This is a genomic window from Variovorax sp. UMC13, assembly GCF_014170375.1.
Taxonomy (GTDB): domain Bacteria; phylum Pseudomonadota; class Gammaproteobacteria; order Burkholderiales; family Burkholderiaceae_C; genus Variovorax.
On record NZ_LZZW01000011.1, the window covers coordinates 111558 to 168418 of the forward strand.

The following is a 56861-nucleotide window of genomic DNA, read 5'->3' on the forward strand; positions in this document are numbered from 1 at the left end:
GGGGTAGCTGCCGGGCAGCAGAATCTTCTTGTCCACGTTCTGGATGTTGGTGTGGCCGCAGAAGGCCATGGTCACGTCCAGTTCCTTGTGGATCAGCTGCAGCGCCTTGCTCACGCCGGCTTCGCCCATCGCGCCCAGGCCGTAGGCCATGGCGCGGCCGATCATGGTGCCGCGCGCGCCCAGCGCCCAGGCCTTGAGCACGTCCTGGCCGCTGCGGATGCCGCCGTCCATCCAAACCTCGGTCTTCGCGCCCACCGCGTCGATGATCGGCGGCAGCGCCTCGATGCTCGAGGGCGCGCCGTCGAGCTGGCGGCCGCCGTGGTTGCTCACCACGATCGCGTCGGCGCCGGCGTCGACCGCCAGCTGCGCGTCCTCGGCCACCATGATGCCCTTGAGGATCAGCTTGCCGCCCCATTGCTTCTTGACCCATTCGACGTCGGCCCACGACAGCGTGGGGTCGAACTGCTCGTTGGTCCAGGCCGACAGCGAACGCATGTCGCTCACGCCCTTGACGTGGCCGACCAGGTTGCGGAAGGTGCGGCGCTTGGTGCCCAGCATGCCCAGGCACCAGGCCGGCTTGGTCGCCAGGTTGACGATGTTCTTCAGCGTGGGCCGCGGCGGCGCGGTCAGGCCGTTCTTCAGGTCCTTGTGGCGCTGGCCGATCACCTGCAAGTCCAGCGTGAGCACCAGCGCGCTGCACTTGGCGTTGCGGGCACGCTCGATCATGCGGGCCATCGACTCGCGGTCGCGCATCATGTAGAGCTGGAACCAGAAGGGCGCCTTCGTGTGCTCGGCGATGTCCTCGATCGAGCAGATGCTCATGGTCGAGAGCGTGAACGGGATGCCGAACTTCTCGGCCGCGCGCGCCGCATGGATCTCGCCGTCGGCATGCTGCATGCCCGTCAGGCCCACCGGCGCGATCGCGACCGGCATCTTCGCGGCCTGGCCGACCATGGTGGTGGCGGTGGTGCGGCCTTCCATGTTGACCGCCACGCGCTGGCGCAGCTTGATCTTGTGGAAGTCCTCGCTGTTGGCGCGGTAGGTGCCTTCGGTCCACGAACCGGAGTCGGCGTAGTCGTAGAACATGCGCGGCACGCGCTTCTCGGCCAGGACGCGCAGGTCTTCGATGGTGGTGATGGTGGTCATGTCGGAACGATCTCGGAGGAAAGGGGAGCGTGCCGCACTGTAGGGGCAGCGCGCGGGCGGCGGCGTGAATTCTGGACCGGGTGCGCGTGAAGCTTTTTCACTCGCGCAGCGCCTGGCGCAGCCAGTCGACGAAGGCGGCACATTCCCAGCGCTCCAGCGTGCCCGGTTTCCAGCACAGGAAATAGTCGTTGGGTGAGCGCACGCTCTCGCGCGACAGCCGGACCAGCCGTCCGCTGTCGAGCCAGGCCTGGCCCAGTTTGAGGCGCATCAGCGCCACGCCGAAGCCGGCCACCGCGGCGTCGAGCACCAGCCCCAGGTCGTTGAACTGGGTGCCGGTGCGCGGCTCGGGCAGGCCGATGCCGCAGGCCCGGAACCAGGTGTGCCAGGGCTCGAGCGGCGAAGGGATCAGGTGCGCGCGCGCCACGATCTCGTCGCTGTCGAAGCCCTCGAGCGGACCGGTCTCGTGCAGGTACTCGGGGCTGCAGACCGGGCAGATGTCCTCCGACAGCAGGTGCGTCGACTCGCGCTCGGCAAAGACGCCCTGGCCCAGGCGCAGTTCGATGTCGGCCTCCTCGGCCGTCAGGTGGTGGCCCGGGATCGTGACCTGCAGCATCAGCTCGATCTCGGGATAGGCGTGGCGAAAGCGCGCCAGCCGCGGCAGCAGGATCTGGCGCGAGAAGGTGGGCGTGACGGCCACCCGCAGCCGCGTCGGTGCTTCGGGACCGTGCTGGCGCCCGGGCACCTGCTGCAGCGCGGCCAGGGCCTCGCGCACGCGCGGCAGGTAGGCCGTGCCCTCGGGGCTCAGGCTGAAGTCGCCGCGGGCGAAGACCTTGCAGTCGAGCTGGGTCTCGAGCTGGCGGATGCGGTGGCTCACCGCGCTGGGCGTGACGCTCAGTTCCTCGGCCGCCTGCGTGACGCTGCGCAGGCGCGCCAGCGCCTCGAAGGCGAGCAGGCTCTGGATGGGCGGGATGCGGGACATGGCGGGGATTGTGGCGCGCCCGCAGCGGCCGGGGCCGCTCGGTGATTTCCCGCATGCGGGCACCGGTCGGCCGGGGCTGGGACAATGGCGCCCTATGACAAAGCAGCGCATCGTGGTCGGCCTGAGTGGCGGCGTCGACTCCGCCGTCACCGCGCACCTGCTCAAGCAGCAGGGCCACGAGGTGGTCGGCATCTTCATGAAGAACTGGGAGGACGACGACGACAGCGAGTACTGCTCGTCGAACGTCGACTTCATCGACGCGGCCAGCGTGGCCGACGTGCTGGGCATCGAGATCGAGCACGTCAATTTCGCGGCCGACTACAAGGACCGCGTCTTTGCCGAATTCCTGCGCGAGTACCAGGTCGGCCGCACGCCCAACCCCGACGTGCTGTGCAATGCCGAGATCAAGTTCAAGGCCTTCCTCGACCACGCGATGCGGCTGGGCGCCGAGAAGATCGCCACCGGGCATTACGCGCGGGTGCGCCTGAACGAAGGCACGGGCCGGCACGAGCTGCTCAAGGGCCTGGACCCGGCCAAGGACCAGAGCTATTTCCTGCACCGCCTGAACCAGGCGCAGCTGTCGAAGACGCTGTTCCCGGTGGGCGAGCTGCACAAGACCGAGGTGCGCCGCATCGCCGACGCCATCGGCCTGCCCAACGCGAAGAAGAAGGACTCGACCGGCATCTGCTTCATCGGCGAGCGGCCTTTTCGCGAGTTCCTCAACCGCTACATCTCCAAGGAACCGGGCCCGATCAAGGACGAGCGCGGCCGCACGCTGGGCGAGCACCAGGGCCTGAGCTTCTACACGCTGGGCCAGCGCCAGGGCCTGGGCATCGGCGGCGTGAAGGAACGCGGCGCGCAGCGCGGCGCGGGCGACCATTCGCCCTGGTTCGTGGCGCGCAAGGACATGGCGGCCAACACGCTGTGGGTCGTGCAGGGCCACGACCACCCCTGGCTGCTGTCGCAGACGCTGAGTGCCGACGACGCGAGCTGGGTCGCGGGCAGCGCGCCGGTGGCGGGCGGCTACGGCGCCAAGTCGCGCTACCGGCAGGCCGATGCGGCCTGCGCGCTGGGCGAGGGGGCCAACGGCGCCTTCCGCCTCGACTTTGCGCAGCCGCAATGGGCGGTGACGCCGGGGCAGTCGGCGGTGCTGTATGACGGTGACGTGTGCCTGGGTGGCGGAGTCATTGCCTCTCCCCCCGAAGCGCCTTCGGCGCCTCCCCCCTCCGGGGGGCGACACCGGCGGCCCGGCTGAGCCGGTTCCGCGGTGTCCCTGGAATAGGGACAGGGCGGGGCAGGGTGGGGAGGGGCGGCCGGTCGTTCAGCGCAAGGGCGTGGCGTGCACCGACGCGTCGGTGTGGATCAGCGACAGCGGATGGCGCTGGCCCGCCAGGTAATCCTCGATGCATTCCAGCAGCAGCGGGCTGCGGTGCCGGTCGGCGCTGGCGCGGAGTTCGTCGGGCGTCATCCAGAGCGTGCGCACGATGCCTTCGTCGAGCGCGCGCCCGGGCTCGAAGGCGCCCAGCGTGCCGGCGAAGGCGAAGCGCAGGTAGGTGACGTCCTCCTCGCTGTCGCGCTGTGCCGTGGCGGTGCTCGGCGCGCGCTGGAAGCGGGCCATGTAGATGCCCACCAGCGCGGTGGGCGTGAAGTGGTGGGCGGTTTCCTCCAGGGCCTCGCGGGCGCAGCCCTCGGCGGGCGATTCGCCGGGATCGAGGTGGCCGGCCGGCGTGTTGAGCTTGAGGCCGTGGGCCGTGTGCTCTTCCACCAGCAGGAAGCGGCCGTCGCGTTCGATCACGGCGGCCACCGTGACGTTGGGTTTCCAGCGCGTCGTCATGCCGGACTCAGCGCAGCACGTAGCCGCTGAAGCGCCAGATGCGGTCGCTGTCGAGATGGAAGCTCAGCAGCTCGCGCACCGGCGTTGGCCGGTCGGCGAAGCGGCTCTCGTATTCCACGCTCACGTACTGGCCGCCGAGCTCGGGATCGGGGTCGTTCACCACCTGCCGGTTCACCGCCACCCAGGTGCGCTGCTGCGGGGCACCGAGCGGCGCGCGCGCCTTGGCGACCATGGCGATGAAGTCGGCGCGCGGCACCCGCTTGCGCGCCACCGGCGCGGCCCCGTCCCAGAGCTCGCCCACCTGGTCCTGGTCGATCATCTGGACCGCCTGCAGTCCGCCGCGCACCATGTCGCTGGGCTCCACCTCCTGGGCGGCGGCAAGACCGAGGCCGCCGGCGAGGCAGAGGGCGGCAACGGCGAGTTGGGCGAAGCGGATCATCTTTTCATTCCTTGTGGTGAGGAGGATGGCCCAGTGCCTCCATGTCGGCGGCGCTGGGGCGCGGAAGAACCAGGGTGACGGTGCAGCCGGCATCGGCCGCACTGTCGATCTCGATCGTGCCGCCGTGACGCTGCACGGCCGTGCGCACCAGCAACAGGCCCAGGCCCACGCCGTGCACCTCCGGATGGGTTTCGCGGTGCAGGCGATGGAAAGGCTGGAACAGTTGCGACTGTAGCGCCGGGGGGATGCCCGGGCCGTGGTCGCGCACGGCGATGGCCCAGAAGTTCTCGCGCGCACGCACCGAGCAGTCGAGCTCGGCCCCGGTCGGCGAGTACTTGAGCGCATTGCTCAGCACGTTGGTGAACGCGCGGGTCAGCAGGGAGCGGTCGGCGATGCAGTACGCCTCCTCGTGCGTGCTCGAGAAGCGCACCTGCACCTGCTTCTTGTGCGCATGGGCCCAGGCGTTGTCGATGGCCTGCTGCAGCAGGCTCGCCACGTCGAGCACCTCGGCATGGAAGGGCTGGGCCTCGGCGCGCGCCAGGTTGACGAAGCCGTCGGCCAGTTCGAGCCCGGTCTGCGCGTGGCGCTCGATGCGCTGCAGCAGCGCCGCGCCGCCCAGCACTTCGGGGCGGGTGCGTGCGAGCTCGACGGCGGTGAGGATCGACGCGCTGGGTTCGCGGATGTCGTGCGAGATGAAGCGCAGCGCCTCGTCGCGCTGGCTCTGCGCCTGCCGCATGGCCGTGATGTCGACCAGCGCGCTCATCCAGCCCGCATGGCGGTTGCGTGCATCGAAGAAGGGCACGCAGCGCAGCAGCAGGATGCGGCCCAGCGCGTCCTCGCCCTCGCCGAGGATGGGCTGCCGTTCGCTCGAGCGCAGCGCGCCGCGCGTCAGCATCGGCGCACCCGTGGTGCGCCAGCGCAGGTCGGCCAGCAGCTCGTGCGCATCCCGGCCCACCAGGCGCTGCGGCGTCGTGTTCCAGTGGCGGGCCGCGGCGAGGTTGGCGATGAAGACGTGACCGCCGAGGTCCAGCACCAGCGTGGCGTCGGCCATCTGGTCGATGCCGTCGCGCACGAAGCGGTGCAGGTCGCGCATGCGCAGGCCGGCGGCCGAGGTGGCGGTCATCTGGCGGTCCAGGAAGTCGCCCTCGAGCTTCGGCGGGCCGGCCACCGGCAGGCCGTCGAGGGCCTCGTTGAGCTGCTCGGTGCCCCAGCGCAGGTAGCGCAGCGCGGCCGTCAGCCGCATCAGGCTCCACAGCGGATAGACCAGCAGCAGGCCCAGGAAGCCCGAGGCCGGCGTGAACTGGATGCCGATCCAGGGCCGGGCGTTGTGCAGGCCCAGGCGCACCGCGAGCAGCGCGCAGATCAGCGCCACCACCGCCAGCGGACGCAGCCACAGCAGGCCCAGCAGCGCGACGGCCATCGGCACCAGGTTGTAGGCCAGGTCCTGGGTCGGGCTGGCCACCACCACTTGGCGTCCGTGGAGCAGCGCCTGCAGCACGCTGGCGAAGATCTCGACGCCGGGCATCAGGCCGGTCGGGTGCGGGGTCGCGGTGGCGTAGAGGTCGCCCAGCCCGGCCGCGGTGGCGCCGACCAGCACATAGCGGCCGCGGAAGGTGCCGGGCGGCACCTGGCCGCGCAGCACGTCGATGTACGACACGGTCTTAAAGGGTGGTGTGCCGGCGGAACCGGCGGTGAAGACGATCGCTTCGTGCCCGCTGCGCTCCCAGGGGCCCGACGGCTTCCCCGTCATCGCGCGCGGCGCGGGCCCGGTCGGTGGCGGGCCGCCGGCGTAGGCCTGCGCGGCCTGCTGCAGCGCGAGCGCGAAGTGCGGCCAGCCGCGGCCGGCGAAGCCTTCGCGCAGGTAGACGCTGCGCACGACGCCGTCCTCGTCCAGCGACAGGTGCGCATGGCCGATGGCCGCGGCGGCCTGGGCCAGCGCCGGCAGGGGCAGCAGTTCCGACGGCTGCTGCGTGCCGCGCGACTGCAGCGCCATCGGCAGCACGACGCAGCCGCTGTCGGCGATGCCCGTGGCCAGCACCTCGTCGTCGCCGGGATGGTCGAGATCGGCTTCGGTGAGCAGCAGGTCGAGCCCGATGCAGCGCGGGTTGTCCGCCGCGATGCGGCGCAGCAGCTCGGCATGCAGCGCGCGGCGCCAGGGCCAGCGGCCGATGGCGGCGATGCTCTGCTCGTCGATGGCGACGATCACGATCTCCTGCGAGGGCGGCTGGCGCATCTCGGCGCTGGCGTTGTCCTGCAGCATGCGGTCGAAGCGCGGCATGGGCTGCGTCAGCGTGAGCAGCGTGACCAGCGCGGTCAGCCCGCCCGCGAGCAGCAGCCAGGCCAGCCGGCGCGCCAGCATCCGGCGCAAGCGGCCTTTACGGCGCGGGCGGCGATCGTGCGAAGGAGGCGCCGCAGGAGCAGGCATGGTGAAGACGCGCGCTCAGGGCCGCTCGACCGGGCTGCCGTCACCCGTGCGCAGGACCTCGCCGCCGGCGGTGTCCACCACCGGGCCGATGTGCACCGTACGGGCCGCCGTGAAGGGGCCGGCCAGGCCCGAGGCGTCGCGCGCCTGCAGCCGCACGTGGTAGTTGCCGCGCGCCGGGCCGCTGATCGTCCAGTGGGACGTGGCCAGTTCGAGGTCGAGCAGCGGCGCGCCGAAGCCGGGGTCGCGCGCGAGCTGTGCGCGGAAGGTCTGGCCGGGCTCGGCGCGCCAGTGCAGCGTCGGCTGTTCGCGCCGGTCGTCGAGCCGCAGGTCGGCGATGGTGGGCGTCGGCACGACGGTGAAGGGTTGCGGCGCGGCGAAGGGGCCCTGGTGCTCGGCGCCGGCCCCATCGCGGGCGAGCGTGGCCACGCGCCACCAGTAGGCGCCGGGGGCCAGTGCGGCCAGGTCCGCATCGCAGCTGCCGGTGAGCCGCTCGTCGCGCAGCGGCCGCGCGAAGTCGGCCGTGGCCGCCAGCTGCAGGCGCACCGCCTGCGCCTCGGCCGTCGCGGCGCAGACCAGCCGACCGGCCTCGGCGGTCAGGCGCGCGCCCGGCGCGGGCGCGCGGTAGCCCGGCGGCACCGGGCGGGCCTGGATGCGGAAGGGGTGGCCGATCTTGGGTCCGGTCAGACCCTCGCGGTCGATGGCGCGCACGCTCATCCGGTAGTCGCCGTCCTCCAGCGCCGGGAACTGCACGCGCCCGCCCTCGAAGACGCCGTTGCGCAGCACCTCGCTCAGCCGCTCCGGCCGCGCGATGCGCACTTCGTAGCCGGCCACCGTGCCCGTGGGCGTCGGCAGCTGGAACACCAGGCGCTCCGCGTCCTGAAGCAGGTCGGGCAGGGTGGAGGGGTCGGGCGGCGGCGGCAGGGCCGGGCGCTTGTGGAAGGCGCCGCTGGCCTCGAGCACGGCGCCTTCGCCGGCCAGCAGGTCGGCCATGGGTGCGCCGTGCGTGCGTGGCCGCATCTTGACCACGCCCGTGGTCACCGCGGTCGAGACCCGGCCCTCGGGCGAAACCGCGACGGCGAAGCGCGTGCCGCGCACGCTGGCCACGGCGCCCGGCGCATGGATCTCGAACAGGCGGCCCTTGGGCTGCGGCGCCACCTCCGACTCGACCTTGCCGCGGTGCACTTCGATCACCGATTCGTAGGACCCGGTGTGGCGCTTGCTGCGCAGTCGCTTGAGCTCGACATCGGAGTCGGCCAGCACCCGCACCACCGAGCCGTCGGCCAGCCGCAGCCGCAGGAAGCCGTCCGTCGGCACCTGGATCTGTGTGCCTTCCGTCACCGCGTCGCCGGTGGCCAGCGGGCTCGCGGGCTCCGCGGCCGGCCTGGCCTTCGCCGCGGGTGCCTCGGGCGGCGCGATGCCGAGCGCGTCCCCCTGCACGAACTCGACCCGGGCCGTCGCCAGGGAGGCCGGGCGCAGCCAGGCGCGCGGGATGCGCAGCACGCTGCCTGCTTCGAGCGCGTCATGCGCGCCCAGGTGGTTGATCGCCTGCAGTTCCCGCCAGCGCGAGGGCGAGCGCAGATGGCGTTCGCCCAGGGACTGCAGCGTGTCGCCGGGCCGCACCAGGAGCCGAAGATCGCCGTGCGGCGCCGCGACCGCCTGCAGGCTGCCCGCCATCGCGAGCGCACCCGCCCACAGCACGGCCAGCGCCCGCCGGCGCGGGCGTCGGGCGGGCGTCATTCCGGGGTGCCGTTGGCCGACTCCCGCGTTGTCGTCGTGAAATCGCTGCCGTCGATCGACTCCAGCCGATAGCCCAGGCCATAGATCGCCGACAGCAGGAAGCCGTTGGCGGGGCGCAGATCGAGCTTGGTGCGCAGGCGGGAGATGTGGGTGTCGAGCGAGCGCGAGGGCGTCTCGGCGCCCAGGCCCCAGACCGCTTCGCGCAGGTGTTCGCGCGACAGCAGGCGGCCCAGGTTCTGGAACAGGAACAGCGCGAGCTCGTACTCGCGGTGCTTGAGCTCGGTCGGTTCGCCCTTGAAGCGCAGCGTGCGCGAGTGGGGGTGGAAGTGGTAGGGGCCGAAGATCAGTTCCGGCTCGAATTGCGCGGGATAGGAGCGCCGCAGCAAGGCCCGCACCCGCGCCTCGAGTTCGGCGATGCGGATCGGCTTGACCATGAAGTCGTCGGCGCCGGCCGTGAGCCCTTCCACCATGTCGGCCTCTTCGCGGCGGTTGGTCACGAAGAGGATGGGCAGCCGGCTGTTGAGGTCTTCCCGGATCCAGCGCACCACGGTCGGTCCCTGCACATCGGGCAGCGTCCAATCCAGGATCAGCAAATCGTAGGTCTGCAGGCGCAATTCGCGCAGCAGCGTGGTTCCATCGGAAAAGCCATGGCATTCATGGCCGATTCCTTCCATCGTCAGGCGAATCAGATCCAGTTGGCCCGATTCGTCGTCAAGTGCGGCAATGCGCATTGCAACTCCCTTTTGTTTTGAGGCCCGGAGTCTAGGTGCGGGGCGTCTGTCGACCAAGTGTATCGAGTCTTTCAACTGTCAACTAGTGCACGGATGTGGTCTTAATAGTCAACAATTGTCATTAATTGCCAAAAATCGGACCTATTGCCTTGGCTCACGCCGTGCGCGCTCATTACATTGCGCGAAGCAAAAAATTTCCCATTCCGTTTATTTGACATTCATTTGCAATTGAACGCGTCGGTGGTGGGTGGAGCGCAATGTTTCTGAAGAATTCTTTCAAAAAATCCATGGGGTTGATGGCCGCTGGCACGGGCTTGCTGATGGGCTGTGGCGCATCGCCCGGACCCGATCTGGCCGCTTGGACCTTGGCTGGCACGGCGCCGGTCGTGCGCGCCGTCGGCAGCTTTCCGGACCGCGCGCTGGTCGCGCAACTCGAACCCGGCGTGCGGGAGGCCGACCTGCGGCGCTGGTTCGGCGCGCCGGACCTCGGCCGCGAGCGCGGCGAGGCCGACGCCGCGACCTGGGAGTACCTCTTCCATTTCCGCAGCGGCGGCGGCGTCACAAGCTGTCGCGTCAAGCTGGGCTTCGACGGCGCACGCACCGTGCGCAGCGTCCATTGGCAGCCCTCGGCCTGCGGCGACTGGTTGAGCGTCAAGACGCCGGCGCAGGCGCAAGGAAAAGCCGCCCCCTGAAAACAAACGGCTGCACCCCTATAGGCGCATTGCGGGAAGTCGGCGGGTGCATCGGGTAAGCTCCGGCGCGAATAACAACGCAGCCCCGCTGCCCCGAGGAGATTCCTTATGCTGATAGGAGTACCAGCGGAGACGCTGGCCGGAGAGACACGCGTGGCGGTGACGCCGGAGACCGCGAAGAAGCTGGTGGCGCAGGGCCACGTGGTGATCGTTCAATCGGGCGCGGGCGTGGCAGCCAGCGTGACCGATGCGGCCTATGAAGCCGTCGGTGCGCGCATCGTCGAGGCGGCCGAGGCCTTTGGGGCCGAGATCGTGCTCAAGGTGCGTGCGCCGTCCGATGCCGAAGCCGCACGGCTCAAGCCCGGTGCGGTGGTCATCGGCATGCTCAACCCCTTCGATGCCACGGGCCTGCAGCGCCTGGCGGCTGCCGGTGCGGTGGGCTTCGCTCTGGAAGCGGCCCCGCGCACCACGCGCGCCCAGAGCATGGACGTGCTGTCCTCCCAGGCCAACATCGCCGGCTACAAGGCCGTGATGATCGCGGCCGACCAGTACCAGCGCTTCTTCCCCATGCTCATGACGGCGGCGGGCACGGTCAAGGCCGCGCGTGTGGTGATCCTGGGGGTGGGCGTGGCGGGCCTGCAGGCGATCGCCACGGCCAAGCGCCTGGGGGCGGTGATCGAAGCGTCCGACGTGCGCCCCAGCGTGAAGGAACAGATCGAATCGCTGGGCGGCAAGTTCATCGAGGTGTCCTACGACACGCCCGAAGAGAAGGAAGCCGCTGTCGGCGTGGGCGGTTATGCCAAGCCCATGCCCGCGAGCTGGCTGGCGCGCCAGCAGGTCGAGGTGGCCAAGCGCGTGGCGCTGGCGGACATCGTGATCAGCACGGCGCTGATCCCGGGCCGCGCGGCCCCGACGCTGATCACCGAAGAGATGGTCAAGTCCATGAAGCCGGGCTCGGTGATCGTGGACATCGCCGCGGGCAAGGGCGCCGATGGCGTGGGCGGCAACTGCCCGCTCTCGGAAGCCGACAAGACCGTGGTCAAGCACGGCGTGACGATCGTGGGCGAGACGAACCTGCCCGCGCGCGTGGCGGCCGATGCATCGGCGCTGTATGCGCGCAATGTGCTGGACTTCCTCAAGCTGATTTGCCCCAAGGAGGGCGGCCTGAAGATCGACCTCGAGGACGACATCGTGGCGGCCTGCCTGGTCACGCGCGACGGCCAAGTGACGCGCAAGTAAAAGAACAAGGAGCCGACATGGATTCCGTCAACCCGACCGTCATCAACCTGATCATCTTCGTGCTGGCCATCTACGTGGGCTACCACGTGGTGTGGACCGTCACGCCCGCGCTGCACACGCCGCTGATGGCGGTGACCAACGCGATCTCGGCGATCGTGATCGTGGGCGCGATGCTCGCGGCCGCGCTCACCACCACGCCGCTGGGCAAGACCATGGGCGTGCTGGCCGTGGCGCTGGCCGCGGTCAACGTCTTCGGTGGCTTCCTGGTCACCCGGCGCATGCTGGAGATGTTCCGCAAGAAGGAAAAGAAGACGGCCGCACCCGCTGCCGGCAAGGGAGACGCAGCATGAGCATGAGCCTCGTCACGCTGCTGTACCTGGTGGCCAGCGTCTGCTTCATCCAGGCCCTGAAGGGCCTGAGCCATCCCACCACCTCCATCCGCGGCAACGTCTTCGGCATGACCGGCATGGCGATCGCGGTGCTGACCACCATCGCGCTGATCCATGGCCAGGCGAAAGCCTTGAACATCGACTTCGGCACCGGCATCGCCTACGTGCTGGTGGCACTGGTCGTGGGTGGCGGCCTGGGGGCCTACATGGCCAACAAGGTCGAGATGACCAAGATGCCCGAGCTGGTGGCCTTCATGCACAGCATGATCGGTCTGGCGGCGGTGTTCATCGCCGTGGCCGCAGTGGCCGAGCCCTGGGCCTTCGGCATCACGGCCGCACCGGTGGCCGCGGCCATCGGCAGCGTCACGGTCGATGGCGGCGCAGTGCTGATCGACGGCTTCCTGCGCTACGCCATCCCCACAGGCAACCGCCTGGAGCTGTTCCTGGGCGCGGCCATCGGCGCCATCACCTTCAGCGGCTCGGTGATCGCCTTCGGCAAGCTCTCGGGCAAGTACAAGTTCCGCCTGTTCCAGGGCGCGCCGGTGCAGTTCTCGGGCCAGCACATGCTCAACCTGGTGCTGGGCCTCTTGACCATCGCGCTGGGCCTGGTGTTCGTCTTCACCGAGAGCTGGACCGCCTTCTTCGCGATGCTGGCGCTGGCCTTCGTGATGGGTGTGCTGATCATCATCCCGATCGGCGGCGCGGACATGCCGGTGGTGGTGTCGATGCTCAACAGCTACTCGGGCTGGGCGGCGGCGGGCATCGGCTTCAGCCTGAACAACGCCATGCTGATCATCGCGGGCTCGCTGGTGGGCAGCTCGGGCGCGATCCTGAGCTACATCATGTGCAAGGCCATGAACCGCAGCTTCTTCAACGTGATCCTGGGCGGCTTCGGCGGCGAGGCGGTCACGGCCGGCGGCGGGGCCAAGGAGCAGCGCCCGGTCAAGAGCGGCAGCGCGGACGATGCGGCCTTCGTGCTCAGCAACGCCGAGACGGTGGTGATCGTGCCGGGCTACGGCCTGGCGGTGGCGCGAGCGCAGCATGCGGTGAAGGAACTCGCGCAGAAGCTCACCGACAAGGGCATCACGGTGAAGTACGCGATCCACCCGGTGGCCGGGCGCATGCCGGGGCACATGAACGTGCTCTTGGCCGAGGCCGAGGTGCCCTACGACCAGGTGTTCGAGATGGAGGACATCAACGGCGAGTTCGGCCAGGCCGACGTGGCGATCATCCTGGGTGCGAACGACGTGGTGAACCCTGCGGCGCACACCAAGGGCAGCGCGATCTACGGCATGCCGATCCTGGAGGCCTACAAGGCCAAGACGGTGATCGTGAACAAGCGCTCCATGGCCGCGGGCTACGCGGGCCTGGACAACGAACTCTTCTACATGGACAAGACCATGATGGTCTTCGGCGACGCCAAGAAGGTCGTGGAAGACATGGGCAAGGCGATCGAGTAGGCCCGGGCCGGCCGCATGGGCCGGCCAGGCCTTCGCCTGAAGAGCGCAGGCGCCGCGTCGCGGCGCTTTCTTTTTTTCTCAAGTGGAGACAAGAACATGACGGACCGTCCCTGGCTCGCGAGCTATCCCCCCGGCGTCCCCGCCGACATCGACCCCTCGAGCTATGCCTCGCTGGTCGGCTTGATGGAGGAGAGCTTCTCGAAGTACGCCGACCGCGTGGCCTACAGCTTCATGGGCAAGGACATGCGCTATGCCGAGGTCGACCGGCAGAGCCGCGACTTCGCGGCCTACCTGCAAGGCCTGGGCCTGGTCAAGGGCGACCGCGTGGCGGTGATGATGCCCAACTGCCTGCAGTACCCGATCGCGGTGGCCGGCATCCTGCGCGCCGGCCTGATCCTGGTCAACGTCAACCCGCTCTACACCGCGCGCGAACTCGAGCACCAGCTGCAGGACAGCGGCGCGACGACCATCGTGATCATGGAGAACTTCGCGGCGACGCTGCAGCATTGCCTCGCATCCACGCCGGTCCGCCACATCGTGCTGGGCGCCATGGGCGACCGGCTGGGCCTGCTCAAGGGCGCGCTCGTCAACTACGTGGTGCGCAAGGTCAAGAAGCTGGTCCCGGCCTACGAACTGCCGGGCGCGGTGCGCTTCAACAAGGCGCTGGGCGACGGCGGGCGGCATCCGCTCAAGGCCCCGGTGGTCGGTCCCGACGACATCGCGGTGCTGCAGTACACCGGCGGCACCACCGGTGTGGCCAAGGGCGCGGTGCTGCTGCATCGCAACGTGATCGCCAACGTGCTGCAGTCCGAAGCCTGGAATTCGCCCGCGATGCAGAAGGTGCCGGCCGGCGAGCAGCCGACCAGCGTCTGCGCGCTGCCGCTCTATCACATCTTCGCCTTCACGGTGAACATGATGCTGGGCCTGCGCACCGGCGGCAAGGTGCTGCTGATCCCGAACCCGCGCGACCTCGCGGCCACGCTCAAGGAGCTGTCGAAGCACAACTTCCACAGCTTTCCCGCGGTCAACACGCTGTTCAACGGCCTTGCCAACCACCCCGACTTCGGCACCGTGAACTGGAAGCACCTGCAGGTCTCGGTCGGCGGCGGCATGGCGGTGCAGGGCGCCGTGGCCAAGCTCTGGCTCGAGAAGACCGGCTGCCCGATCTGCGAGGGCTACGGCCTGTCCGAGACCTCGCCCACGGTCAGCTGCAACCCGATCACCAGCACTGCCTACACCGGCACCATCGGCGTGCCGCTGCCGAGCACGCGCATGACCTTGCTCGACGACGCCGGCCACGAGGTGGCGCCCGGCGAGCGCGGCGAGATCGCGATCAAGGGCCCGCAGGTGATGGCCGGCTACTGGCAGCGCCCCGACGAGACCGCCAAGGTCATGACGGACGACGGCTGGTTCAAGTCGGGCGACATCGGCGTGGTCGACGAGCGCGGCTTCTTCAAGATCGTCGATCGCAAGAAGGACATGATCCTGGTGTCGGGCTTCAACGTGTACCCGAACGAGATCGAGGACGTGGCGGCGCTGATCCCGGGCGTGCTCGAATGCGCGGCCGTCGGCGTGCCCGACGAGAAGACCGGCGAGGCGGTCAAGCTGGTGATCGTGCGCAAGGACCCGTCGCTGACCGAAGAGCAGGTGCGTGCCTTCTGCCGCGAGAACCTCACGGGCTACAAGCGCCCCAAGGTCATCGAGTTCCGCACCGACATGCCCAAGACGCCGGTGGGCAAGATCCTGCGCCGCGAACTGCGCGACGCAAAGCAGTAGGAAGGGCCGCAGGATGCACGCTGCGGCGCCGATCGCCATCGTCGCGGCGATGCACGAAGAGCTGGCCGCGCTGCTCGAGTGCATGCCTGACGAGCGCCGGGTCACGGTCGCGGGCCGCGACTTCTGGCAGGGCCATCTGCAGGGCCACGAGGTGATCGCGGTGCTCGCGCGCATCGGCAAGGTGGCGGCCGCCACCACGGCCACGGTGCTGGCCGAGCGCTTCCGCGTCGGCCGCGTGGTCTTCACCGGCGTCGCGGGTGGCCTCGGGCCCGGCGTGCGGGTGGGCGACGTGGTGGTCGCCGAGGCCTTCCTGCAGCACGACATGGACGCCTCGCCGATCTTCCCGCGCCACGAGGTGCCGCTCTACGCGAGGAGCCGTTTCCCGGCCGATGCCGAACTCGCCGCCGCGCTGCGCGAAGCCGCCCGCACGGCCCTGCCGCAGGCCCGCGTGCACCACGGGCTGGTGATCAGCGGTGACCGCTTCGTGTCCACCACGGCCGAAGCGCGCGCGCTGCAGGCCGAATTGCCCGATGCCCTCGCCGTGGAAATGGAAGGCGCCGCCTTCGCCCAGGTCTGCCACGACTTCGACCTGCCCTTCGCGGCAGTGCGCACCATCTCCGACCGCGCCGACGACGCAGCGCACGGCGATTTCCTCGAATTCATCCGCACCGTCGCCAGCCCGTATTCGGCTGCAATCGTGGATGCGCTGCTGAGCGCGTTGCCCAAACCCCAACGCTAGCAGCGGCCTTCGCCAGCGACACCCTGGAACCGGCTTTGCCGGGCCAGCGGGCGTGGTCCGCGTCTTCACCAGAGACACCCTGGAACCGGCTCCGCCGGGCCAGCGGTGTCGCCCCCTTGAGGGGGAGGGCGTCAACCCTCGGGGGTGATCCCGTCTTCACGTGTCTTCACCAGAGACACCCTGGAACCGGCTTAGCCGGGCCAGCGGTGTCGCCCCCTTGAGGGGGAGGGCGAAGCCCTCGGGGGTGGTCTATTTCAACCAGCCCCGGCGCCGGAAGTACCACATCGGCACCAGCGCACTCGCCACCATCAGCGCGATCGCATAGGCATAGCCGTAGGCCCAGTCGATCTCGGGCATGACGCGGAAGTTCATGCCGTAGACGCTGGCGATCAGCGTGGGCGGCAGCAGCGCGACGCTGGCCACCGAGAAGATCTTGATGGTCTTGTTCTGGTTGATGTTGATGAAACCGACGGTCGCATCCATCAAAAAGTTGATCTTGTCGAACAGGAAGGCCGTGTGGTTGTCCAGCGATTCGATGTCGCGCAGGATCTGCCGCGCCTCCTCGAACTGCTCGGCGTTGAGCATCTTGCTGCGCATCATGAAGCTCACCGCGCGGCGCGTGTCCATCACGTTGCGGCGGATGCGCCCGTTCAAGTCTTCCTGGCGCGCGATGGCGCCCAGCACCTCGCCGGCCAGTTCGTCGCTGACGTTGCCCTCGAGCACCTTCTTGCCCGCCACCTCGAGCTCGTCGTAGATGTTTTCCAGCGTGTCGGCCGAGTATTCGGCGTCGGCGTCGAACAGCTTCAGCAGCACTTCCTTGGCGTCTTCGATCAGGCCCGGCGCACGGCGCGCGCGCATGCGCAAGAGGCGGAACACCGGAATGTCCTGATCGTGGATCGAGAACAGCACGCCGCGGCTGCGCAGTTCGGCGTTGTGCTGGTTGAGGATGAAGGCCACGCGCACCGAACGCGCGTTCTCTTCCTCGTCGATCAGGAAGTCGCTGCGGATGTGCAGTTCGCCGTTGTCTTCCTCGTAGAAGCGCGCCGATTCCTCGATGTCCTCGTCCATCGCGTCTTCGGGGATGGACAGGCCGTAGTACTGCTTGATCCAGCGCTTCTCCTCGACCGTGGGCGATTCGAGGTCGACCCAGATGGGCTGGAACTGTGACAGCTCTTCGAGGGCCTCGATTTCTTCCTGAACGAGGCGCCCGTTGGCAAGCGTGAAGATGTTGAGCATGGCTCACTCCCGTGAAAAGGTCTTGCGGTTGGCGGCGGGAAGGGCGCTTTCAAGACCCTCGCCAACGACGCTCAGGAGGGAGTTGAAAGCTGCCGAGACGGATAGCTTTCCATGCGGGTCTCCGGGGTTGCAGCGAGGCGCGATTATGGCACTGCAGCATGAGGCGCCGAAGTCGATGGCTGGATGAACATCCAGTACAGTAGCGCCTCGATGCAGCCTGCCGCCCATCCTGTTTCCGCCGTCCCCGCCACCCAGGCCGAGCGCCTGGCGGCCGCGCTCGCGACGCTCAACGAGGCGCAGCGCGCGGCGGTCGAGCACGGCGTGGGCGCGGCCCTCGCCGATGCGCGGCCCCTGCTGGTGATCGCCGGCGCGGGCTCGGGCAAGACCAGCACGCTGGCGCACCGCGTGGCGCACCTGGTGGCGCAGGGCGTCGATCCGCAGCGCATCTTGCTGCTGACCTTCTCGCGTCGGGCCGCGCAGGAGATGTCGCGCCGCGCCGGCCAGGTCGCGGCGCAAGTGCTGGGGCTGCGTTCCGATGCGGCGCCTTCGCTGCCCTGGGCCGGCACCTTCCACGGCATCGGCGCGCGCCTGCTGCGCGAGTACGCGACCCATATCGGGCTGGCCGAGAATTTCAGCATCCACGACCGCGGCGACGCCGAGGACCTGATGGGCCTGGTGCGCCACGAACTGGGCTTCTCGACCACCGCGAAGCGCTTTCCGCAGAAGAGCACCTGCCTGTCGATCTATTCGCGCACGGTCAACACCTGCGGGTCGCTGGCCGAGGTGCTCGCGCATGCCTTCCCCTGGTGCGCCGAATGGGAGAGCGAACTCAAGCGCCTGTTCGCGGCCTATGTCGAGGCCAAGCAGCAGCAGCACGCGCTCGACTACGACGACCTGCTGCTCTACTGGGCCGGCATGGTGGCCGAGCCCGCGCTGGCGGCGCTGATCGGTGAGCGCTTCGACCATGTGCTGGTCGACGAGTACCAGGACACCAACCGGCTGCAGGCCGCGATCCTGTGCGGCCTCAAGCCCGACGGACGCGGCGTCACGGTGGTCGGCGACGACGCGCAGTCGATCTATTCCTTCCGCGGCGCCACGGTGCGCAACATCCTCGACTTCCCGGGCCAGTTCTCGCAGGCCGCGCGCATCGTCACGCTGGAGCGCAACTACCGCTCCACGCAGCCCATCCTCGACGTCTCGAACGCGGTGATCGCCGCGGCCGCCGAGCGCCACGCCAAGACGCTCTGGACCGACAAGCCCTCGGCCGGCCGGCCGCAGCTGGTGCTGGTGCCCGACGAGGCGCAGCAGGCCCAGTGGGTGGCCGACCGCGTGCTCGCGCACCGCGAGGGCGGGCTGGCGCTCAAGTCGCAGGCGGTGCTGTTCCGCACCTCGTACCACAGCGCCGCGCTCGAGCTCGAGCTGGCGCGGCGCAACATCCCCTTCGTCAAGTACGGCGGGCTCAAGTTCCTCGAGGCCGCGCACGTCAAGGACCTGCTCTCGGTGCTGCGTTTCGCGCAGAACCCGCGCAGCCGGATCGCGGGCTTCCGCGTCACCCAGCTGATCCCGGGCATCGGCCCGGTCACGGCCGCGCGGCTGCTCGACGCGATGGACGTGGCGGCCGATCCGGCGGCGGCAGTGCAGGCCTTCGTGCCGCCCGCCTCGGCGCTGGTCGAATGGGCGCGCTTCGCCGAGATCTATGCCGCGCTGCGCGCGCCCACGCTGGCCTGGCCGGCCGACATGGAGCTCGCGCTGCGCTGGTACCTGCCGCACCTCGAACGCCTGCACGATGACGCCGGGCTGCGCCGCGGCGACGTCGAGCAGCTGGCCCGCCTCGCGGCCGGCTACGGCTCGCGCGAGCGCTTCCTGACCGAGCTCACGCTTGACCCGCCCGAGGCCACCAGCGACCGCCCCGGGCCGCCGCTGCTCGACGAGGACTACCTGATCCTCTCGACCATCCATTCGGCCAAGGGCCAGGAGTGGACTTCGGTGCATGTGCTCAACGTGGTCGACGGCTGCCTGCCGGCCGACGTGGCCCAGGGCGCGCAGGAACTCGAGGAGGAGCGGCGCCTGCTCTACGTCGCGATGACGCGCGCCAAGGACCACCTGCACCTGCTGGTGCCGCAGCGCTTCTACGTGACGCAGCAGTCGGCCCGCGGCGACCGCCATCTCTATGCCGGGCGCAGCCGCTTCGTCACCGAGGCCGATGCGGCCCGTTTCGAGCAACTCACCTGGCCGCCCCCGCCGCCGCGCGCGCCCCACACGCCGCCACCGGCCGCGACCATCGACCTGCTGGCCCGCATGCGTGCCAGCTGGCGCTGAAACGCCGCGCCCACCCTGCCCGCAGAAGGGTCGTAAGCCCCTGCATCGCAGCGTTACCTTTGGTCCTCCTCGCGCTGGCAAGCGTTGCCGGCACGGCGTCTGGTGCTATGAATTCGGAAGCGGTCCGGGTGCCGCTCGGCGGGCCGGCCCGCGGAGGGATTGCAATCGCTTCGCGCCTTGGGCATAGTGAATCGACCCCTTCCTCTCTTTGCTCATTTCTCTTCCCCTTCCCCCCGTTTTCCTTCCCCCCGGTCGATGCGCCAATCCCGGTGCAGAGGCTATTTTTCCCAACCGTCAATTCCAGGAGGTCATTCATGAATCTGACGATCAGCGGTCATCACCTCGACGTCACCCCTGCACTGCGCAGCTACGTCACCACCAAGTTGGACCGGATCACCCGGCACTTCGATCAGGTGGTCGATGTCAAGGTGCTCCTCACGGTGGAAAAGCAGAAGGAGAAGGACAGCCGCCAGAAGGCGGAATGCAACATCCACGTCAAGGGCAACGACATGTTCGCGGAGTCGAGCCACGCTGATCTCTATGCCGCCGTCGACGAGCTGGTCGACAAGCTCGACCGCCAAGTCGTGCGCCACAAGGACAAGCTCCAGGACCATCATCACGCAGCACCCAAGCGTCTGATGTAAGGTTCGGCTTCGACCTGTTCGGGCAAATACTCTTGCGGGCCACCTTCGGGTGGCTCTTTGCTTTTTACGGCAGGGGTGCATAATCGCCCCCGCTCCGACCCCACCCATGAATCGCCTAGCGTCCATCCTGCCGCCCGCTCAAGTCCTCGTGAGCGTTGACGCCACCAGCAAGAAACGTGCTTTCGAGGAAGCCGGCTTGCTGTTCGAAAACCTCCATGGCCTGGGGCGTGCCCTGATCACCGACAGCCTGTTCGCCCGCGAACGGCTCGGCTCGACCGGGCTCGGCCACGGCGTGGCGATCCCGCACGGGCGCATCAAGGGCCTCAAATCGCCCATGGCGGCCGTGTTCCAGCTGGCCGACCCCATCGGCTTCGATGCGCCCGACGAGCAGCCTGTGGTGCTGCTGATCTTCCTGCTGGTGCCCGAGGCGGCGACCCAGAAGCACCTGGAGATCCTGTCCGAGATCGCCGAGCTGCTGAGCGACGCCGGCCTGCGCGAGCAGATCAAGTCCAGCACCGACGCGGCCGCGCTGCATGCGCTGATCGCGGGCTGGCAGTCGGCGCAGGTCGCCTGACCCCGGGGCGCCAGCCCCGGCCTGCGGCGGCCGTTGCCGCCGCGCGGCGTGACACCCCGTTTCTGCGCTTATTCTCTAGGGCATGAAACCCACCGTCATCAGCGCCGACGCGATGTTCGAGGAATTCCGCGGGCCGCTGCGCTGGGAGTGGCTGGCCGGGCTGGGCGCGTCCGAGCGCCAGTTCGACGCGGAAGTCATCAGCCGGGCGCAATCGGCGGCCGACCTGGTCGGCTACCTCAACTACATCCACCCCTACCGGGTCCAGATCCTGGGCGCGCGCGAGATCGCCTACCTGACCCGCGGCACGCCCGAGGACTGCGAGCGCCGCATCGCGCGCATCGTCACCCTGGAGCCGCCGGTGCTGGTGCTGGCCGACGGCCAGGCCGCGCCCGACGAGCTGCTGGCCATCTGCGAGCGCGCGCAGCTGCCGCTGTTCGCCACGCGCGACGGCTCGGCCTACGTGATCGACCTGCTGCGCGCCTACCTGTCCAAGCACTTCGCCGAGCGCACCTCGATGCACGGCGTGTTCATGGACATCCTGGGGCTGGGCGTGATGATCACGGGCGAGTCGGGCCTGGGCAAGAGCGAGCTCGGCCTGGAGCTGATCTCGCGCGGCAACGGCCTGGTGGCCGACGACGCGGTCGACCTGTTCCGCATCAACCAGAACACCATCGAGGGCCGCTGCCCCGAGCTGCTGCAGAACCTGCTGGAGGTGCGCGGCATCGGCCTGCTCGACATTCGCGCGATCTTCGGCGAGACCGCGGTGCGCCGGAAGATGCGGCTCAAGCTGATCGTGCACCTGGTGCGGCGCGACAGCTTCGAGCGCGACTACGAGCGCATGCCCGCGGCGCCGCTGACCCAGGACGTGCTGGGCATCGCGGTGCGCAAGGTGATCATCCAGGTGGTGGCCGGGCGCAACATCGCGGTGCTGGTCGAGGCGGCGGTGCGTAATTCGATCCTGCAGCTGCGCGGCATCGACACCTATGCCGACTTCGTGGCGCGCCACCACAAGGCGATGGAATCGGCCCAGGACTGAGCGGCAGGGCCTTGGCACGCGCAAAGCGCGTGTAAAGACCGGAAGCTTCTGTTACCTGCGGCTGGCGCAGTCGCCGCACAGGCCGTACAGGGACATCGCGTGGTCCTGCAGGATCCAGCCCTTGTCCTTGGCGATGAGCTGTTGGCGGCGCTCGATCTCGGCGTCGTAGAACTCCTCGACCTTGCCGCAGGAGGTGCAGATCAGGTGGTCGTGGTGCGTGCCTTCGTTGAGCTCGTAGACCGCCTTGCCGCTCTCGAAGTGGCTGCGCTCCAGGATGCCGGCCTGCTCGAACTGCGTGAGCACGCGGTAGACGGTGGCCAGGCCGATGTCCGAGCGTTCGTTGAGCAGCACGCGGAACACGTCTTCGGCCGTCATGTGGCGCTGGCCACCGGTCTGGAAGATCTCGAGGATCTTCAGACGCGGCAGCGTGGCCTTGAGGCCGGTGTTCTTGAGTTCGTCGATATTGCCCATGGTCGTTCCTCAGCCAGCCGTGCATGCGGCCATCCGCAAAAAGGCCAGCCGCTACAATGGGTCGATCATATCGCTCCCCCTTTTTCCCATGCTTGCCAATTCCCAAAGCCGCCTGTGCCTACTGGCTGCCGCCGTCGTGGCGAGCGTGTCGCTCGGCGCCTGCAGCAGCGTGACCGACCGCACGCGCGGCATGCTCTACGCCGTGACGCCCTACAAGGTCGAGGTGGTGCAGGGCAACTTCGTGTCCAAGGAACAGGTCGAGGCGCTCAAGCCCGGCATGTCGCGCCAGCAGGTGCGCGAGATCCTCGGCACCTCGCTGCTCACCGACGTCTTCCATTCCGACCGCTGGGACTACGTGTTCACCATCCGTCGCCAGGGCGTGGAGCCGCAGCAGCGCCGCTTGACCCTGTTCTTCAAGGGTGAATTGCTCGAGCGATACCAGGGCGACCCGATGCCCAGCGAGGAAGAATTCGTGGCCGGCCTCGACGTGCGCAAGTTCAGCGGCAAGATCCCGCCGCTCGAAGCGACCGAGGAACAGCTCAACAAGGCGGCCCCGGCCAAGACCGACGCCGCGCCGGCGGCGCCCGCGCCCCTGGCCCCGCTGCCGCCGAGCTACCCGCCGCTCGAATCCACGCGCTGACGAGGCGCCAGGCCGGCCTGGGTGCCGGCCGTGCGCTGGCCTGCGCCCCCGGGGACGCACCGCCGCGTTTGACCCGAACCCTCCCGAATCTGCTGAAGGCTGAATCCGCGTGACCGAACTCTCCGCCCCGTCCTCCTCCACGCGCCGCATCGCGATCGCCGGCGCCTCCGGCCGCATGGGCCACATGCTGATCGAGGCCGTGCGCAACGCCGACGACCTGGCCCTGGCCGGCGCGCTCGACCGTGCCGACAGCGAAGCGCTGGGCACCGATGCCGCGGCCTTCCTGGGCTTCACCAGCGGCGTGCCGATCGTGTCCGACCTGCGGGCCGGCCTCCAGGGCGCGCAGGTGCTGATCGACTTCACCCGTCCCGAAGGCACGCTGGCGCACCTGGCCGTCTGTCGCGAACTGGGCGTGCAGGCCGTGATCGGCACCACCGGCTTCAGCGAGGCCCAGAAGGCCGAGATCGCCGAGATCGCCAAGGACATCGCCATCATGATGGCGCCCAACATGAGCGTGGGCGTCAACGTGACCTTCAAGCTGCTGGAGATGGCGGCCAAGGCGCTGTCGACCGGCTACGACATCGAGATCATCGAGGCCCACCATCGCCACAAGGTCGACGCGCCCTCGGGCACCGCGCTCAAGATGGGCGAGGTCATCGCCGACGCGCTGGGCCGCGACCTCAAGGAATGCGCGGTGTACGCCCGCGAAGGCATCACGGGCGAACGCGACCCCTCGACCATCGGCTTCTCGGCCATCCGCGGCGGCGACATCGTGGGCGACCACACCGTGCTGTTTGCCGGCACCGGCGAGCGCATCGAGATCACGCACAAGTCGTCCAGCCGCACCACCTACGCGCAGGGCAGCCTGCGCGCCGCGCGCTTCCTGGCCACCCAGAAGGCCGGGTTGTTCGACATGTTCGACGTGCTGGGCTTGAAGTAGGCTCTGGCGCCATGAGCGTGCTGCAGTTGCTGACCCAGGGCGACGGCGTCAGCCGCGCGGTGGCGGCGCTGCTGGTGGCGATGTCGGTGGCCAGCTGGATCGCGATCCTGCTCAAGGCCTGGCTGCTGCGCGGCGGCACGCGCGCGGTGCTGCGCAGCATCGCGGCCTTCTGGCAGTCGCCCACCCTGGCCGAGGCCGAACGCAGCGTGGCGGGCTTCGACGGCCCGCGGCTGGTGCTGCCGGCGGTCTCTGCGCTCCAATCCCTGGCCGGCAAGGCCCAAGGCGCCACGCTGGGCCATGGCGGCGACCGCAACCAGCGCCTCACGCGCGCGCTGCGCGACGCGCTGCATGCGGCCTTGCGCCGCCTGCAATCGGGCCAGATCCTGCTCGCCACCGTGGGCGCCACCGCGCCCTTCGTCGGGCTGCTGGGCACGGTCTGGGGCATCCACGGCGCGCTCGCGGGCATCGCGGGGCAGACGGGGGGCTTCACCATCGACAAGGTGGCCGGCCCGGTGGGCGAGGCGCTGATCATGACGGCCTTCGGCCTGGCGGTCGCGATTCCCGCCGTGCTGGCCTACAACGTGTTCGGCCGCGTGATCGGCCGCATCGAGGCCGAGCTCGAAGGCTTCGCGCACGACCTGCTGGGCTTGTTCGGCGAGCCCGGGCATGGGCCCCGCCGCCGCCCGCGCGGCCCATGCCCGTCTAGCGCGTCGCACCATGGCCTTCGGTCGCAGCTCCCTGGGTTCCGCCGCCGGCGGCGGCGGGCGCGCGATGGGCGCGGGCGGCCAGCGCCCGATGTCGGACATCAACGTGACGCCGCTGGTCGACGTGATGCTGGTGCTGCTGGTGATCTTCATCATCACCGCGCCGCTGATGGCCAGTTCGATCCGCCTCGACCTGCCGCGCACCGGCGCCGGCACCGCCAACGAGACGCCCAGGTTCGTCGGTTTGTCGGTCGATGCCAGGGGCCAGACCTTCCTCAACGACCAGCCGGTGACCGACGAGGAACTCGCGACCCGCCTGGCCCAGGCCGCCGCCGCCGACCGCACTACCGAAGTCCAGTTGCGCGCCGACCAGACCGTGCCCTACGGCCGCGTGGTGGTGCTCATGGGCATCGCGAACAAGGCGGGGCTGAACCGCATCGGCTTCGTGACCGAGGCGCCACCGGCCGACAAGCCGCGCTGAGTCTCGGTATGGCTCCTTCCCCCTCCGGGGGAAGGCAGGGATGGGGGCTCCCCCTTCCCCCGGCGAGGAAGGAAGAAGAACCTCAACCCAGGATCACCGGCTTGGTCTTCCAGATCTGATGCGCGTACTCCGCGATGGTCCGGTCCGAGGAGAACGCACCCATGCCCGCCACGTTGAGGATCGCCATGCGGGTCCACGCCTCGGGGTCGCGGTAGAGCGCATCGACGCGGGCCTGGGTCTCGACGTAGCTCGCGTAGTCGGCCAGCAGCAGGTACTGGTCGCCCCAGTTCACCAGCGTGTCGTAGATGCCCTGGTAGCGCGCGGGTTCGCCGGGCGAGAACTTGCCGTCGCGGATCGCGTCGAGCACGCCCTGCAGCTCGGGGTTGGCTTCGTAGAAGCTGCGCGGCTGGTAGCCGTGCGCGCGGATGTCGGCCACCTCGGGCGTGGTGTTGCCGAAGATGAAGATGTTGTCGTCGCCGACGTTGTCCTTCATCTCGACGTTGGCGCCATCCAGCGTGCCGATGGTGAGCGCGCCGTTGAGCGCGAACTTCATGTTGCCGGTGCCCGAGGCCTCGGTGCCGGCGGTGGAGATCTGCTCCGACAAATCGGCCGCCGGCATGATGACCTCGGCCAGGCTCACGCTGTAGTTGGGCAGGAACACCACCTTGAGCAGCTTGCCCACGCGCGGGTCGTTGTTGACCACCGCCGCCACGTCGTTGATCAGCCGGATCACCAGCTTGGCCGCGTGGTAGGCCGAGGCCGCCTTGCCCGCGAACACCACCACGCGCGGCACCAGCTCGCTGGCCTGTCCGGCCTCGTGCGCGGCCACGATGCGCTGGTAGCGCGAGACCACGTGCAGCACGTTGAGCAGCTGGCGCTTGTACTCGTGGATGCGCTTGACCTGCACGTCGAACATCGCGTCGGTGTCGACCGTGATCGCCAGGTGCTGCTCGATCCAGTTGGCCAGCCGCAGCTTGTTCTCGCGCTTGGCATGGCGGAAGGCGCGCACGAAGGCCGGCTGCTGGGCCATCGGGCGCAGCGCCTCGAGCTGCGTCAGGTCGCGCCGCCAGCCGCGGCCGATGCGCTGGTCGAGCAGCGCCGCGAGCGAGGGGTTGGCCTGCGCCAGCCAGCGCCGCGGCGTGACGCCGTTGGTCTTGTTGTTGAAGCGCTCGGGGAAGATGCGGTTGAAGTCCGCGAAGATCGACTGCTTCATGAGCTCGGAGTGCAGTCCCGACACGCCATTGATCGAGTGGCTCGCGAGCACCGCCACGTAGGCCATGCGCACGCGCCGCTCGCCGGTCTCGTCGATCAGCGACAGCCGGCGCAGCAGTTCCACGTCGTGGCCCAGCTTCTGCGTCACGGTGGCCAGGAAGCGCGCGTTCAGGTCGTAGAGGATCTGCAGGTGGCGCGGCAGGATGCGGCCCATCATCTCGACCGGCCAGGTCTCGAGCGCCTCGTGCATCAGCGTGTGGTTGGTGTAGCTGAACACCTTCTGCGTGTGGCCCCAGGCCGTGTCCCAGTCCAGGCCGTGCTCGTCGAGCAGCAGGCGCATCAACTCGGGCACCGCGAGCACCGGGTGGGTGTCGTTCAGGTGGATGCTGACCTTGTCGGGCAGGTTGTCGAAGGTCTTGTGGGTGCGCAGGTAGCGGCGCAGCAGGTCCTGCACGCTGGCGCTCACGAAGAAATACTCCTGGTGCAGCCGCAGCTCGCGGCCCGAGGCGGTGGAGTCGTCGGGGTAGAGCACGCGCGAGACGTTCTCCGAGTGGTTCTTGCTCTCCACCGCCTGCATGTAGTTGCCGCGGTTGAAGGCCGACAGGTCGATCTCCTCGGTGGCGCGCGCCGACCACAGCCGCAGGGTGTTGGTGGCCTGCGTGCCGTAGCCCGGGATGATGGTGTCGTAGGCCACGGCCAGCACGTCGTGGGTGTCGACCCAGTCGGCCGCGCTGCCGCCGTCGCGCTTCTGCACATGGCCGCCGAAGCGCACCCGGTAGGTCACCTCGGGCCGCTGGAACTCCCAGGGGTTGCCGCGCGTGAGCCAGTAGTCGGGCGTCTCGACCTGCTGGCCGTCGACGATCTTCTGGCGGAACATGCCGTACTCGTAGCGGATGCCGTAGCCGAAGCCCGGCACGCCCAGCGTGGCCATCGAATCGAGAAAACAGGCCGCGAGCCGGCCCAGGCCGCCGTTGCCCAGCGCCGCATCGGGCTCGCGCTCGGCCAGCGCCGCGATGTCGACGCCGAAGTCGGCCAGTGCCTGCTTGACGATGTCCTGCAGCTCCAGCGCCAGCAGCGCGTTGGTGAAGGTGCGCCCGATCAGGAACTCCATCGACAGGTAGTAGACGCGCTTGACGTCCTGCGCATAGCTGGCGCGCGTGGTCGCCATCCAGCGCTCGACCAGCTGGTCGCGCACGGCCAGCGCGGTGGCGTTGAGCCAGTCGTCGGGGCTGGCGGCCACCGGGTCCTTGCCGACCGCGTAGATCAGCTTGTTGGCCACGGCGCGCTTGAAGGCGGCCACGTCGCGGTCGGGATGGTCGTAGGCAAATTCTTCGATCGTCATGGGTGGGTCGTCGTGTGTGTGGATCGGAAGGTCAGGCGAGCGCTTGCTCGCAGACGGCGATGTAGTGCGCGGCGGCGGTCTGCCAGTCGGCCGGCTGCCGCATCGCGTGCGCGCGGACACGGCGCCAGTCGGCCGGCCGGTGGTACAGCGCGAAGGCGCGGCGCAGCGCGCGGTCGAAGCCGGCGGCGTCGAAGTCGTCGAAGACGAAGCCGCTGGCGCTGCCGTCGGCCATGTTCTCGAGCGTGCAGTCGACCACCGTGTCGGCCAGGCCGCCCACGCGGTGCACCAGGGGCAGACTACCGTACTTGAGGCCGTACATCTGCGTGAGACCACAGGGCTCGAACATCGAAGGCACCAGCGTCACGTCGCCGGCGCCGAACAGCCGGTGCGCGAAGCCCTCGTCGTAGCCCAAGGTGGCATGCACCGATTGCGGCGCGGCGGCCGCGCGTGCGCGAAAGGCTTCCTCGAGCCAGCGCTCGCCGGTGCCCAGCAACGCGAGCTGGCCGCCGTGCGCCAGCAGCGTGTCGATCGCGCCCAGCACCAGGTGCTGGCCCTTCTGCTCGGTGAGCCGGCTGACCATCACGAACAGCGGCGCGTCGGGCGCGACGGCCAGGCCCAGCGCCTGCTGCAGCGCGGCCTTGCACACCGCCTTGCCGCCCGGATGGCGCGCGTCGAAGGGCGTGGGCAGCAGCGCGTCGTGGGCCGGGTTCCAGACCGCGTCGTCCACGGCGTTGAGGATGCCGCTCAGCACGCCGCTGCGCCCGCGCAGCAGGCCGTCGAGGCCGCAGCCCTGGGCAGGGGTCTGGATCTCGCGTGCATACGTCGGGCTGACGGTCGTGAGCCGGTCGGAGAAGTAGAGCCCGGCCTTCATGAACGACAGCTGGCCGTGGTATTCCAGCCCGTTCATGTGGAAGGCGGCCGGCGGCAGGCCCAGGCCGGCGAACTCCCAGGGCGGGAACAGGCCCTGGTAGGCCAGGTTGTGGACCGTGAAGACGCTGCCCACGCGCGGGCCCGGTGTCGGGTCGAACGCCAGGTAGGCGGGCGCGAGCGCCGCATGCCAGTCGTGCGCATGCACCACTTCGGGTCGCCAGCCCGGATCGAGGCCGCGCGCCAGCCGGGCCGCGGCCCAGCCCAGCAGAGCGAAGCGGCGCGCGTTGTCTTCGTAGGGTTGGCGCGATGCGTCCTCGTAGGGGTTGCCCGGGCGGTCGTAGCGCGCGGGCGCGTCGATCACATAGGCGTGCACGCTGCCGATGCGGCCGGCGCGCAGCACCGCGCGCTCGCCCCAGGGTGCGTCGAAGGCGGCCACCTCGGCCAGCCCGGTCACACCCGCCAGGATCGCCGGGAAGCCCGGCAGCAGCACGCGCACGTCCTGCCCGGCCTGGGCCAGCGCCGCCGGCAGCGCGCCGGCGACATCCGCCAGCCCGCCGGTCTTGAGAAGGGGAAAGAACTCGGCGCTGACCTGGAGGATGCGCATCAGTGCGGTGCCTCGGCCAGCCGCTGCAGCATCTCGCGCGTGATCAGCACCACGCCGGTCTCGGTGCGCTCGAAGCGGGCCGCGTCCGCGACCGGGTCCTCGCCCACCACCATGCCCTCGGGGATCACGCAGGCGCGGTCGATCACCACCTTCGACAGCCGCGCATGGCGACCGACCTCGACGTCGGGCAGCAGCACGGCCTCGCGCACCTCGCAGAAGGAGTGGATGCGCACGCCCGAGAACAGCACCGAGCTGCTCACCTTCGACCCCGACACGATGCAGCCGCCCGACACGATGGTGTTGACCGTGATGCCTGGCTGGCCGTTCTGGTCGAGCACGAACTTGGCCGGCGGCAGCTGCCGCTGGTAGGTCCAGATGGGCCAGTCGGTGTCATAGATGTCGAGCTCCGGGGTGATCGAGGCCAGATCGAGGTTCGCCGCCCAGAATGCATCAATCGTGCCGACGTCGCGCCAGTAGACCGGCGCGTGCGGCCCGCGGGCGCCGCGCGTCACGCACGACAGGCTGAACGGATGCGCCAGCGCGCGGCCCTGGGCCACCGCGCGCGGGATGATGTCCTTGCCGAAGTCGTGGCTCGAGTCGGGGTTGATGGCGTCTTCCTCGAGCAGCTGGTAGAGGTACTCGGAATCGAACACGTAGATGCCCATGCTCGCGAGCGCCAGGTCGGGATGGCCGGGCATGGCGGGCGGGTCGGCCGGCTTCTCGAGGAACTCGGTGACGTTGCGGTCGGCATCGATGGCCATCACGCCGAAGGCCGAGGCCTCGTGGCGCGGCACCTCGATGCAGCCGACGGTGCAGCCCAGGCCGCGCTCGGCATGGTCCTTGACCATGATCGAGTAGTCCATCTTGTAGATGTGGTCGCCCGCCAGCACCACCACGTAGTCGTGCCGGGTGGAGCGGGTCTGGATGATGTCGAGGTTCTGGAACACCGCATCGGCCGTGCCGCGGTACCAGTGCTCGTCGCCCACGCGCTGCTGGGCCGGCAGCACGTCGACCATCTCGTTGAGTTCGGCGCGCAGGAAGCTCCAGCCGCGCTGCAGGTGGCGCATCAGCGAATGCGACTTGTACTGCGTGACCACCGCCATCCGGCGGATGCCGGAGTTCAGGCAGTTCGACAGCGCGAAGTCGATGATGCGGAACTTGCCGCCGAAGTAGACGGCCGGCTTGGCGCGCCGGTCGGTCAGCTGCTTGAGTCGCGAGCCCCGGCCGCCGGCCAGCACCAGGGCGATGGTGCGGCGTACCAGTTGATGGGCCTGCAAGGGTTGGATCCTGGCGTTATCGGTGGTCATGCGGCTTGTCTCCCGGTGGTGTGGGTCAATTCAGCGTAGCACCGGGCGCCGCTTCGCGCACCCTTTGCGCCAGCCAGAAGGTGGCGGGCGCCAAGGTTTCTGCGCGCTGCAGCAGCCGGCGGGGCCGGTCGTCGTCCTCGCTGGCCAGCCGGCGCAACCAGGCGCCGGGTGGCATCACGAAGTCGACGGCCTCGGTCCCGGCCTGGATGAGCACGAGCCATGCCACCTCGTGCACGGGCGCATCGAACAGCACCATCAGCGCGGGCCGGTCGCCGCGTTCCCAGTCGGCCGGTGCCATGGGTTGCCCCTCGGGTGTAAGCCAATGTAGGCCCGTGGGCGCCTGCTCCGCCGGCCACCAGGACGCGCGGCGCAGGGGCGCCGCCTCGCGCCGCAGCGCCAGCACCTGGGCCACGAAGCGCTGCAACGCCGTGTCGGCATGGTCCCAGTCCAGCCATGTGGTCTCGTTGTCCTGGCAGTAGGCGTTGTTGTTGCCGCCCTGCGTGTGGCCGATCTCGTCGCCCGCCAGCAGCATCGGCGTGCCCTGTGACAGCAGCAAGGCGGCCAGCAGCACGCGCTGCAGGCGCGCGCGCCCGGCCCGCACGGCGGGGTCGTCGGTCTCGCCCTCGACGCCGCCGTTGCGGCTCAGGTTGTGGCCGCTGCCGTCGCGGTTGCCTTCGCCGTTGGCCAGGTTGTGGCGCTCGGTGTAGCTCACCAGGTCGCGCAGCGTAAAGCCGTCGTGCGCGGTCACGAAGTTCACGCTGGCCGTGGGTGCGCGGCCGTCATGGCGGAACTCGCCGCTCGACGCGGTGAAGCGGTGCGCGAAATCGCCCAGGCCCGCGCCATGGCCCAGCCAGAAGCTGCGCTGGGTGTCGCGGAAACGGTCGTTCCATTCGAGCCAGCCGGGCGGGAACTGGCCCAGCCGGTAGCCGCCCGGGCCGATGTCCCAGGGCTCGGCGATCAGCAGGGCGCGCGACAGCACCGGGTCCTGTGCCATGGCGGCCAGCAGCGGGGCGCGCGGATCAAAATCGCCGCCGCCGCGCCGCGCCAGCACCGGCGCCAGGTCGAAGCGGAAGCCGTCGACGCCCAGCGCCGTGACCCAGTGGCGCAGGCTGTCCATCGCGAGCTGCACCACGCGCGGCTCGGCGAAGTTCAGGCAGTTGCCGCAGCCGGTCCAGTTCTCGTAGAGCGCACGGTCGTCGGCGCGCAGGTGGTAGTAGAGCGCGTTGTCGATGCCGCGCAGCGACAGCGTGGGGCCGAGCTCGTCGGTCTCGGCGCTGTGGTTGTAGACCACGTCGATCACCAGCTCCATGCCGCGCGCATGCACCGCGTCGGCCAGCGCGCGGAACTCCGAGGCCGGCGTGCTGCCGGGCCGGCCGCTCCAGTAGCGCGCCTCGGGCGCGAACCAGCCGATGGTCGTGTAGCCCCAGTAGTTCGACAGGCCCGCCTTCAGCAGCCGTTCCTCGTCGGCCCGGTGCTGCACCGGCATCAGGCTCAGCGTGGTGATGCCCAGGCCCTGCAGGTGGTCGAGCACCGCCGGCTCGGCCAGGCCGGCATAGCTGCCGCGCAGTGCGGGCGGCACGGCCGGATGGCGCATCGTCTGGCCACGCACGTGCAGCTCGCAGAGCACGCGCTCGGCCGCGGGAATGCGGGGGCGCGGCACGGTCAAGGGGCCGGGGTCCGCCGTCACGCGGGCCTTGAGCGCGACGGCGCCGTTGTCGCGGCCGTCGCGCTGCGCGGGCTGGCCGGGCACATGGCCCAGGAACAGGTCGCTGCCGTCGTAGCGGCCGACGATCTCGCGTGCATAGGGGTCGAGCAGCAGCCTGGCGGGGTTGAAGCGCTGGCCTTCGTGCGGCGCCCAGGGGCCGTGCACCCGGTACCCGTAGACCAGCCCGGGCTGTGCGCCCGCGAAATGGCCGTGCCAGACGCCGTCGGTGCAGGCCGGCAGCGGCAGGCGCTGCTGCTCGCTGCGGCCGCCGGCGTCGAACAGGCACAGCTCGACCCGCGTGGCGCGCGGCGCCGCGAGCGCGAAGTTCAGGCCCTGCGGGCCGGCTGTCGCACCCAGGGGGAAGGGGAGGCCTGCGGTCAGCATGGAGGGATCGGTCGTTTTCATTGTGCATGCGAAAAGCGCGCCAGACCCGCCACAAGCCCCGCGTTACAGGACTGGCGCCTGACAGCCGCGATAATCCGCGTTCCCCCGGCCGACCGAGCGCCGGGCTGTTGCCAAAGCCTCATGAACCCCAGCTACCAACCCGCCGACGTCGAATCCGCTGCCCAGTCCCACTGGACCGCGGCCGACGCCTACCGTGTCGTCGAGAACCTGCGCGATGCGCGCGGTGAACTCAAGAAGAAGTACTACGCCTGCTCGATGCTGCCGTACCCGAGCGGCAAGCTGCACATGGGCCACGTGCGCAACTACACGATCAACGACATGCTGGTGCGCTACCTGCGCATGTCTGGCTACAACGTGCTGATGCCCATGGGCTGGGACGCCTTCGGCCTGCCGGCCGAGAACGCGGCGCTCAAGAACGGCGTGCCGCCGGCCCAATGGACCTACGAGAACATCGCCTACATGAAGGGCCAGCTGCAGGCCATGGGCCTGGCGATCGACTGGAGCCGCGAGATCGCCACCTGCGACCCGAGCTACTACAAGTGGAACCAGTGGCTGTTCCTGAAGATGCTCGAGAAGGGCATCGCCTACCGCAAGACCCAGGTGGTGAACTGGGACCCGGTCGACATGACCGTGCTGGCCAACGAGCAGGTGATCGACGGCAAGGGCTGGCGCACCGGCGCCACGGTCGAGCGGCGCGAGATCCCGGGCTACTACCTGAAGATCAGCGACTACGCGCCCGAACTGCTCGAGCACACCCAGCACAAGCTGCCGGGCTGGCCCGAGCGCGTCAAGCTGATGCAGGAGAACTGGATCGGCAAGAGCGAAGGCGTGCGCTTCGCCTTCACGCACGACATCCGGGGGGCCGACGGCAAGCCGATCCAGGACGGCCGCATGTACGTCTTCACGACGCGTGCCGACACCATCATGGGCGTGACCTTCTGCGCGGTCGCGCCCGAGCATCCGCTGGCCGCGCACGCCGCCAAGGCCGACCCCAAGGTCGCGGCCTTCATCGAAGAGTGCAAGAACGGCGGCACCACCGAGGCCGAGCTCGCCACGCAGGAAAAGAAGGGCGTGCCCACGGGCCTGAGCGTCACGCACCCGATCACCGACGAGCAGGTGCCGGTGTGGGTCGGCAACTACGTGCTGATGAGCTACGGCGACGGCGCCGTGATGGGCGTGCCCGCGCACGACGAGCGCGACTTCGCGTTCGCCAACAAGTACGACATCGAGATCATCCAGGTCGTGCTGGTGGATGACGAGCCGCACTTTGACTATCACAAGTGGCAGGACTGGTACGGCGACAAGCAGCGCGGCGTGACCATCAACTCCGACAACTTCAGTGGCATGGGCTTCAAGGAAGCCGTGGCCGCGGTGGCGCATGCGCTGGGCCAGAAGGGCCTGGGCGAGCTGCAGACCACCTGGCGTCTGCGCGACTGGGGCGTGAGCCGCCAGCGCTACTGGGGCACGCCGATCCCGATCATCCATTGCGAAGAGCACGGCGCGGTGCCGGTGCCCGAGAAGGACCTGCCGGTGGTGCTGCCCACCGACTGCGTGCCCGACGGCTCGGGCAACCCGCTGCACAAGCACGAAGGCTTCCATGCCGGCGTGGTGTGCCCGGTGTGCGGCAAGCCCGCGCGGCGCGAGACCGACACCATGGACACCTTCGTGGATTCGTCCTGGTACTTCATGCGCTACTGCGACCCGAAGAACGACCAGGCGATGGTCGGCGAGGGCGCGGCCTACTGGATGCCGATGGACCAGTACATCGGCGGCATCGAGCACGCGATCCTGCACCTGCTGTACGCGCGCTTCTGGACCAAGGTCATGCGCGACCTGGGCCTGGTGACGGTCGACGAGCCCTTCGCCAAGCTGCTCACGCAGGGCATGGTGCTCAACCACATCTACTTCCGCCGCGGCCCGTCGGGCGGCAAGGACTACTTCCCGCCGCTCGAGGTCACGCCGGTGCTCGACGCGCAGGGCCGCATCGTCGGCGGCACGCTGGCCGACGGTTCGTCGGTCGAGTACGGCGGCGTGGGCAAGATGGGCAAGAGCGAGCGCAACGGCGTCGACCCGCAGGACCTGATCGAGCGCTACGGCGCCGACACCGCGCGGCTCTACACCATGTTCACCGCGCCGCCCGAGGCCACGCTGGAATGGAACGACGCGGCGGTCGAGGGCAGCTCGCGCTTCCTGCGCCGGGTCTGGAACTTCGGTGCCGCCCAGCATGCCTTCGATGCCGGCGCGGGCCGGCCCGGCGCCACGGCCGACTTCGGCAAGGAAGCCAAGGCGCTGCGCCGCGAGGTCCACAGCGTGCTGCGCCAGGTCGACTACGACTACCAGCGCATGCAATACAACACGGTGGTGTCGGGCGCGATGAAGCTGCTCAACGCCCTCGAAGGCTTCAAGCCCGGCGGCGATGCGGGCGACCGCGTCGCGCTGCGCGAAGGCTTCGGCATCCTGCTGCGCGTGCTCTACCCGGCCACGCCGCACATCGCGCACCAGCTGTGGCAGCAACTCGGCTACGACCGGGACTTCGGCGAGCTGCTCGACGCGCCCTGGCCGGTGGTCGACGTCGCCGCGCTGGTGCAGGACGAGATCGAGCTCATGCTGCAGATCAACGGCAAGCTGCGCGGCAAGGTGGTGGTGCCCGCGGGCGCCTCCAAGGACGAGATCGAGGCGCTGGCGCTGGCCAGCGACGATTTCGTGCTGCACGCGGCGGGCGCGCCGGCCAAGCGCGTGATCGTGGTGCCGGGCCGGCTCGTCAACGTGGTGCTCTGATCGCATGAAACAACTCCAGCCCTCGCGTCGTCTCTTCCTGGCTTCCTCCGTCGCGGCCCTGCTCGCGGGCTGCGGCTTTGAACTGCGCAAGGCGCCGACCTTCGCGTTCAAGACCATTGCGGTGCCGGGAAACTCGGCCTTCGTGAACTACCTGCGCCGCAACCTCGCGGCCGCCGGCACGGTCACGCTGATCCCGGCGGCGCGTGCCTCCGAGGCCGAGGCGGTGCTCGACATCCTGGGCGAGAACCGCGACCGTGTGGTGCTCGCGACCAACTCGGCCGGCGAGGTGCGCGAACTCGAGCTGCGGCTCACCATTCGTTTCCGCCTGCGCACGCCGGCCGGCAAGGAACTGCTGCTGACCGAGATCTCGCAGAAGCGCGACCTGACCTACAACGAATCCAGCGCGCTGGCCAAGGACGCCGAGGCCGAACTGCTGTTCCGCGACATGCAGAACGACGTGGCGCAGCAGATGCTGCGCCGCATCGCCGCGGTCAAGGAAATCTAGCCCGCATGCAGCTGGCGGCCGCCCAACTCCAGGCGCACCTCGCGAAGGGGCTGCGCTCGCTCTACACGATCCACGGCGACGAGCCGCTGCTCGCGCAGGAGGCGGCCGACGCCATCCGCGCGGCGGCGCGCACCCAGGGCTACACCGAGCGCAGTTCGTACACCGTGGCCGGCGCGCATTTCGACTGGAGTGCGGTGCTGGCCGCGGGCGGTTCGCTCTCGCTGTTCGCCGACAAGCAGATCGTCGAGATCCGCATCCCCTCGGGCAAGCCGGGCAAGGACGGCAGCGTGGCGCTGCAGCAGATCGCCGAGGCCGCGACCGGCAACGACAGCACGCTCACGCTGGTGCTGCTGCCCAAGCTCGACCGCGCGACCCGCACCGGCGCCTGGTTCTCGGCGCTGGAGAACCACGGCGCCAGCCTGCAGGTCGACCCGGTCGAACGCGCGGCGCTGCCGCAATGGATCGCGCAGCGCCTGGCGCTGCAGGGCCAGCGCGTGAAGGCCGGCGAGGAAGGCCAGCGCACGCTGCAGTTCTTCGCCGACCGCGTCGAGGGCAACCTGCTGGCCGCGCACCAGGAAATCCAGAAGCTCGCGCTGCTGCATCCGGCCGGCGAGCTCGGCTGGGAACAGGTCGAGGGCGCGGTCAACAACGTGGCGCGCTACGACGTGTTCAAGCTGTCCGAGGCGGTGCTGGCCGGCAACCCGGTGCGCGTGGCGCGCATGCTCGACGGCCTGCGCGCCGAGGGCGAGGCCGAGGTGCTGGTGCACTACACGCTGGCCGAGGACATCCGCGCGCTCAAGCGCGTCAAGGACGCGATGGGCGCGGGCCGCCCGCTGCCCATGGCGCTGCGCGAGAACCGCATCTGGGGCGCGCGCGAACAGGCTTTCGAGCGCGCATTGCCGCGGCTCGACGACCGCGCGCTGGCGCGGCTGCTCAAGGCTGCGCACACGGTCGACGGCATCGTCAAGGGCCTGCGCCAGCCCGACTGGCCGGCCAGCGGCTGGCAGGCGCTGCAGCGGCTCGCGCTGATGCTGTGCCGGGCCTGCATGGCGCCGCCGGCCAAGGCCGCGCGCTAGGTCCTGCTGCGCGCGCCGCGGCGCGCTACAGCACCCGCTTGCGCACCTGGGTCACGACCACTTCGGCCAGCACCACGATCGCGAACACCGCGATCAGGATCACCGCCACCTGCGTCCACTGGAACAGGTTGAGCGCGGTGTCCAGCGCCACGCCGATGCCGCCCGCGCCCACCAGGCCCAGCACGCCCGACTCGCGCACGTTGATGTCCCAGCGCAGCAGCACCACCGACCAGAAGGCCGGCTTGATGTGCGGCCAGTAGCCGTACCAGACCTGCGCCGCGGTCGAGGCGCCCGCGGCCTGCAGCGCCTCGATCGGGCCGCGCGGCGTCTGCTCGATGGCCTCGCCCAGCAGCTTGCCGACGAAGCCCACCGAGCGGAAGGCGATCGCGAACATGCCGGCCAGCGGGCCGGGCCCGAAGATGGCGACGAACAGCAGCGCCCAGACCAGCGAATTGACCGAGCGGCTCGCGACCAGCACCACGCGCGCGGCGAGGTTCAGCGCGCGGTTGTGCGTGATGTTGCCGGCCACCAGCAGCGCCAGCGGCACCGCCAGCACCAGCGCGAGCACCGTGCCCAGCGTGGCCATGTGCAGCGTCTCCATCAGCGCCGCGTGCACCACCGCCGGGTAGTGCGACCAGTCGACCGGCCACATGCGCGTGAGCATGTCGCCCATCTGCTCGGGCGCGTCGTAGAGGAATTCGGGGATCACCTCGATCGTGCGCACCGACTGGACCACGGCCCAGACGATCAGCAGCCAGACGCCGTAGCGCAGCAGCCGCTGCGTGAGCGTGAAGCGCTGCCAGCGGCGCGGCGCGGCGGCGGAAGCGAGCGCGAGCGACTCAGACATCGAGCGCCTTCCGCGTGGCGTTCACCACCAGTTCGCCGACCACGATGATCGCGATCACGGTCGCGAGGATGGTGCAGACGAAGCTGTACTCGAAGCGCAGGAAGGCCGAGAACAGCGCGCCGCCGATGCCGCCCGCCCCCACGATGCCCACCATGGTGGAGTTGCGCAGGTTGGAGTCCAGCTGGTAGGTCGCGAAGCCGACGAAGCGGCTCATCACCTGCGGCAGCACGCCGAACAGCACCACGTTGGCGAAGGACGCGCCGGTGGCGCGCACGGCCTCGATCTGCTTGTGCGAGATCTCCTCGATCGCATCGGCGAACAGCTTGCCCACGAAGCCCACCGTGGCCACCGTGAGCGCCAGGATGCCGGCCAGCGGACCGAAGCCCACGGCCTTGACGAACATGATCGCGGTGATCACCGGATGCACCGCGCGGCACACCGCGATCAGGCCGCGTGCCCCCGCGCAGAGCCAGTGCGGCACCATGTTGCGGGCCGCCATCAGGCCCACCGGCAGGCTCAGCGCAACGCCGCCCACGGTGGCCAGCACCGCGATCTGCAGGGTCTCGCGGATGCCTTCCCACAGCACGTCCATCTTGCCCACGTCGGGCGGGAACATGCGCGAGAGAAAGCGCGCGCCCTGGTGCAGCCCGCTGAGCAGGCGCGCGGGCGAGAGGTCGATCTGCGCGATCACGTAGACCGTGTAGGCCAGCAGCGCGAGCAGCGCCAGCTTCTGCTTGCCGCTCCAGGCGAAGGCGGTGGACGCGGGGCGCGGGTCGGCGTTCACTGCATCCATGCCTGGCCGCCGTAGATGGTCTGCAGGTGGTCGTCGGTCAGGCCCGCGGGCGGGCCGTCGTAGACCACGTGGCCGCCGGTCATGCCGACGATGCGGTCGGAATGGCGCCGCGCGAGTTCGACGTCGTGGATGTTGACGATCACCGGGATGCCGCGCTCGCGCCCCTGGTCGCCCAGCAGCTGGATGATCTCGACCGAGGTCTTGGGGTCGAGCGAGGAGGTGGGCTCGTCGGCCAGCAGCAGCGCGGGCTGCTGCATCAGCGCGCGTGCGATGCCCACCCGCTGGCGCTGGCCGCCGCTGAGCGCATCGGCGCGCTGGTTGGCGAAGCTGCCCAGGCCGACCACGTCGAGCAGCCGGTAGGCGCGCTCGAAGTCCTCGGGCGCGAACTTCCTTCGCCAGGCCTTCCAGGCCGACAGGTAGCCGAGCCGGCCGGTCAGCAGGTTCTCCATCACCGTGAGCCGCTCGACCAGGTTGTATTCCTGGAACACCATGCCGATGTGGCGCCGGCTGTGGCGCAGCGCCGCGCCCTGCAGCCGGGCCATGTCGAGCCGCTGGCCGCCCACGTCGAGCCAGATCGCGCCGGCGGTCGGGTCGACCAGCCGGTTGATGCAGCGGATCAGCGTGGACTTGCCGGTGCCGGACGGCCCGATGATGCTGGTCAGGCCGGTGCCGTCGATCTTGAGGTCGATGGACTTGAGCACGGGCACGCCGGGGCGGTATTCCTTGACCAGCCCCTGGATGTGCAGCGAGCCTGCGGACGCGGTGGTGTTCATCGGGCGGGGCTTACTTCTTGGCCGCGGCTTTGTCGTAGGCGTCGCGGGTGAAGGTCTCACCGGCCGAGGCCGCCACCTTGCGCACCAGCTCCCAGTCCTTCTGGTAGCTGATCGGCAGGAAACGGTCGCCGCCCAGGCCCTTGGCCATCTCGGCCGGCACCTTGTAGTCGTAGAAGCACTGCTTGATCTTCTCCTGCAGCGCCGGCTCGAGGTTGTGCGCGTAGGCGTAGGCGTCGGTGGGGAACTTGTCGCTGGTGTAGAGCACCCGGAAGTCGTCGGCCTTGACCACGCCGCGATCCGTCATGTGCTGCAGCACGTCGCTGGCCACTGGGGCCGCGTCGTAGTCGCCGGACTTCACGCCCAGGATCGACTGGTCGTGCTTGCCCGAGTACACGACCTTGTAGTCGGTGTCGGGCGTGAGGCCGATGGCCGGGAACAGCGCGCGCGGCGCCAGGTTGCCCGAGTTGGAGGAAGGCGAGGTGTGGGCGATCTTCTTGCCCTTGAGGTCGGCGATCTTCTGGAACGGGCTGTCCTTGCGCACGATCATCTTGAGGTTCATGCCCACCGAGCCTTCGCTGTTGCCGCGGATCGCGAAGGGCACGGCGCCGGCCAGGTTGACCGCGAAGTTCACCGGTCCGGGCGAGAAGGCCGCCATGTGCAGGCGGCCCGAGCGCATGGCCTCGATCTGCGCCGCGTTGGACTGCACCGAGAAGAACACGACCTTCTTGTCCAGGCACTGCGAGAGGTGGCCCATGAAGGGGCGGAACAGCTTCTCGTAGATGGCCGGGTCTTCGACCGGCGTGAAGGCGAACACCAGCGTGCCGGGGTTGCGCAGCTTCTTCGGGTCGGTCGGGGTGTCGGCCACCAGGTCGCGGTTGGCGTCGCAGTAGCCCGCGTCGAGGTCGCCGCGGAAGGCGCAGGCCTCCTGCGCGGAAGCGCCGCATGCGGCGGCGAGCAGGGCCGCGGCGGCGGCGATCTGGAAAGCGGTGGTCTTCTTCATGGCCAATCCTTGGGTGGTGCTGGGGTGGTGGATCGGTGCGGACTATAGGCAGGCGCGATGCGCAGAAGCCGGCCGCCTTTCGCTTCCCCTTCAGCCGGCTTTCAAACGGCTTGCAGAATGCCTCGGGACTTGCCCGGGGGGCGGGCGGGCCCTCGCGCGCGCGAACCTACACTCGGGCGCCTTGAACCCTCCCCATTCCCCCTTTCTTTTCCGCGCCCGACGATGAAGCTGCTGCTCGTGGAAGACGACTTCGACCTCAGCGGCGCCCTGGTGCGCGTGCTGAGCCGGCGCGGCTTCGAGGTCGACCATTGCAGCGACGGCGGCGCGGCGCTGGAGCGCCTGCAGGCCGGGCATTTCGACGTCGTGATGCTGGACCTCGGCATCCCGGGCATCGACGGCCTGCAGGTGCTGCAGCGCCTGCGCGGCCGCGGCGCGACCGTGCCGGTGCTGATCCTCACCGCGCGCGGCGCGGTGGGCGACCGCATCGCCGGCCTCAACGCGGGCGCCGACGACTACCTGGCCAAGCCCTTCGACCTCGACGAGCTGGACGCGCGGCTGCGCGCGTTGGTGCGCCGCTCGGGCGGCATGGAGGCGCCGCGCTGCGGCGAGCTGCGCTACGAGCGCAGCAGCGGCGCCTTCTACTTCCGCGAGGAGCCGCTGGAACTCACGCCGCGCGAGAGCGCGCTGCTGGCCGCGCTGATGGAGCGGCCGGGCCAGGCCATGACCAAGGAGCGGCTGACCGTGCTGGCCTTCGGCCAGGCGCTGCCCACGCAGCCCGACGCGATCGAGGTGGTGGTGCACCGGCTGCGCAAGAAGCTGGCGGCCACCGGCGTGCAGATCACCACCCTGCGCGGCGTCGGCTACCTGGTGCAGGAGGCGCGCGGCCATGCCTGAGGCGGCGGCGCCGGCGGCGTCGCGCACCCGCTCGCTGCGCTCGCGCCTGCTGCTCTGGCTGATCGGCCCGCTGGTGGCCTTCCTGGCGGTCAACGCCTACTTCACCTACACCTCGGCGCTGCAGACCGCGCAGCTGGCCTTCGACCGCCTGCTCGTGACCTCGGCCCATGCGCTGGCCGACCTGATCCGGCTGGAGCGCGGCGAGCTGCAGATCACGCTGCCCCATGCGGCGCTTGAGATCTACGACGGGACCGGCACCGGCGCGGGCGACGACGGCCCGGGCCGCAGCCGCATGGTCTACCGCGTGAGCTTCCTCGACGGCGAGTACCTGGCGGGCGACGAGGAACTCGCGCCCTACCGCGAGCGGCCGCCGCAGCACCCGCTCTACCAGTCGATGATCGCGCTCTACGACACCACGGCGCGCGATGTCGGGCCGATGCGCATGGCGGCCCTGCTGCAGCCGGTCGAGTCTTTCGAGGGCATGCGGCTGGTGGTGGTGCAGGTGGGCGAATCCTCCGCCTACCGCACGCGGCTCGCGGCCCAGATCCTGCGCGGCACGCTGCTGCGCCAGGGCGCGCTGCTGGCGATCCTGCTGCTGCTGATCTGGGCCGTGGCCACCCTCGCGCTCAAGCCGGCGCGCGCGCTGGCGCGGCAGCTCGACCTGCGGCCCGCGCGCGACCTCACGCCGGTCGCGATCGAGCATCCGCCGCAGGAGCTGCAGCCGGTGGTGGCCGGCTTCAACGGCCTGCTGTCGCGGCTGGCGGCGGCGCAGGAGCAGCAGCGGCGCTTCGTGGCCGATGCCTCGCACCAGCTGCGCACGCCGCTCACCGTGCTGCAGCTGCAGGCCGACGCGGGCCTGCGCGGCGACCTGCCGCCCGAGGAGGCGCTGGCCAGCATCGCGGCCACCACGCGGCGCGCCAATCGGCTGGTCGAGCAGCTGCTGTCCTCGGCGCGCGCGCAGCAGGCCGCGGCGCAGGAGCCGGCCGAGCGCTTCGACCTGCGCGCGCTGGCCGAGGACGTGGCGGTGGAGCTGTCGCCCCTGCTCGCGCAGCGCCACCACGCCTTCCAGCTCGACGGCGCGGCCTGCGAACTGAGCGGCTACCGCTGGATGGTGCGCGAGATCCTGGGCAACCTGCTGAAGAACGCGATCGAGTTCACGCCCGAAGGCGGCGCGCTGGGCATCCGCATCGTGCCCGAGCACGGCACCGATGGCGTGGCGCTGACCGTCTGGGATTCGGGCCCGGGCCTGTCCGACGCGATGCGCGAACAGGTCTTCACGCCCTTCGTGACCGACCGCTCCTCGCGCGGCGCCGGGCTGGGGCTGGCCATCTGCCTGGACCTGGCGCGTACGCTGGGCGCCACGCTCACGCTGGTCAACGGGCCGACCGGCCCCGAGGGCGCCGGCGGCCTGCAGGCAACCCTTCGGCTGCCCGGCCGGGTGGGGCATGAGAAAATGCCCCGATGAACGCGTTCAACGTCAGAGAACACATGCAGGCCCTGGGCCTGCAAGCCAAAACCGCCTCCGCGCTGATGGCGCGCGCCGATGCGGCGGTCAAGAACAAGGCCCTCAAGGCGCTGGCCCGCCTGCTGCGCGAAGGCGCCGAAGACCTCGCGCCGGCCAATGCCCGCGATGTCGAGCGGGCCACCGCGGCCGGCCTGTCGGCCCCGATGGTCGACCGGCTCAAGCTCACGCCCAAGGTGATCGAGACCGTGGCCCTGGGCTGCGAGCAGCTGGCGGCCATGCCCGACGTGATCGGCGAGATCATCGGCATGAAGCAGCAGCCCAGCGGCATCCGCGTAGGCCAGATGCGGGTGCCGATCGGCGTCTTCGGCATGATCTACGAGAGCCGGCCCAACGTGACCATCGAGGCCGCGAGCCTGGCGATCAAGAGCGGCAACGCGGCCATCCTGCGCGGCGGCTCGGAAGCCATCGAGTCGAACAAGGCGCTGGCCGCGCTGGTGTCGGCCGCGCTGGCCGAGGCCGGCCTGCCGGTCGAGGCGGTGCAGCTGGTGCAGACCACCGACCGCGAGGCCGTGGGCCAGCTGATCGCCATGCCCGAGTTCGTCGACGTGATCATCCCGCGCGGCGGCAAGGGCCTGATCGAGCGCATCAGCCGCGACGCCAAGGTGCCGGTCATTAAGCACCTCGACGGCAACTGCCATGTGTATGTCGACGACAGCGCCTCGCTCGACATGGCGGTCAAGGTGGTGGACAACGCCAAGACCCAGAAATACAGCCCCTGCAACGCGGCCGAGGGCCTGCTGGTGGCGGCCTCGGTGGCCGACGTGTTCCTGCCCGAGATCGGCGCGGTGTTCGCGGCCAAGGGCGTGGAGATGCGCTGCGACCCGGTCGCGGCGCGCATCCTGCGGGCCGACGACGCGCTGCACGGCGGCCACGCGACCATCGTCGACGCGGTCGAGTCCGACTGGTCGGAGGAGTACCTCGCGGCCGTGATCAGCATCAAGGTGGTCGAGGGCGTGGACGAGGCCATCGCCCACATCAACCGCTACTCGAGCCACCACACCGACGCGATCCTCACGCGCGACCACATCAACGCCCAGCGCTTTCTGCGCGAGGTCGATTCGGCCAGCGTGATGGTGAATGCGAGCACCCGCTTCGCCGACGGCTTCGAGTTCGGGCTGGGCGCCGAAATCGGCATCAGCACCGACAAGTTCCATGCGCGCGGCCCCGTGGGCATCGAAGGGCTCACCTCGCTGAAATACGTGGTGCTGGGTCAGGGCGAAGTCAGGAGCTGAGCCGCACGCTCGGTTGGCCGCATCGCATCGCCCCCTTGCCCAGGGGGCTTTTCGTTTCTGGCAGCGCTTTTTTTGGCTTGTCATCTGGCCCGGTGGCCCCAAATCCTACAATTCCACTCCACCTTTACGCTGAACGCACACAAGGCCGCCGCATGGTCCCCCACCTCGTCACCGCCCTGACCGGCCCCATCAACGAACTCGAACAGCGCGTTCTCGACTCCACTCCCGCCATCGAGCGCTGGTTCCGGCTGGAATGGATGGAGCACACGCCGCCCTTCTACAGCTCGGTCGACATCCGCAACGCGGGCTTCAAGCTGGCCCCGGTCGACACCAACCTGTTCCCCGGCGGCTGGAACAACCTGACGCAGCAGATGCTGCCGCTGGCGGTGCAGGCGGCCCAGGCGGCGATCGAGAAGATCTGTCCGGAAGCGCGCAACCTGCTGGTGATCCCGGAAAACCACTCGCGCAACACCTTCTACCTGGCCAACATCGCCCAGCTGGTGCGCATCTTCCACATGGCCGGGCTCAACGTGCGCGTGGGCTCGATCGACCCGGCGATCAAGTCGCCCAAGACCATCGAGCTGCCCAACGGCGACACGGTCACGCTCGAGCCGGTGGTGCGCACCAAGCGGCGCCTGGGCATCAAGAACTTCGACCCCTGCACCATCCTGCTGAACAACGACCTGTCGGCCGGCACCCCGGGCATCCTGGAAGACCTGCACGAGCAGTACCTGCTGCCGCCGGTGCATGCGGGCTGGTCGGTGCGGCGCAAGAGCAACCACTTCCGCAGCTATGAAGAGGTGTCCAAGCGCTTCGGCAAGCTGTTGGGCATCGACCCCTGGCTGATCAACCCGATGTCCAGCCGCGCCGCGGGCGTGAACCTGGGCGAGGGCGTGGGAGTCGACGTGATCACCAGCCACGTCGACGCGATGCTGACCAAGGTGCGGCGCAAGTACAAGGAATACGGCATCAACGAGAAGCCCTTCGTGGTCGTCAAGGCCGACAGCGGCCCGGGCGGCACCAGCGTGATGACGGTGCGCGACGCCAAGGAAGTGCTGGGCCTGAGCCAGCAGGCCCACAGCCGGACCAGCCCGGGGCGCGCCGGCCAGGAGCTCGAGGACCTGATCATCCAGGAAGGCGTGCTGACCAACGAGCGCGTCCATGAGGGCGTGGCCGAACCGGTCGTCTACATGATGGACCGCTACGTGGTGGGCGGTTTCTACCGCGTGCACGCCGACCGCGGCAGCGACGAAAGCCTCAAGTCGCCGGGCGCCAGCTTCGTTCCGTTGGCTTTTTCCGACAGTGCGCACCTGCCGCAGCCGGGCGCCAAGCCCGGCGCCAGCGCCCCCAACCGCTTCTACATGTACGGCGTGATCGGCCGGCTGGCCATGGTGGCGGCCAGCTACGAGCTCGAGGCGACCGACCCGGATGCCGAGGTCTACGAGTAGCGACATTGCCGGCGTGTCTTTGCGGCGACCGGCGGCAACGGCAGAATAGCGGTCCCACAGCAACGGAATTACCAGGTCGGCGTTGAGCGGCGCGTGTCGAAGCGATGCGCGCCGTCGTCCCCAGGAGGGGTGTGATCCACACCGCTTCGCCTGTTCCATCGACCTCGTGTCCGCTCCCAAATCGTCTTCCGCCGCGCTCGTGCTCGGTGCCATCGGCATCGTCTACGGCGACATCGGCACCAGCGTCCTTTACGCGATCAAGGAAATCTTCGGGCACGGCCACGTGCCGTTCACGATCGAGAACGTGTACGGCATGCTCTCGATGATCTTCTGGACCATGACGGTCATCGTCTCCATCAAGTACGTGGTGCTGGTCCTGCGGGCCGACAACGAAGGCGAGGGCGGCCTGGTCGCGATGCTGGCGCTGGCTTCGCGCGCGGTGGTCGACCGGCCCAAGCTGCGCAACGGCCTGCTGGCCGTGGGCATCTTCGGCACCGCGCTGTTCTACGGCGACGGCGTGATCACGCCGGCGATCTCGGTGCTGTCGGCGGTCGAGGGCCTGGAGGTGATCTCGCCGCACTTCAAGGGCTATGTGATCCCGATCACGCTGGTCGTGCTGTTCTGCCTGTTCGCGGTGCAGAAGCGCGGCACCTCGGGCATCGGCAAGTTCTTCGGGCCGATCACGCTGGCCTGGTTCGGGGTGCTGGCGCTGCTGGGCATCTCGCAGATCCTCACCCACCCCGAGATCCTCGCGGCCGTGAGCCCGCACTACATGGTGCGCTTCGTCTGGGACAACCCCGGCATCAGCTTCATCGTGCTGGGCGCCGTGGTGCTGTGCGTGACCGGCGCCGAGGCGCTCTATGCGGACATGGGCCACTTCGGCAAGCGGCCGATCCGCATCGCCTGGTTCTCGGTGGTGATGCCCTGCCTGGTGCTCAACTACTTCGGCCAGGGCGCGCTGCTGCTGGGCGACCCGAGCGCGGTCACCAATCCCTTCTTCCGCATGGCGCCCGAATGGGCGCTGGTGCCGCTGGTGGTGATGGCCACCGCCGCCACCGTGATCGCGTCGCAGGCCATGCTGACCGGCGCCTTCAGCGTCACGCGCCAGGTGATCCAGCTGGGCTACCTGCCGCGCCTGCGCATCGAGCACACCAGCGCGCGCGCGGCCGGGCAGATCTACATCCCCTTCGTCAACTGGTCGCTGTTCGTCGCCATCGTGCTGGCCGTCGTGATGTTCCGCAATTCCAGCAACCTGGCTGCGGCCTACGGCATCGCGGTCACGACCGACATGCTGATCACCACGGTGCTGACCTTCTTCGTGATCCGCTTCGCCTGGAAGCTGCCGCTGCTGCTGTGCATCGGCGCCACCGCGATCTTCTTCGTGATCGACTTCGCCTTCTTCGCGTCGAACCTGCTCAAGCTGCCGCAGGGCGGCTGGTTCACCGTGATGATCGGCCTGGCCGTCTTCACGCTGATGATCACCTGGAAGGAAGGCCGCCGGCTGATGGGCGAGACCCAGCGCGCCGACGCGATCGACCTGCGCAGCTTCCTCGGCGCGGTCTTCGTGAGCCCGCCCGCGCGGGTCGAGGGCACGGCCGTGTTCCTCAACGCCGAGCCCGGCAGCGTGCCCAATGCGCTGCTGCACAACCTCAAGCACAACAAGGTGCTGCACGAGCAGAACCTGTTCGTCACCGTGCGCAACCACGAGGTGCCCTGGATCCCGATGGACAAGCGCATCGAGATGGAGCCGCTGGGCCACCACTGCTGGCAGGTGATCGTGCACTACGGCTTCAAGAACGACATCGACCTGCCGCGCGCGCTGGAGAACGCGCGCCTGCGCGGCTGCCAGCTCGAGCCCATGACCACCAGCTACTTCCTCTCGCGCGACGTCGTGATCCCCACGCTGGGCAGCGGCATGGCGCCCTGGCGCGAGAAGCTGTTCGCGCAGATGCACCACAGCGCGAGCGGGGCGGCGAATTTCCTCAACCTGCCGAACAATGCGGTGGTGGAGCTGGGGTCGAAGATAGAGATTTAGCGCGCCCTGTCTCGCGAACTTCATTTCGCTTCGCTGTGTTCTCTTGCAGGGAAACATTGGCAGTCTGAGCGACCGTCAAGATCGCGAAAGGGATACTTTTTCTTTTCTGGCCGCCTGAAGACTATTCTTGACGTTCATTGCCGGCAAAAGACATTGCGTTGTAAACAGTTCATCGATCGGATATTTTTGAGTTTTTGACCCCCCGACCGCGCGGGGGGCGGTTATCTTTCGCCCACTTGAAACGAAGAGTTCAAGGTGGGAGGGGAAGAATGAAGGTCGAGAAGACTGGCTTGCTGGAGGCAACGGCGTTTTTGGACGCCGGTGGCGGGGCGAGTGATCCGCGAGATCCGTGTGTGCCGCCTGGTTCAGCGGCATGGATGTCGCTGTGCACTATCGCCCGCTTCCACCAGATCGCCGCCGATCCCGCCACCCTGTCCCACCAACTGGGCCTGTCACCCTCCGACGCCGTCGACACGCCCGTCCTTTTGCGCGCCGCAAGGGAATTGGGCCTCAAGGCCAAGCATTCCCGCACCTCGGTCGAACGCCTGGCGCTGACACCGCTGCCCGCGCTTGCGTTGCTTCGCAATCCCGACGGCACCCTACATGTGGTCGTGCTGGCCCAGTGCGACGCCCAACGCGTCCTGCTTCAAGACCCGGCCTCCGACAATGGCCGCCCGGTGATCGAGCCGCTGGCGGCCTTCGCCGCGCGCTGGACCGGTGAACTCATCCTCATCACCAGCCGTGCCAGTTGGGCCGGTGAACTCGCCAAGTTCGACTTCTCCTGGTTCATCCCCAGCCTGGTCAAGTACCGCCGCCTGCTGGGCGAGGTGCTGCTCATCAGCTTCACGCTGCAGCTCTTCGCACTGGTCAGCCCGCTGTTCTTCCAGGTTGTGATGGACAAGGTGCTGGTGCACCGCGGCGTCACCACGCTGGACGTGCTGGTCATCGGTCTGGTCGTGGTGGTCGTTTTCGAGAGCGTGCTCAACGGCCTGCGCACCTATGTCTTCAGCCACACCCGTCGCGATCGGCAAGGGCTTGCCACTGCGCAACCCTGCGATCAGGCTCTGCACGCTGGTGAGCGCATCACCGAAGCGCTGCGCGTTGGCTGAGGTGTACCAATCTGCCCCGCCGACCTCGCTGCCAGGCACTGCGGCGAATCCGTCAGCGTCGCCGGCATCGGCGGCCACGATCAACTGGTTCACGGCGCCCGCGCCTTCGCCGCGCCAGTAGCCGGCGAGGTCGACATCGAGTTCGGCGAAGGCCGCGTTTACCGTCTCGGCGTCGAGCGGTGGCTGTCCATCGATCGACACAATGCCTTTGAGCGTGAATCCGCCATCGGGATCGAAGTCAGCGTCGAAGACGACCGTTCGGCCGTTGCGGGTTTCGGTGACGGTGCCGGTGGTGCCATCGCGCGCGAAGCTTCCATCGTGAATCGATGTGCCCGTCGCATCGGTGGCGTGCAGCGTGCCGCTGCCATCGGGCCGCGTCGTAGTCGTGAGCGTCGACCCATCGTCGTAACGCTGGACAACGGCCGTCAGTCAGCGCAATACCCGACCAAGTCGGCGCCCGTCATCGTTGATGACGGCGTGCTCGTCGCAGACGATCGCAGCCAGCTCTGGCGTCATGACTTGAAGACGGGGGAAATCGAGTGGATGACGCCGAGCCTGGAGCGTCCGACCAAGGGCATCGTGCAACTGCCGCAGGTTGTGGACCGCACCGTGGTCTTCGGCTGCTACGACGGGACCGTCACGCGGCTCGATGTCGCAACGGGTGAGGTGATCTGGCGCCGCAAGATCGATTCGAGCATCCATGCCACGCCGTCGATCGATGCCGTGCGTCGGGCGGTGACGGTCAACACCGAGCAGTGGAATCGAGGCCAACCCAAAGGCCATCTCCAATGCCTGGATCTGGACACGGGGCGACTCTTGTGGCGGCATGCCCATGCCTGGTGGCCTCCCGGCAGCACGCTGCTCTGCGCAGAAGAGAGGTTGATCGTTGCGCCGTGCAACGATCAGACGCTCGTGCGGGCGTGGGCTATGGCGACGACAGGATCATCGACCGGGCCACCGGCCAGGCGATCACGCTCGACCTGGGTCTGACGCCAGTGCCGTGGGGCAGTCCGGGCTACGGCGTGGAACAGGTGAAGTTCGCTGACGGCACGGTGTGGGGCACGGCGCAGCTTAAGGCGGCAGCCAATGCGGACGAGACGCTGGTTGGCACAGCCGGAGCCGACACGCTGGAAGGTTTCGGCGGCAACGATGTGCTGGACGGCGGTGCTGGCGATGACCTACTCCTTGGGGGTGAGGGCGACGACACGTACCGCTACCGCAGCGCCGATGGCAACGACAGAATCCTCGACGCCGAGGGCAACGACACGCTCGAACTCCTGGACCTCACCGCTGACGATGTCACGTTGAGCAAGACCCCGTTGGGAAATCTGGCGTTGCTGATCAAGGCGACGGGCCAGCGCATCATCGTCGACAAGGGTCTGGACATCCATGCGCCGGTGCAACAGCTCGAGCGTGTGGTCTTCGCCGATGGAACCTGCTGGACGCAGGCGGCAATGCAGGCGGCCACCGCGGATGTCACGCCCGACCAGACGCTCATCGGCACGGTGGGCCGCGACTTTCTGGAGGGCGACATCGGCAATGACATCCTCGATGGAGGCCAGGGCGATGACATTCTGTCCGGCGCTGACGGCAACGACACCTACCGCTACCGTTCCGGTGATGGCAGCGACCGCATCATGGAGATGGGCTCCGACGACTACGACATGCTAGAACTCCTGGACCTGAACGCGAGCGACATTCGCGTGGCGGCAGGCACGGGTCGTGGGGACGACAGGATCATCGATCGAAGCACCGGTCAGGCGATCACGCTCGACCTGGGTCTGACGCCGGTGCCATGGAAAAATCCTGGCGCCGGCGTTGAGCAGGTGAGGTTCGCCGACGGCACGGTGTGGGGCACGGCGCAGCTCAAGGCGGCGGCCAATGCGGACGAGACGCTGGTTGGCACGGCCGGTGCGGACACGGTGGAAGGTTTCGGAGGCAACGACGTGCTGGACGGTGGCGCTGGCGATGATTTGCTCGTTGGGGGCGTGGGCGGCGATACGTACATGCTTGCGCTGGGTGGGGGCGCGGATCGCTTGGTGGAAGACGATGCAACGCCGGATGTGGTCGATACCGTGCAGTTGGGGGCCGGCATTGCGATGGACCAACTGTGGATGCGACAAGTCGGCAACGACCTGCAACTCTCGGTCATCGGGACTCGTGACAGCATGACCGTCGCCGATTGGTATCTCGGAAACCAACACCACGTGGAGCGGATCGTGACTGCGGACGGTGCGTCCATTCTCGACAGCCGAATTCAAGCACTGGTCGACGCGATGGCAGGGTTTGCTCCGCCCGCGGCAGGGCAGACCACGCTGCCGCCAGACTATCGAGAAAGCCTGGGTCAGGTGATCGCTGCGAACTGGCAATAGAGGGGCGCAAGCGGGTGGCCTGCCTGACGGCACAATCCCCGCATGCGATTCTTCAAAGACCTGAGCCTGTCGGCCTTCACCGCGGGCTTCGTCGCGGTGCTCGTGGGCTTCACCAGCTCGGTGGCGATCGTGTTCCAGGCCGCGCAGGCCTTCGGCGCGACGCCGGAGATGATCGCCTCGTGGATGTGGGCGTTGGGCCTGGGCATGGGGCTGGCCAGCATGCTGCCCTCGCTGTGGCTGCGCAAGCCGGTGATGATCGCCTGGAGCACGCCGGGCGCGGCGGTGCTGGCCACGGCCGGCGCGGGCTATGGCATGGGGGAGGCGGTCGGTGCCTTCATCGTCTGTGCGCTGCTGATCACGCTGTCGGGGGCCACCGGGCTGTTCGAGCGCGTGATGAACAAGATCCCGATGGCCATCGCCTCGGCGCTGCTGGCCGGCGTGCTGGCGCGCTTCGGGCTCTCGGCCTTCACCGCGGCCCAGACCGCGCTGCCGCTGGTGCTGTTGATGCTCGCTACCTACCTGCTCGGCAAGCGGCTCGTGCCCCGCTACGCGGTGCCGCTGACCTTGCTGGTGGCCATCGTCTATGTGGCGCTGCGCGGGCAACTGGCGTGGTCGTCGGTGCACTTCAGCCTGGCGATGCCGGTGTTCGTGATGCCGGTCTTCACCTGGCAGGCGGCCGTGAGTCTGGCGCTGCCGCTGTTCGTCGTGACCATGGCCTCGCAGAACCTGCCGGGCGTGGCGGCGATCCGCGCGGCCGGCTACGACATGCCGATCTCCAAACTCATCACCATGAGCGGCCTGGTCACGCTGGTGTTCGCGCCTTTCGGCGGCTACGCCTTCAACCTGAGCGCGATCACCGCCGCCATCTGCATGGGCCGGGAAGCGCACGAAGACCCGGCACGGCGCTACACCGCGGCCGTGAGCTGCGGCGCGATCTACGTGGTGATCGGCCTGTTCGGCGCCGCGGTCACGGGCCTGCTCACGGCGTTCCCGAAGGAACTGGTCGCGGCCATCGCCGGGCTCGCGCTGCTGGGCACCATCGGCGGCGGCCTGGCCGCGGCGGTGCGCGACGAATCGCACCGCGAGGCGGCGCTGATCACCTTCCTGGTCACGCTCTCGGGCGTGACGATTGCGGGCATCGGCTCGGCCTTCTGGGGCGTGGTGGCCGGCGCGCTGGCGCTGGCGATCCAGCAGTTCGGCAAAAAGGCCGTGGCGAGCAAGGACATCGCGCCTGCCTGCAAGATCAAGCAAGACACCAGGGCGGCCGAACGGGCCGCCGGAAAGACCTCATGAACCTCCTCTTCGTCGCCGATCCGCTCGATCAATTCAAGATCTACAAGGACACCACCTTCTCGATGATGCGCGAGGCCCAGCGGCGCGGCCATCGCATCGCGGCCTGCCTGCCGGAGGACCTGCAGTGGGTCTCGGGCGGCCAGGTCACGGCCACCGTGCGCCAGATCACGCTGACCGGCGACCCGGTCGACTGGTTCACGGTCGACCTCACCGAGACCCGCGCGCTCAAGGACTTCGACGGCGTGCTGATGCGCAAGGACCCGCCCTTCGACGCCGAGTACATCTACGCCACCCACCTGCTTGAGCAGGCCGAGCGCGAAGGCGCGAAGGTGGTGAACAAGCCGCGCGCGCTGCGCGACCACCCCGAGAAGCTCGCGATCATGGAGTTTCCGCAGTTCACCACGCCCACGCTGGTCACGCGCAGCGCCGAGTCGGTGAAAGACTTCCACACCGAGCACGGCGACATCATCCTCAAGCCGCTCGACGGCATGGGCGGCATGGGCATCTTCCGCGTGCGGCAGGACGCGCTCAACCTGGGCTCGATCGTCGAGACGCTCAACAAGGGCGGTGCCGAGACCATCATGGTGCAGCGCTTCGTGCCGCAGATCGTCGAGGGCGACAAGCGCATCCTGATCATCGGCGGCGAGCCCGCGCCCTTCGTGCTGGCGCGCATCCCGCAGGGCACCGAGGTGCGCGGCAACCTGGCGGCCGGCGGCAAGGGCGTGGCCCAGCCGCTGACCGCGCGCAACCGCGAGATCGCCGAGACCGTGGGCCGCGCGCTCGCGCCGCGCGGGCTGCTGCTGATCGGGCTCGACGTGATCGGCGACTCGGTCACCGAGATCAACGTGACCAGCCCGACCTGCTTCCAGGAGATCACCGACCAGACCGGCTTCGACGTGCCGGCGATGTTCCTCGATGCGCTCGAGTCGGAACTGAAAAAGGGACCCTGAGGTCCCTCTCGATGCGGGCGCGGCGGCCTTCGACGCTCAGAAGTCGAAGGAGGCGCTGACGCTGAAGGTGCGCGGGTTGCCCAGCACCAGGTAGCCGTTCTCGGGGTAGCCGCCGACCGAGGACCAGTAGTTGCGGTCGGCCACGTTGTCCACGCGGGCGCGCAGCGTCACCAGCTTGCCGGCCATCTCGGTCACGTAGCGCGCGCCGAGGTCCAGCCGGCCCCAGCCGGGCACGCGCAACGTGTTGGCGCTGTCGGCATGGCTGTGACCGGTGGCGACCACGCGCGCGTCGAAGGACAGGCCGCGCACGCCGGGAACATCCCAATCCACGCCGAGGCTGCCCTGCACCTTGGGGATGCCGATCACCGTCCGGCCGTCGGTGGCGGCGGCGCCGGTGGACTTCTGCTTGGCGTCGAGCAAGGTCAGGCCGCCCAGCAGCCGCAGGCCCTTGTAGACCTCGCCGAAGGTGGTGAGCTCGAGGCCCTGGTGGCGGTCCTTGCCCGCCTCGACGAAGAACTGCTGGCTGTTGACGAAGGCGCGCGGCTTGTCGGTGGAGAAGAAGGCGATGCCGCCGCCGATCGTGCCGCCGTCGTACTTGACGCCGATCTCCTTCTGCTTCGACACATAGGGCGTGAGCTGCGCGCCCGCGTTGAGCACCGCGCCGGTGGTCGAGGTGGTCGGCGCGGTGTCGCCCTTGCTCAGGCCTTCGACGTAGTTGGCGTACAGCGAGACCTGCGGCTGCAGCTTGTAGACGAAGCTGGCCATCGGGCTGGTGCGGCTCTTGTCGTAGGGCGAGGGCACGCCGGTGTAGTAGGCGTAGCCGGTGCTCGACAGCGTCTGATGGCGCACGCCCAGCGTGAGCAGCGCGCGGTCGTCGAGGAAGGACAGCGTGTCGCCCACCGCCAGGCTGCTCAGCCGCACCTTGGTCAGCAGCGCCGGGTTGGCCAGGTCGTTGCCGCGGAAGGCGCCGGCCGTGAAGCCCGGCAGCGCGATGCCCACCGGGGTGTAGATGCTGCTGACGGTGTTGTTGAAGAAGTCCCAGGCATAGGCGTTCTTCTCCTCGAGCTCGTAGAAGGAGTACGAGGCCACGAGCGAATGCTTGACCGGCCCGGTGTTGAGCTTGGCGCGCACGCCGAACTCGGCGGTGCGGGTGTCGTCCTGGCGCTCGTTGTCGAAGCGGGACATGTTGCCCGCGCCATTGGCGTTGGTCACGGTGATGCCGGCCAGCCGGTTGCCTTCGAAGCTGCGGCGTGCGCCGGCCGCGCCCCAGACCGTCACGTCGGCATTGATGTCGTATTCGCCTCGCACCGAGCCGAAGGTGTCGCGCTCGTTCGAGTAGGTCCAGGGCTGGGCGTAGTTGACGGTGTTGTCGGCCGCCGACGGCACCGAGGTCAGGCCGGCGCCCAGCGTGACGTTCGGGCGCGGGCGCGTCAGGCGGTGTTCCTGGTGGCCGAAGTCGGCCGAGATGCGCGCGTCGCGGCTGCGCCAGTCGAGGCCCAGCGAGAACAGGTCGAGCTTGACCTTCTCCTCGTCCACGCCGGTGCCGCCTTCGCGGTGCAGGGCATTGAGCCGGATGCCGGTGCTCTGGTCGGGGCCGAAGCGGCGCGAGATGTCGGTCGACAGGTAGCCCTGCGAACCACTGCTCACGCCGGTGCTGACCTGTGTCAGCGGCTCGCTGCCGGCGCGCTTGGGCAGCAGGTTGATGTTGCCGCCGATGCCGCCGCCGCTGGGCGTGGCGCCGTTGAGGAAGGCGCTCGCGCCGCGCAGCACCTCGACGCGTTCGAAGAGTTCGGCCGCGATGTACTGGCGCGGCAGCAGGCCGTAGAGGCCGTTGTAGGCGATGTCGTCGGAGTTCACGATGAAGCCGCGGATGAAGTACGACTCCTGGAAGTTGCCGAAGCCGCGCGCGACCCGCACCGAGGGATCGTTCTGCAGCACGTCGGCCACGCTGCGCGCCTGCTGGTTCTGGATCAACGCGTTGGTGTAGCTGGTGGTCGAGAAGGCCGAGCTCATGATGTCCTGCGTGCCCAGGATCCCCACCCGCCCGCCGCGTGCCACCTGACCGCCTGCGAAGGGCTTGGTCAGCCCCTCGGCCGAGGCGTCGGCGCTGGCTTCCACCGTCACGGTCGAGAGGGTGCCCGCGGGTTCGGCCGGCGCGGTCTGTGCAAGCGCGGCCAGTGAATGCAGCGCCAGCGCGGCGGCAAGGGTCACGGGACGCACGAGGAAGGGGGTGGAGGACATGGTGGATCGAAATGAGTTTGCAAATGCGAACCATTATTATTAAATGCCGCGGCGTGCAGGCGCACGCAATCCGCGCCCCAGAGGCGCTCGCGCGTTGTTTTTTTGGCGTGCCGGCCGGCCGGCCGGCACCGGGCTCAGCCGGCCCGTCGGCCGTCCACGAAGACCGCCAGTTCGCCGGGCGCGAAGGCGGTCCAGGTCTCGTCGGTGGTGAGCGGTGCGGTCACGATCACGGCCACGCGGTCGTCGGGCGTGGTGTGCTGCGCGAAGTCGATCGCCACGTCCTCGTCGGCCAGGTGCGCCAGCATGAAGGGGTGCTGGCGCTCGATGTACCAGAGGTTCGTCGAGGCATGGGCCCACAGCGCCTGGCCGTTGGACAGCATGAAGTTGAAGGTTCCGTGCTTCGCGATGCGCGGCGCGAGTTCGCGCAGCGTCAGCGTGAGCTCCTCCACGCTGGGCACGTCGGCGTGCGACTTGGCAAGCTCCTGCATCAGCCAGCAGAAGGCGTGCTCGCTGTCGGTGTCGCCCACCGGGTGGAAGTTGCCGTGCAGCCGCGGCCGGAAGTCCTTGAGGTCGCCGTTGTGGGCGAACACCCAGTAGCGGCCCCAGAGCTCGCGCACGAAGGGGTGGCAGTTCTGCAGGTTGACCCGGCCCTGGGTCGCCTTGCGGATGTGGGCGATCACGTGGCTGCTCTGGATCGGGTAGCGCCGGATCAGCTCGGCCACCGGCGAGGTGCAGGCCGGCAGGTGGTCGACGAAGTGCCGCAGGCCGCGGTCCTCGAAGAAGGCGATGCCCCAGCCGTCGGCATGGTGGTCGGTGCGGCCGCCGCGCTGCGCGAAGCCGGTGAAGCTGAAGGTCACGTCGGTCGGCGTGTTGCTGTTCATTCCCAGCAGTTGGCACATGCTCAGGTTTCCTCGGACGTGGTCTTGGGGGGGAAGGGCGCGCGGACGCGCAATTGCCAGGCCGCGCAGATGGCGAGCGCGCACAGCGCGGCCAGCATCAGGAAGACCTCGTTGAAGGCGGCCAGCCGCGCCGGGCTGCTCAGCGGGTTGGCGAGCGAATCTCCGTGCGCCGCCAGCCGCCATTCGAGCGCGATCGCGCACAGGCTCACGCCGGCCGCGCCGCCCAGCATGCGCAGGAAGCTGATGGTGCTGGCGCCCTGCGGGATCAGCGGCTTGGCCAGCGGTCGCATCGAGCCCAGGTTGAGCGAGGGCAGGATGAAGCCCAGCCCGATGCGCCCGATGACCGCGAAGACCACCAGCAGCCACAGCGCGCTGCCCAGCGAGAGCGCGAGCATCAGCGTGAACGAGACCGCCAGCAGCGCGAGGCCGATGCTCACCAGCAGCCAGGTCGGCTGGCGGTCGGCCAGCCGGCCCACGCCGGCGATGGTGAAGGCCAGCACGATGCCGGCCGGCAGCATGATCGTGCCCACGTGCGAGGCCGACAGGTGCAGCGCCACCTGCATGTAGACCGGCAGCAGGTAGGTCGAGCCGAACAGCGCCGCGCCGTAGATGAAGGCCACCACCGTGCCCATGGAGAACTGCCGGTAGCCGAACAGCGCCATGTTCATCAGCGGCGCACCTTCGGCGGCCATCAGGCGCCGCTGCCACCAGATGAACAGCACCAGCGAGGCGGCCGCGCCGGCCAGCAGGGCCGCGGCCTCCAGCGGGGCGTCGCCGCGCAGCGTGACCAGGCCGTTGAGCAGGCACAGCGTGCCCACGGTGCCGATCAGCAGGCCGCGCCAGTCGAGCCCGCTGGTGCGCTGCGCGCTCGCGCCGCCGGGTGCGGTGGTGGGCACGAACTTGTAGGCCAGCCAGATCGAGGCCAGGCAGAAGGGCACCACCATGAAGAAGATCGAGCGCCAGCCGAACAGGTCGACCAGCACGCCGCCGATGCTGGGCCCGATGGCCGGCGCCA

47 protein-coding genes and 1 pseudogene (2 of these 48 cut by a window edge) are annotated in these 56861 nt (G+C 69.1%); 28 read left to right on the top strand and 20 right to left on the bottom strand.

The genetic code is table 11. The features are described from left to right. A protein-coding gene (locus A9977_RS07430) for an alpha-hydroxy acid oxidase (protein ID WP_183024247.1) crosses the window boundary here: on the bottom strand, positions 1–1146 show its 5' portion. Its footprint begins 6 nt before the window's first position; the window shows 1146 of its 1152 coding nt (coding positions 1–1146); the start codon lies at positions 1144–1146; its stop codon lies beyond the left edge, outside the window. Positions 1147–1243: 97 nt separating this feature from the next. After that, positions 1244–2125, bottom strand: coding sequence for a LysR substrate-binding domain-containing protein (locus A9977_RS07435; RefSeq protein WP_183024248.1), 882 nt, complete (start codon positions 2123–2125; stop codon positions 1244–1246). 94 nt (positions 2126–2219) lie between these two features. Here A9977_RS07435 and mnmA point away from each other — a divergent pair, with 94 nt between their 5' ends. Beyond that, positions 2220–3380, top strand: a complete 1161-nt coding sequence (mnmA, locus tag A9977_RS07440; RefSeq protein ID WP_183024249.1) for a tRNA 2-thiouridine(34) synthase MnmA — start codon at positions 2220–2222, stop codon at positions 3378–3380. Positions 3381–3446: 66 nt separating this feature from the next. Here the strand turns inward: mnmA and A9977_RS07445 are convergent, their stop codons facing one another. Genes A9977_RS07445 through A9977_RS07465 form a run of 5 tightly spaced genes read right to left on the bottom strand, consistent with a single transcriptional unit; the run spans position 3447 to position 9291 of the window. After that, positions 3447–3959, bottom strand: a complete 513-nt coding sequence (locus A9977_RS07445; protein WP_183024250.1) for an NUDIX hydrolase — start codon at positions 3957–3959, stop codon at positions 3447–3449. A 7-nt stretch (positions 3960–3966) separates the two neighbouring features. Further along, positions 3967–4398, bottom strand: a complete 432-nt coding sequence (locus tag A9977_RS07450; RefSeq protein WP_183024251.1) for a DUF4019 domain-containing protein — start codon at positions 4396–4398, stop codon at positions 3967–3969. A gap of 4 nt (positions 4399–4402) precedes the next feature. Further along, positions 4403–6823: a CHASE2 domain-containing protein gene (locus A9977_RS07455; protein ID WP_183024252.1), complete on the bottom strand. Its 2421-nt coding sequence runs from the start codon at positions 6821–6823 to the stop codon at positions 4403–4405. Between the two features lie 15 nt (positions 6824–6838). Then, a complete protein-coding gene (locus A9977_RS07460) occupies positions 6839–8560 on the bottom strand; it encodes a FecR domain-containing protein (RefSeq protein WP_183024253.1) in 1722 nt (573 codons plus the stop codon). Beyond that, on the bottom strand, positions 8557–9291 hold the full coding sequence (locus A9977_RS07465; RefSeq protein WP_183024254.1) for a response regulator transcription factor: 735 nt from the start codon (positions 9289–9291) through the stop codon (positions 8557–8559). The genes A9977_RS07460 and A9977_RS07465 overlap by 4 nt, the downstream gene beginning before the upstream one ends. Before the next feature lie 296 nt (positions 9292–9587). On the opposite strand from A9977_RS07465, the gene bamE reads away from it, so the two are divergent. The 6 genes from bamE (at position 9588) to A9977_RS07495 (ending at position 15586) form a co-directional block, all read left to right on the top strand. After that, positions 9588–9983, top strand: a complete 396-nt coding sequence (gene bamE, locus A9977_RS07470) for an outer membrane protein assembly factor BamE (RefSeq protein ID WP_183024255.1) — start codon at positions 9588–9590, stop codon at positions 9981–9983. A gap of 108 nt (positions 9984–10091) precedes the next feature. Continuing rightward, a complete protein-coding gene (locus A9977_RS07475) occupies positions 10092–11222 on the top strand; it encodes a Re/Si-specific NAD(P)(+) transhydrogenase subunit alpha (protein WP_183024256.1) in 1131 nt (376 codons plus the stop codon). 17 nt (positions 11223–11239) lie between these two features. Then, positions 11240–11572, top strand: a complete 333-nt coding sequence (locus tag A9977_RS07480) for an NAD(P) transhydrogenase subunit alpha (protein ID WP_183024257.1) — start codon at positions 11240–11242, stop codon at positions 11570–11572. Continuing rightward, positions 11569–13071: an NAD(P)(+) transhydrogenase (Re/Si-specific) subunit beta gene (locus A9977_RS07485; protein ID WP_183024258.1), complete on the top strand. Its 1503-nt coding sequence runs from the start codon at positions 11569–11571 to the stop codon at positions 13069–13071. The genes A9977_RS07480 and A9977_RS07485 overlap by 4 nt, the downstream gene beginning before the upstream one ends. A 96-nt stretch (positions 13072–13167) precedes the next feature. Next, complete coding sequence (locus A9977_RS07490; protein WP_183024259.1) at positions 13168–14847, top strand: long-chain-fatty-acid--CoA ligase; 1680 nt, start codon at positions 13168–13170, stop codon at positions 14845–14847. A gap of 13 nt (positions 14848–14860) precedes the next feature. Continuing rightward, positions 14861–15586, top strand: a complete 726-nt coding sequence (locus A9977_RS07495; protein ID WP_183024260.1) for a 5'-methylthioadenosine/adenosylhomocysteine nucleosidase — start codon at positions 14861–14863, stop codon at positions 15584–15586. A gap of 249 nt (positions 15587–15835) precedes the next feature. Here the strand turns inward: A9977_RS07495 and corA are convergent, their stop codons facing one another. After that, positions 15836–16822, bottom strand: a complete 987-nt coding sequence (gene corA / locus A9977_RS07500; protein WP_183024261.1) for a magnesium/cobalt transporter CorA — start codon at positions 16820–16822, stop codon at positions 15836–15838. A gap of 210 nt (positions 16823–17032) precedes the next feature. Between corA and A9977_RS07505 the strand changes: the two genes are divergently transcribed. The 4 genes from A9977_RS07505 to hprK all read left to right on the top strand — a co-directional run bounded on the left by A9977_RS07505 (position 17033) and on the right by hprK (position 21395). Next, on the top strand, positions 17033–19141 hold the full coding sequence (locus tag A9977_RS07505) for an ATP-dependent helicase (protein WP_183024458.1): 2109 nt from the start codon (positions 17033–17035) through the stop codon (positions 19139–19141). Positions 19142–19455: 314 nt separating this feature from the next. Further along, positions 19456–19785 (top strand): ribosome hibernation-promoting factor, HPF/YfiA family, encoded by a 330-nt coding sequence (gene hpf / locus A9977_RS07510; RefSeq protein WP_183024262.1) that lies wholly within the window; start codon positions 19456–19458, stop codon positions 19783–19785. Between the two features lie 106 nt (positions 19786–19891). After that, positions 19892–20359, top strand: coding sequence for a PTS sugar transporter subunit IIA (locus tag A9977_RS07515; RefSeq protein ID WP_183024263.1), 468 nt, complete (start codon positions 19892–19894; stop codon positions 20357–20359). 82 nt (positions 20360–20441) lie between these two features. After that, complete coding sequence (hprK, locus tag A9977_RS07520; protein WP_183024264.1) at positions 20442–21395, top strand: HPr(Ser) kinase/phosphatase; 954 nt, start codon at positions 20442–20444, stop codon at positions 21393–21395. Between the two features lie 51 nt (positions 21396–21446). Here the strand turns inward: hprK and fur are convergent, their stop codons facing one another. Further along, positions 21447–21866, bottom strand: a complete 420-nt coding sequence (fur, locus tag A9977_RS07525) for a ferric iron uptake transcriptional regulator (RefSeq protein ID WP_183024265.1) — start codon at positions 21864–21866, stop codon at positions 21447–21449. An 88-nt stretch (positions 21867–21954) separates the two neighbouring features. On the opposite strand from fur, the gene A9977_RS07530 reads away from it, so the two are divergent. The 4 genes and pseudogenes from A9977_RS07530 (at position 21955) to A9977_RS07545 (ending at position 24631) form a co-directional block, all read left to right on the top strand. Continuing rightward, positions 21955–22506: an outer membrane protein assembly factor BamE gene (locus A9977_RS07530; RefSeq protein ID WP_183024266.1), complete on the top strand. Its 552-nt coding sequence runs from the start codon at positions 21955–21957 to the stop codon at positions 22504–22506. 109 nt (positions 22507–22615) lie between these two features. Further along, entirely contained in the window at positions 22616–23446 is an 831-nt protein-coding gene (gene dapB, locus A9977_RS07535; RefSeq protein ID WP_183024267.1) for a 4-hydroxy-tetrahydrodipicolinate reductase, read from the top strand. Between the two features lie 80 nt (positions 23447–23526). Continuing rightward, positions 23527–24009 (top strand): annotated as a pseudogene (locus A9977_RS07540) (MotA/TolQ/ExbB proton channel family protein); the annotation flags it as partial. 154 nt (positions 24010–24163) lie between these two features. Beyond that, positions 24164–24631: a biopolymer transporter ExbD gene (locus tag A9977_RS07545; protein WP_183024268.1), complete on the top strand. Its 468-nt coding sequence runs from the start codon at positions 24164–24166 to the stop codon at positions 24629–24631. Between the two features lie 82 nt (positions 24632–24713). On the opposite strand, the gene A9977_RS07550 is transcribed toward A9977_RS07545, so the two are convergent. The 4 genes from A9977_RS07550 to glgX are packed head-to-tail and all read right to left on the bottom strand — an operon-like array spanning position 24714 to position 32055. After that, positions 24714–27185: a glycogen/starch/alpha-glucan phosphorylase gene (locus tag A9977_RS07550; RefSeq protein WP_183024269.1), complete on the bottom strand. Its 2472-nt coding sequence runs from the start codon at positions 27183–27185 to the stop codon at positions 24714–24716. 31 nt (positions 27186–27216) lie between these two features. Further along, entirely contained in the window at positions 27217–28659 is a 1443-nt protein-coding gene (glgA, locus tag A9977_RS07555) for a glycogen synthase GlgA (protein WP_183024270.1), read from the bottom strand. Beyond that, on the bottom strand, positions 28659–29966 hold the full coding sequence (glgC, locus tag A9977_RS07560) for a glucose-1-phosphate adenylyltransferase (RefSeq protein WP_183024271.1): 1308 nt from the start codon (positions 29964–29966) through the stop codon (positions 28659–28661). Before glgC ends, glgA begins: the two co-directional genes overlap by 1 nt. A gap of 25 nt (positions 29967–29991) precedes the next feature. Next, complete coding sequence (gene glgX, locus A9977_RS07565) at positions 29992–32055, bottom strand: glycogen debranching protein GlgX (RefSeq protein ID WP_183024272.1); 2064 nt, start codon at positions 32053–32055, stop codon at positions 29992–29994. A gap of 141 nt (positions 32056–32196) precedes the next feature. On the opposite strand from glgX, the gene leuS reads away from it, so the two are divergent. From leuS to holA, 3 genes are read left to right on the top strand one after another with little or no spacing between them, the layout of a single operon-like run. After that, complete coding sequence (leuS, locus tag A9977_RS07570; RefSeq protein WP_183024273.1) at positions 32197–34854, top strand: leucine--tRNA ligase; 2658 nt, start codon at positions 32197–32199, stop codon at positions 34852–34854. 4 nt (positions 34855–34858) lie between these two features. Continuing rightward, positions 34859–35359 (top strand): LPS assembly lipoprotein LptE, encoded by a 501-nt coding sequence (gene lptE / locus A9977_RS07575; protein ID WP_183024274.1) that lies wholly within the window; start codon positions 34859–34861, stop codon positions 35357–35359. Between the two features lie 5 nt (positions 35360–35364). After that, a complete protein-coding gene (gene holA / locus A9977_RS07580) occupies positions 35365–36435 on the top strand; it encodes a DNA polymerase III subunit delta (protein WP_183024275.1) in 1071 nt (356 codons plus the stop codon). 25 nt (positions 36436–36460) lie between these two features. On the opposite strand, the gene phnE (A9977_RS07585) is transcribed toward holA, so the two are convergent. The 4 genes from phnE (A9977_RS07585) to phnD are packed head-to-tail and all read right to left on the bottom strand — an operon-like array spanning position 36461 to position 39848. Further along, on the bottom strand, positions 36461–37282 hold the full coding sequence (gene phnE / locus A9977_RS07585) for a phosphonate ABC transporter, permease protein PhnE (protein WP_183024276.1): 822 nt from the start codon (positions 37280–37282) through the stop codon (positions 36461–36463). Further along, positions 37275–38075, bottom strand: a complete 801-nt coding sequence (gene phnE / locus A9977_RS07590; RefSeq protein ID WP_183024277.1) for a phosphonate ABC transporter, permease protein PhnE — start codon at positions 38073–38075, stop codon at positions 37275–37277. Before phnE (A9977_RS07590) ends, phnE (A9977_RS07585) begins: the two co-directional genes overlap by 8 nt. Further along, on the bottom strand, positions 38063–38848 hold the full coding sequence (phnC, locus tag A9977_RS07595) for a phosphonate ABC transporter ATP-binding protein (RefSeq protein WP_183024278.1): 786 nt from the start codon (positions 38846–38848) through the stop codon (positions 38063–38065). Before phnC ends, phnE (A9977_RS07590) begins: the two co-directional genes overlap by 13 nt. A 10-nt stretch (positions 38849–38858) precedes the next feature. Then, the gene (phnD, locus tag A9977_RS07600; protein ID WP_183024279.1) at positions 38859–39848 is read right to left on the bottom strand and encodes a phosphate/phosphite/phosphonate ABC transporter substrate-binding protein; all 990 of its coding nucleotides are present in this window, start codon (positions 39846–39848) and stop codon (positions 38859–38861) included. Positions 39849–40070: 222 nt separating this feature from the next. Between phnD and A9977_RS07605 the strand changes: the two genes are divergently transcribed. The 10 genes from A9977_RS07605 (at position 40071) to gshB (ending at position 52706) form a co-directional block, all read left to right on the top strand. Then, positions 40071–40742 carry a response regulator gene (locus A9977_RS07605; RefSeq protein ID WP_183024280.1) on the top strand — a complete coding sequence of 224 codons (672 nt, stop codon included), beginning with the start codon at positions 40071–40073 and terminating at the stop codon, positions 40740–40742. Further along, positions 40735–42207, top strand: a complete 1473-nt coding sequence (locus A9977_RS07610) for a sensor histidine kinase (protein ID WP_183024281.1) — start codon at positions 40735–40737, stop codon at positions 42205–42207. Before A9977_RS07605 ends, A9977_RS07610 begins: the two co-directional genes overlap by 8 nt. Further along, positions 42204–43499: a glutamate-5-semialdehyde dehydrogenase gene (locus A9977_RS07615; protein WP_183024282.1), complete on the top strand. Its 1296-nt coding sequence runs from the start codon at positions 42204–42206 to the stop codon at positions 43497–43499. Before A9977_RS07610 ends, A9977_RS07615 begins: the two co-directional genes overlap by 4 nt. Before the next feature lie 152 nt (positions 43500–43651). After that, the gene (gene gshA / locus A9977_RS07620) at positions 43652–44947 is read left to right on the top strand and encodes a glutamate--cysteine ligase (protein WP_183024283.1); all 1296 of its coding nucleotides are present in this window, start codon (positions 43652–43654) and stop codon (positions 44945–44947) included. A gap of 166 nt (positions 44948–45113) precedes the next feature. Continuing rightward, positions 45114–46982, top strand: coding sequence for a potassium transporter Kup (locus tag A9977_RS07625; RefSeq protein ID WP_183024284.1), 1869 nt, complete (start codon positions 45114–45116; stop codon positions 46980–46982). Positions 46983–47251: 269 nt separating this feature from the next. After that, positions 47252–48091: a cysteine peptidase family C39 domain-containing protein gene (locus tag A9977_RS07630; protein ID WP_310936103.1), complete on the top strand. Its 840-nt coding sequence runs from the start codon at positions 47252–47254 to the stop codon at positions 48089–48091. A gap of 348 nt (positions 48092–48439) precedes the next feature. Further along, positions 48440–49081 carry a PQQ-binding-like beta-propeller repeat protein gene (locus tag A9977_RS07635; RefSeq protein WP_183024285.1) on the top strand — a complete coding sequence of 214 codons (642 nt, stop codon included), beginning with the start codon at positions 48440–48442 and terminating at the stop codon, positions 49079–49081. Further along, positions 49012–50463 carry a calcium-binding protein gene (locus A9977_RS07640; protein ID WP_183024286.1) on the top strand — a complete coding sequence of 484 codons (1452 nt, stop codon included), beginning with the start codon at positions 49012–49014 and terminating at the stop codon, positions 50461–50463. Before A9977_RS07635 ends, A9977_RS07640 begins: the two co-directional genes overlap by 70 nt. Before the next feature lie 42 nt (positions 50464–50505). Then, complete coding sequence (locus A9977_RS07645) at positions 50506–51756, top strand: benzoate/H(+) symporter BenE family transporter (protein ID WP_183024287.1); 1251 nt, start codon at positions 50506–50508, stop codon at positions 51754–51756. Then, positions 51753–52706: a glutathione synthase gene (gshB, locus tag A9977_RS07650; protein ID WP_183024288.1), complete on the top strand. Its 954-nt coding sequence runs from the start codon at positions 51753–51755 to the stop codon at positions 52704–52706. Before A9977_RS07645 ends, gshB begins: the two co-directional genes overlap by 4 nt. Positions 52707–52742: 36 nt before the next feature. Here the strand turns inward: gshB and A9977_RS07655 are convergent, their stop codons facing one another. The 3 genes from A9977_RS07655 to A9977_RS07665 form a co-directional block, all read right to left on the bottom strand. Further along, entirely contained in the window at positions 52743–54947 is a 2205-nt protein-coding gene (locus A9977_RS07655; protein WP_183024289.1) for a TonB-dependent siderophore receptor, read from the bottom strand. A gap of 134 nt (positions 54948–55081) precedes the next feature. Then, positions 55082–55846, bottom strand: a complete 765-nt coding sequence (locus A9977_RS07660) for a class II glutamine amidotransferase (protein WP_183024290.1) — start codon at positions 55844–55846, stop codon at positions 55082–55084. Between the two features lie 2 nt (positions 55847–55848). After that, positions 55849–56861, bottom strand: the 3' portion of a protein-coding gene (locus A9977_RS07665; protein WP_183024291.1) for an MFS transporter. Its footprint extends 463 nt past the window's final position; 1013 of the gene's 1476 nt are visible here — the last part of the coding sequence; its start codon lies off the right edge, out of view — the gene reads right to left on this strand; it ends in the stop codon at positions 55849–55851.

Excerpts from the sequence above, each read along its gene's own strand:
- A9977_RS07435 (WP_183024248.1), bottom strand. The coding sequence starts at position 2,125 with ATGTCCCGCATCCCGCCCATCCAGAGCCTGCTCGCCTTCGAGGCGCTG.
- mnmA (WP_183024249.1), top strand. The coding sequence starts at position 2,220 with ATGACAAAGCAGCGCATCGTGGTCGGCCTGAGTGGCGGCGTCGACTCC.
- A9977_RS07445 (WP_183024250.1), bottom strand. The coding sequence starts at position 3,959 with ATGACGACGCGCTGGAAACCCAACGTCACGGTGGCCGCCGTGATCGAA.
- A9977_RS07450 (WP_183024251.1), bottom strand. The coding sequence starts at position 4,398 with ATGATCCGCTTCGCCCAACTCGCCGTTGCCGCCCTCTGCCTCGCCGGC.
- A9977_RS07455 (WP_183024252.1), bottom strand. The coding sequence starts at position 6,823 with ATGCCTGCTCCTGCGGCGCCTCCTTCGCACGATCGCCGCCCGCGCCGT.
- A9977_RS07460 (WP_183024253.1), bottom strand. The coding sequence starts at position 8,560 with ATGACGCCCGCCCGACGCCCGCGCCGGCGGGCGCTGGCCGTGCTGTGG.
- A9977_RS07465 (WP_183024254.1), bottom strand. The coding sequence starts at position 9,291 with ATGCGCATTGCCGCACTTGACGACGAATCGGGCCAACTGGATCTGATT.
- bamE (WP_183024255.1), top strand. The coding sequence starts at position 9,588 with ATGGCCGCTGGCACGGGCTTGCTGATGGGCTGTGGCGCATCGCCCGGA.
- A9977_RS07475 (WP_183024256.1), top strand. The coding sequence starts at position 10,092 with ATGCTGATAGGAGTACCAGCGGAGACGCTGGCCGGAGAGACACGCGTG.
- A9977_RS07480 (WP_183024257.1), top strand. The coding sequence starts at position 11,240 with ATGGATTCCGTCAACCCGACCGTCATCAACCTGATCATCTTCGTGCTG.
- A9977_RS07485 (WP_183024258.1), top strand. The coding sequence starts at position 11,569 with ATGAGCATGAGCCTCGTCACGCTGCTGTACCTGGTGGCCAGCGTCTGC.
- A9977_RS07490 (WP_183024259.1), top strand. The coding sequence starts at position 13,168 with ATGACGGACCGTCCCTGGCTCGCGAGCTATCCCCCCGGCGTCCCCGCC.
- A9977_RS07495 (WP_183024260.1), top strand. The coding sequence starts at position 14,861 with ATGCACGCTGCGGCGCCGATCGCCATCGTCGCGGCGATGCACGAAGAG.
- corA (WP_183024261.1), bottom strand. The coding sequence starts at position 16,822 with ATGCTCAACATCTTCACGCTTGCCAACGGGCGCCTCGTTCAGGAAGAA.
- A9977_RS07505 (WP_183024458.1), top strand. The coding sequence starts at position 17,033 with ATGCAGCCTGCCGCCCATCCTGTTTCCGCCGTCCCCGCCACCCAGGCC.
- hpf (WP_183024262.1), top strand. The coding sequence starts at position 19,456 with ATGAATCTGACGATCAGCGGTCATCACCTCGACGTCACCCCTGCACTG.
- A9977_RS07515 (WP_183024263.1), top strand. The coding sequence starts at position 19,892 with ATGAATCGCCTAGCGTCCATCCTGCCGCCCGCTCAAGTCCTCGTGAGC.
- hprK (WP_183024264.1), top strand. The coding sequence starts at position 20,442 with ATGAAACCCACCGTCATCAGCGCCGACGCGATGTTCGAGGAATTCCGC.
- fur (WP_183024265.1), bottom strand. The coding sequence starts at position 21,866 with ATGGGCAATATCGACGAACTCAAGAACACCGGCCTCAAGGCCACGCTG.
- A9977_RS07530 (WP_183024266.1), top strand. The coding sequence starts at position 21,955 with ATGCTTGCCAATTCCCAAAGCCGCCTGTGCCTACTGGCTGCCGCCGTC.
- A9977_RS07545 (WP_183024268.1), top strand. The coding sequence starts at position 24,164 with ATGGCCTTCGGTCGCAGCTCCCTGGGTTCCGCCGCCGGCGGCGGCGGG.
- A9977_RS07550 (WP_183024269.1), bottom strand. The coding sequence starts at position 27,185 with ATGACGATCGAAGAATTTGCCTACGACCATCCCGACCGCGACGTGGCC.
- glgA (WP_183024270.1), bottom strand. The coding sequence starts at position 28,659 with ATGCGCATCCTCCAGGTCAGCGCCGAGTTCTTTCCCCTTCTCAAGACC.
- glgC (WP_183024271.1), bottom strand. The coding sequence starts at position 29,966 with ATGACCACCGATAACGCCAGGATCCAACCCTTGCAGGCCCATCAACTG.
- glgX (WP_183024272.1), bottom strand. The coding sequence starts at position 32,055 with ATGCTGACCGCAGGCCTCCCCTTCCCCCTGGGTGCGACAGCCGGCCCG.
- leuS (WP_183024273.1), top strand. The coding sequence starts at position 32,197 with ATGAACCCCAGCTACCAACCCGCCGACGTCGAATCCGCTGCCCAGTCC.
- lptE (WP_183024274.1), top strand. The coding sequence starts at position 34,859 with ATGAAACAACTCCAGCCCTCGCGTCGTCTCTTCCTGGCTTCCTCCGTC.
- holA (WP_183024275.1), top strand. The coding sequence starts at position 35,365 with ATGCAGCTGGCGGCCGCCCAACTCCAGGCGCACCTCGCGAAGGGGCTG.
- phnE (WP_183024276.1), bottom strand. The coding sequence starts at position 37,282 with ATGTCTGAGTCGCTCGCGCTCGCTTCCGCCGCCGCGCCGCGCCGCTGG.
- phnE (WP_183024277.1), bottom strand. The coding sequence starts at position 38,075 with ATGGATGCAGTGAACGCCGACCCGCGCCCCGCGTCCACCGCCTTCGCC.
- phnC (WP_183024278.1), bottom strand. The coding sequence starts at position 38,848 with ATGAACACCACCGCGTCCGCAGGCTCGCTGCACATCCAGGGGCTGGTC.
- phnD (WP_183024279.1), bottom strand. The coding sequence starts at position 39,848 with ATGAAGAAGACCACCGCTTTCCAGATCGCCGCCGCCGCGGCCCTGCTC.
- A9977_RS07605 (WP_183024280.1), top strand. The coding sequence starts at position 40,071 with ATGAAGCTGCTGCTCGTGGAAGACGACTTCGACCTCAGCGGCGCCCTG.
- A9977_RS07610 (WP_183024281.1), top strand. The coding sequence starts at position 40,735 with ATGCCTGAGGCGGCGGCGCCGGCGGCGTCGCGCACCCGCTCGCTGCGC.
- A9977_RS07615 (WP_183024282.1), top strand. The coding sequence starts at position 42,204 with ATGAACGCGTTCAACGTCAGAGAACACATGCAGGCCCTGGGCCTGCAA.
- gshA (WP_183024283.1), top strand. The coding sequence starts at position 43,652 with ATGGTCCCCCACCTCGTCACCGCCCTGACCGGCCCCATCAACGAACTC.
- A9977_RS07630 (WP_310936103.1), top strand. The coding sequence starts at position 47,252 with ATGAAGGTCGAGAAGACTGGCTTGCTGGAGGCAACGGCGTTTTTGGAC.
- A9977_RS07645 (WP_183024287.1), top strand. The coding sequence starts at position 50,506 with ATGCGATTCTTCAAAGACCTGAGCCTGTCGGCCTTCACCGCGGGCTTC.
- gshB (WP_183024288.1), top strand. The coding sequence starts at position 51,753 with ATGAACCTCCTCTTCGTCGCCGATCCGCTCGATCAATTCAAGATCTAC.
- A9977_RS07655 (WP_183024289.1), bottom strand. The coding sequence starts at position 54,947 with ATGTCCTCCACCCCCTTCCTCGTGCGTCCCGTGACCCTTGCCGCCGCG.
- A9977_RS07660 (WP_183024290.1), bottom strand. The coding sequence starts at position 55,846 with ATGTGCCAACTGCTGGGAATGAACAGCAACACGCCGACCGACGTGACC.